The organism is Mesorhizobium sp. B2-3-12 (genome assembly GCF_006442205.1).
Lineage (GTDB): Bacteria > Pseudomonadota > Alphaproteobacteria > Rhizobiales > Rhizobiaceae > Mesorhizobium.
Map to the genome: position 1 here is coordinate 1 of NZ_VFVR01000016.1, position 54,357 is coordinate 54,357.

General features: G+C 64.0%; 62 protein-coding genes (1 of these 62 only partly in view). 17 read left to right on the plus strand and 45 right to left on the minus strand.

The window, feature by feature from the left end; translation table 11 throughout:
- Positions 1–86 precede the first annotated feature (86 nt).
- Positions 87–623, minus strand: a complete 537-nt coding sequence (locus tag FJ948_RS27850; protein ID WP_181173862.1) for a L,D-transpeptidase — start codon at positions 621–623, stop codon at positions 87–89.
- Positions 624–767: 144 nt separating this feature from the next.
- Here FJ948_RS27850 and FJ948_RS27855 point away from each other — a divergent pair, with 144 nt between their 5' ends.
- Positions 768–1,451 (plus strand): response regulator transcription factor, encoded by a 684-nt coding sequence (locus FJ948_RS27855; protein ID WP_140710149.1) that lies wholly within the window; start codon positions 768–770, stop codon positions 1,449–1,451.
- A 121-nt stretch (positions 1,452–1,572) separates the two neighbouring features.
- Complete coding sequence (locus FJ948_RS27860) at positions 1,573–2,028, plus strand: cyclic nucleotide-binding domain-containing protein (protein ID WP_140710151.1); 456 nt, start codon at positions 1,573–1,575, stop codon at positions 2,026–2,028.
- Between the two features lie 63 nt (positions 2,029–2,091).
- On the opposite strand, the gene FJ948_RS27865 is transcribed toward FJ948_RS27860, so the two are convergent.
- The 7 genes from FJ948_RS27865 to tesB form a co-directional block, all read right to left on the minus strand.
- On the minus strand, positions 2,092–2,898 hold the full coding sequence (locus FJ948_RS27865; RefSeq protein WP_140710153.1) for an exodeoxyribonuclease III: 807 nt from the start codon (positions 2,896–2,898) through the stop codon (positions 2,092–2,094).
- Positions 2,899–2,972: 74 nt separating this feature from the next.
- Positions 2,973–3,653, minus strand: a complete 681-nt coding sequence (locus tag FJ948_RS27870) for an outer membrane lipoprotein carrier protein LolA (protein ID WP_140710268.1) — start codon at positions 3,651–3,653, stop codon at positions 2,973–2,975.
- Between the two features lie 135 nt (positions 3,654–3,788).
- Entirely contained in the window at positions 3,789–6,461 is a 2,673-nt protein-coding gene (locus FJ948_RS27875; RefSeq protein ID WP_140710155.1) for a DNA translocase FtsK, read from the minus strand.
- A 208-nt stretch (positions 6,462–6,669) separates the two neighbouring features.
- Complete coding sequence (locus FJ948_RS27880; protein ID WP_140710157.1) at positions 6,670–6,948, minus strand: hypothetical protein; 279 nt, start codon at positions 6,946–6,948, stop codon at positions 6,670–6,672.
- 328 nt (positions 6,949–7,276) lie between these two features.
- Positions 7,277–8,632, minus strand: a complete 1,356-nt coding sequence (locus FJ948_RS27885; RefSeq protein WP_140710159.1) for an ammonium transporter — start codon at positions 8,630–8,632, stop codon at positions 7,277–7,279.
- Positions 8,633–8,663: 31 nt separating this feature from the next.
- Positions 8,664–9,002, minus strand: coding sequence for a P-II family nitrogen regulator (locus FJ948_RS27890; RefSeq protein ID WP_140710161.1), 339 nt, complete (start codon positions 9,000–9,002; stop codon positions 8,664–8,666).
- 237 nt (positions 9,003–9,239) lie between these two features.
- Positions 9,240–10,100 carry an acyl-CoA thioesterase II gene (gene tesB, locus FJ948_RS27895; RefSeq protein ID WP_140710163.1) on the minus strand — a complete coding sequence of 287 codons (861 nt, stop codon included), beginning with the start codon at positions 10,098–10,100 and terminating at the stop codon, positions 9,240–9,242.
- Positions 10,101–10,218: 118 nt separating this feature from the next.
- On the opposite strand from tesB, the gene FJ948_RS27900 reads away from it, so the two are divergent.
- A complete protein-coding gene (locus FJ948_RS27900) occupies positions 10,219–11,478 on the plus strand; it encodes a ubiquinone biosynthesis hydroxylase (protein WP_140710165.1) in 1,260 nt (419 codons plus the stop codon).
- Positions 11,479–11,533: 55 nt separating this feature from the next.
- Here FJ948_RS27900 and FJ948_RS27905 read toward each other — a convergent pair whose 3' ends face one another.
- From FJ948_RS27905 to FJ948_RS27915, 3 genes are all read right to left on the minus strand, one after another.
- Positions 11,534–12,064, minus strand: coding sequence for a hypothetical protein (locus tag FJ948_RS27905; RefSeq protein WP_140710167.1), 531 nt, complete (start codon positions 12,062–12,064; stop codon positions 11,534–11,536).
- 155 nt (positions 12,065–12,219) lie between these two features.
- Positions 12,220–12,576, minus strand: a complete 357-nt coding sequence (locus tag FJ948_RS27910; protein ID WP_140710169.1) for a YciI family protein — start codon at positions 12,574–12,576, stop codon at positions 12,220–12,222.
- Positions 12,573–12,794: a hypothetical protein gene (locus FJ948_RS27915; protein WP_140710171.1), complete on the minus strand. Its 222-nt coding sequence runs from the start codon at positions 12,792–12,794 to the stop codon at positions 12,573–12,575. The genes FJ948_RS27910 and FJ948_RS27915 overlap by 4 nt, the downstream gene beginning before the upstream one ends.
- 212 nt (positions 12,795–13,006) lie before the next feature.
- Between FJ948_RS27915 and FJ948_RS27920 the strand changes: the two genes are divergently transcribed.
- Positions 13,007–13,432, plus strand: a complete 426-nt coding sequence (locus FJ948_RS27920; protein WP_140710173.1) for an OsmC family protein — start codon at positions 13,007–13,009, stop codon at positions 13,430–13,432.
- A 263-nt stretch (positions 13,433–13,695) separates the two neighbouring features.
- Here FJ948_RS27920 and FJ948_RS27930 read toward each other — a convergent pair whose 3' ends face one another.
- The 7 genes from FJ948_RS27930 to FJ948_RS27960 all read right to left on the minus strand — a co-directional run bounded on the left by FJ948_RS27930 (position 13,696) and on the right by FJ948_RS27960 (position 18,940).
- Positions 13,696–14,325: a DUF480 domain-containing protein gene (locus FJ948_RS27930; protein ID WP_140710175.1), complete on the minus strand. Its 630-nt coding sequence runs from the start codon at positions 14,323–14,325 to the stop codon at positions 13,696–13,698.
- 65 nt (positions 14,326–14,390) lie between these two features.
- Positions 14,391–15,170, minus strand: coding sequence for a succinate dehydrogenase iron-sulfur subunit (locus FJ948_RS27935; RefSeq protein ID WP_140710177.1), 780 nt, complete (start codon positions 15,168–15,170; stop codon positions 14,391–14,393).
- Positions 15,170–15,604 (minus strand): DUF3052 family protein, encoded by a 435-nt coding sequence (locus tag FJ948_RS27940; RefSeq protein WP_140710179.1) that lies wholly within the window; start codon positions 15,602–15,604, stop codon positions 15,170–15,172. Before FJ948_RS27940 ends, FJ948_RS27935 begins: the two co-directional genes overlap by 1 nt.
- Positions 15,605–15,606: 2 nt before the next feature.
- Positions 15,607–17,442 carry a succinate dehydrogenase flavoprotein subunit gene (gene sdhA, locus FJ948_RS27945; protein WP_140710181.1) on the minus strand — a complete coding sequence of 612 codons (1,836 nt, stop codon included), beginning with the start codon at positions 17,440–17,442 and terminating at the stop codon, positions 15,607–15,609.
- A gap of 4 nt (positions 17,443–17,446) precedes the next feature.
- The gene (gene sdhD / locus FJ948_RS27950; protein ID WP_023771889.1) at positions 17,447–17,842 is read right to left on the minus strand and encodes a succinate dehydrogenase, hydrophobic membrane anchor protein; all 396 of its coding nucleotides are present in this window, start codon (positions 17,840–17,842) and stop codon (positions 17,447–17,449) included.
- A complete protein-coding gene (gene sdhC, locus FJ948_RS27955) occupies positions 17,842–18,258 on the minus strand; it encodes a succinate dehydrogenase, cytochrome b556 subunit (RefSeq protein WP_140710183.1) in 417 nt (138 codons plus the stop codon). The genes sdhD and sdhC overlap by 1 nt, the downstream gene beginning before the upstream one ends.
- 256 nt (positions 18,259–18,514) lie before the next feature.
- Positions 18,515–18,940: a hypothetical protein gene (locus FJ948_RS27960; RefSeq protein ID WP_140710185.1), complete on the minus strand. Its 426-nt coding sequence runs from the start codon at positions 18,938–18,940 to the stop codon at positions 18,515–18,517.
- A gap of 270 nt (positions 18,941–19,210) precedes the next feature.
- Between FJ948_RS27960 and FJ948_RS27965 the strand changes: the two genes are divergently transcribed.
- On the plus strand, positions 19,211–19,573 hold the full coding sequence (locus FJ948_RS27965; protein ID WP_140710270.1) for a hypothetical protein: 363 nt from the start codon (positions 19,211–19,213) through the stop codon (positions 19,571–19,573).
- Here FJ948_RS27965 and FJ948_RS27970 read toward each other — a convergent pair.
- Positions 19,557–20,774, minus strand: a complete 1,218-nt coding sequence (locus FJ948_RS27970; RefSeq protein ID WP_140710187.1) for a GGDEF domain-containing protein — start codon at positions 20,772–20,774, stop codon at positions 19,557–19,559. The genes FJ948_RS27965 and FJ948_RS27970 overlap by 17 nt on opposite strands.
- A 76-nt stretch (positions 20,775–20,850) precedes the next feature.
- A complete protein-coding gene (locus tag FJ948_RS27975; RefSeq protein WP_140710189.1) occupies positions 20,851–22,047 on the minus strand; it encodes a GGDEF domain-containing protein in 1,197 nt (398 codons plus the stop codon).
- A 149-nt stretch (positions 22,048–22,196) separates the two neighbouring features.
- Here FJ948_RS27975 and FJ948_RS27980 point away from each other — a divergent pair, with 149 nt between their 5' ends.
- Complete coding sequence (locus FJ948_RS27980) at positions 22,197–22,514, plus strand: hypothetical protein (RefSeq protein ID WP_140710191.1); 318 nt, start codon at positions 22,197–22,199, stop codon at positions 22,512–22,514.
- A 37-nt stretch (positions 22,515–22,551) separates the two neighbouring features.
- Here FJ948_RS27980 and leuC read toward each other — a convergent pair whose 3' ends face one another.
- The 7 genes from leuC to rplS form a co-directional block, all read right to left on the minus strand.
- Positions 22,552–23,961 (minus strand): 3-isopropylmalate dehydratase large subunit, encoded by a 1,410-nt coding sequence (gene leuC, locus FJ948_RS27985; protein ID WP_140710193.1) that lies wholly within the window; start codon positions 23,959–23,961, stop codon positions 22,552–22,554.
- Positions 23,962–24,209: 248 nt separating this feature from the next.
- The gene (locus tag FJ948_RS27995) at positions 24,210–24,845 is read right to left on the minus strand and encodes a class I SAM-dependent methyltransferase (RefSeq protein ID WP_140710195.1); all 636 of its coding nucleotides are present in this window, start codon (positions 24,843–24,845) and stop codon (positions 24,210–24,212) included.
- Positions 24,846–24,901: 56 nt separating this feature from the next.
- Complete coding sequence (locus FJ948_RS28000) at positions 24,902–25,711, minus strand: amino acid ABC transporter permease (RefSeq protein ID WP_140710197.1); 810 nt, start codon at positions 25,709–25,711, stop codon at positions 24,902–24,904.
- Between the two features lie 254 nt (positions 25,712–25,965).
- A complete protein-coding gene (locus FJ948_RS28010) occupies positions 25,966–26,763 on the minus strand; it encodes a transporter substrate-binding domain-containing protein (protein WP_140710199.1) in 798 nt (265 codons plus the stop codon).
- Positions 26,764–26,933: 170 nt separating this feature from the next.
- Entirely contained in the window at positions 26,934–27,434 is a 501-nt protein-coding gene (locus FJ948_RS28015) for a MarR family winged helix-turn-helix transcriptional regulator (RefSeq protein ID WP_140710201.1), read from the minus strand.
- A complete protein-coding gene (locus FJ948_RS28020) occupies positions 27,431–27,844 on the minus strand; it encodes an organic hydroperoxide resistance protein (RefSeq protein WP_140710203.1) in 414 nt (137 codons plus the stop codon). The genes FJ948_RS28015 and FJ948_RS28020 overlap by 4 nt, the downstream gene beginning before the upstream one ends.
- A 471-nt stretch (positions 27,845–28,315) precedes the next feature.
- Positions 28,316–28,867 (minus strand): 50S ribosomal protein L19, encoded by a 552-nt coding sequence (rplS, locus tag FJ948_RS28025; RefSeq protein ID WP_013892267.1) that lies wholly within the window; start codon positions 28,865–28,867, stop codon positions 28,316–28,318.
- Between the two features lie 338 nt (positions 28,868–29,205).
- Here rplS and FJ948_RS28035 point away from each other — a divergent pair, with 338 nt between their 5' ends.
- A complete protein-coding gene (locus FJ948_RS28035; RefSeq protein ID WP_140710205.1) occupies positions 29,206–29,958 on the plus strand; it encodes a sulfite exporter TauE/SafE family protein in 753 nt (250 codons plus the stop codon).
- Here FJ948_RS28035 and trmD read toward each other — a convergent pair.
- Positions 29,940–30,638, minus strand: a complete 699-nt coding sequence (gene trmD / locus FJ948_RS28040) for a tRNA (guanosine(37)-N1)-methyltransferase TrmD (protein WP_140710207.1) — start codon at positions 30,636–30,638, stop codon at positions 29,940–29,942. The genes FJ948_RS28035 and trmD overlap by 19 nt on opposite strands.
- Positions 30,635–31,234 (minus strand): ribosome maturation factor RimM, encoded by a 600-nt coding sequence (rimM, locus tag FJ948_RS28045; RefSeq protein ID WP_140710209.1) that lies wholly within the window; start codon positions 31,232–31,234, stop codon positions 30,635–30,637. Before rimM ends, trmD begins: the two co-directional genes overlap by 4 nt.
- Before the next feature lie 115 nt (positions 31,235–31,349).
- Between rimM and FJ948_RS28050 the strand changes: the two genes are divergently transcribed.
- Both FJ948_RS28050 and FJ948_RS28055 read left to right on the plus strand, forming a co-directional pair.
- A complete protein-coding gene (locus FJ948_RS28050) occupies positions 31,350–32,288 on the plus strand; it encodes a tyrosine recombinase XerC (RefSeq protein WP_140710211.1) in 939 nt (312 codons plus the stop codon).
- A gap of 61 nt (positions 32,289–32,349) precedes the next feature.
- A complete protein-coding gene (locus FJ948_RS28055) occupies positions 32,350–33,420 on the plus strand; it encodes a TraB/GumN family protein (protein ID WP_140710213.1) in 1,071 nt (356 codons plus the stop codon).
- A gap of 2 nt (positions 33,421–33,422) precedes the next feature.
- Here FJ948_RS28055 and FJ948_RS28060 read toward each other — a convergent pair whose 3' ends face one another.
- Positions 33,423–33,899, minus strand: coding sequence for a DUF2867 domain-containing protein (locus FJ948_RS28060; RefSeq protein ID WP_140710215.1), 477 nt, complete (start codon positions 33,897–33,899; stop codon positions 33,423–33,425).
- Between the two features lie 52 nt (positions 33,900–33,951).
- On the opposite strand from FJ948_RS28060, the gene FJ948_RS30420 reads away from it, so the two are divergent.
- Entirely contained in the window at positions 33,952–34,071 is a 120-nt protein-coding gene (locus FJ948_RS30420; RefSeq protein WP_181173860.1) for a TraB/GumN family protein, read from the plus strand.
- A gap of 597 nt (positions 34,072–34,668) precedes the next feature.
- Here the strand turns inward: FJ948_RS30420 and lpdA are convergent.
- From lpdA to mdh, 11 genes are all read right to left on the minus strand, one after another.
- On the minus strand, positions 34,669–36,075 hold the full coding sequence (lpdA, locus tag FJ948_RS28070; protein ID WP_140710217.1) for a dihydrolipoyl dehydrogenase: 1,407 nt from the start codon (positions 36,073–36,075) through the stop codon (positions 34,669–34,671).
- A 24-nt stretch (positions 36,076–36,099) separates the two neighbouring features.
- Positions 36,100–36,855 carry an SDR family oxidoreductase gene (locus FJ948_RS28075; RefSeq protein WP_140710219.1) on the minus strand — a complete coding sequence of 252 codons (756 nt, stop codon included), beginning with the start codon at positions 36,853–36,855 and terminating at the stop codon, positions 36,100–36,102.
- Positions 36,852–37,361 carry a hypothetical protein gene (locus FJ948_RS28080; RefSeq protein ID WP_140710221.1) on the minus strand — a complete coding sequence of 170 codons (510 nt, stop codon included), beginning with the start codon at positions 37,359–37,361 and terminating at the stop codon, positions 36,852–36,854. The genes FJ948_RS28075 and FJ948_RS28080 overlap by 4 nt, the downstream gene beginning before the upstream one ends.
- Positions 37,362–37,370: 9 nt before the next feature.
- The gene (locus tag FJ948_RS28085; protein ID WP_140710223.1) at positions 37,371–38,132 is read right to left on the minus strand and encodes a DUF4241 domain-containing protein; all 762 of its coding nucleotides are present in this window, start codon (positions 38,130–38,132) and stop codon (positions 37,371–37,373) included.
- A gap of 16 nt (positions 38,133–38,148) precedes the next feature.
- The gene (gene odhB, locus FJ948_RS28090; protein WP_140710225.1) at positions 38,149–39,426 is read right to left on the minus strand and encodes a 2-oxoglutarate dehydrogenase complex dihydrolipoyllysine-residue succinyltransferase; all 1,278 of its coding nucleotides are present in this window, start codon (positions 39,424–39,426) and stop codon (positions 38,149–38,151) included.
- Positions 39,427–39,472: 46 nt separating this feature from the next.
- Complete coding sequence (locus FJ948_RS28095) at positions 39,473–42,460, minus strand: 2-oxoglutarate dehydrogenase E1 component (protein WP_140710227.1); 2,988 nt, start codon at positions 42,458–42,460, stop codon at positions 39,473–39,475.
- A 136-nt stretch (positions 42,461–42,596) separates the two neighbouring features.
- Entirely contained in the window at positions 42,597–43,499 is a 903-nt protein-coding gene (gene sucD / locus FJ948_RS28100; RefSeq protein WP_140710229.1) for a succinate--CoA ligase subunit alpha, read from the minus strand.
- 11 nt (positions 43,500–43,510) lie between these two features.
- Positions 43,511–44,005 carry a DUF1579 family protein gene (locus FJ948_RS28105; RefSeq protein ID WP_140710231.1) on the minus strand — a complete coding sequence of 165 codons (495 nt, stop codon included), beginning with the start codon at positions 44,003–44,005 and terminating at the stop codon, positions 43,511–43,513.
- 4 nt (positions 44,006–44,009) lie between these two features.
- Positions 44,010–44,381: a cupin domain-containing protein gene (locus FJ948_RS28110; RefSeq protein ID WP_140710233.1), complete on the minus strand. Its 372-nt coding sequence runs from the start codon at positions 44,379–44,381 to the stop codon at positions 44,010–44,012.
- 4 nt (positions 44,382–44,385) lie between these two features.
- Complete coding sequence (sucC, locus tag FJ948_RS28115; RefSeq protein ID WP_140710235.1) at positions 44,386–45,579, minus strand: ADP-forming succinate--CoA ligase subunit beta; 1,194 nt, start codon at positions 45,577–45,579, stop codon at positions 44,386–44,388.
- A gap of 45 nt (positions 45,580–45,624) precedes the next feature.
- Positions 45,625–46,593 carry a malate dehydrogenase gene (gene mdh / locus FJ948_RS28120; RefSeq protein ID WP_140710237.1) on the minus strand — a complete coding sequence of 323 codons (969 nt, stop codon included), beginning with the start codon at positions 46,591–46,593 and terminating at the stop codon, positions 45,625–45,627.
- Between the two features lie 216 nt (positions 46,594–46,809).
- Between mdh and FJ948_RS28125 the strand changes: the two genes are divergently transcribed.
- The 3 genes from FJ948_RS28125 to FJ948_RS28135 all read left to right on the plus strand — a co-directional run bounded on the left by FJ948_RS28125 (position 46,810) and on the right by FJ948_RS28135 (position 48,838).
- Complete coding sequence (locus FJ948_RS28125; RefSeq protein WP_246677643.1) at positions 46,810–47,148, plus strand: GNAT family N-acetyltransferase; 339 nt, start codon at positions 46,810–46,812, stop codon at positions 47,146–47,148.
- Between the two features lie 204 nt (positions 47,149–47,352).
- On the plus strand, positions 47,353–47,556 hold the full coding sequence (locus FJ948_RS28130; protein ID WP_112564507.1) for a CsbD family protein: 204 nt from the start codon (positions 47,353–47,355) through the stop codon (positions 47,554–47,556).
- A gap of 532 nt (positions 47,557–48,088) precedes the next feature.
- Positions 48,089–48,838 (plus strand): Crp/Fnr family transcriptional regulator, encoded by a 750-nt coding sequence (locus tag FJ948_RS28135; protein ID WP_140710239.1) that lies wholly within the window; start codon positions 48,089–48,091, stop codon positions 48,836–48,838.
- Between the two features lie 533 nt (positions 48,839–49,371).
- On the opposite strand, the gene zapE is transcribed toward FJ948_RS28135, so the two are convergent.
- The 3 genes from zapE to FJ948_RS28155 all read right to left on the minus strand — a co-directional run bounded on the left by zapE (position 49,372) and on the right by FJ948_RS28155 (position 51,808).
- Entirely contained in the window at positions 49,372–50,571 is a 1,200-nt protein-coding gene (zapE, locus tag FJ948_RS28145; RefSeq protein WP_140710243.1) for a cell division protein ZapE, read from the minus strand.
- A gap of 116 nt (positions 50,572–50,687) precedes the next feature.
- Positions 50,688–51,227: an AprI/Inh family metalloprotease inhibitor gene (locus FJ948_RS28150; protein ID WP_140710244.1), complete on the minus strand. Its 540-nt coding sequence runs from the start codon at positions 51,225–51,227 to the stop codon at positions 50,688–50,690.
- Between the two features lie 137 nt (positions 51,228–51,364).
- Positions 51,365–51,808: a hypothetical protein gene (locus FJ948_RS28155; protein ID WP_140710246.1), complete on the minus strand. Its 444-nt coding sequence runs from the start codon at positions 51,806–51,808 to the stop codon at positions 51,365–51,367.
- Between the two features lie 132 nt (positions 51,809–51,940).
- Here FJ948_RS28155 and FJ948_RS28160 point away from each other — a divergent pair, with 132 nt between their 5' ends.
- Together FJ948_RS28160 and FJ948_RS28165 are read left to right on the plus strand one after the other, a co-directional pair.
- Entirely contained in the window at positions 51,941–52,951 is a 1,011-nt protein-coding gene (locus tag FJ948_RS28160) for an MBL fold metallo-hydrolase (protein ID WP_140710248.1), read from the plus strand.
- 76 nt (positions 52,952–53,027) lie between these two features.
- Positions 53,028–53,594 carry a hypothetical protein gene (locus FJ948_RS28165; RefSeq protein WP_140710250.1) on the plus strand — a complete coding sequence of 189 codons (567 nt, stop codon included), beginning with the start codon at positions 53,028–53,030 and terminating at the stop codon, positions 53,592–53,594.
- Positions 53,595–53,638: 44 nt separating this feature from the next.
- Here FJ948_RS28165 and FJ948_RS30830 read toward each other — a convergent pair whose 3' ends face one another.
- Positions 53,639–53,950, minus strand: a complete 312-nt coding sequence (locus FJ948_RS30830) for a hypothetical protein (RefSeq protein WP_246677644.1) — start codon at positions 53,948–53,950, stop codon at positions 53,639–53,641.
- Here FJ948_RS30830 and FJ948_RS30835 point away from each other — a divergent pair.
- Both FJ948_RS30835 and FJ948_RS28175 read left to right on the plus strand, forming a co-directional pair.
- Complete coding sequence (locus FJ948_RS30835) at positions 53,927–54,169, plus strand: DapH/DapD/GlmU-related protein (RefSeq protein WP_246677645.1); 243 nt, start codon at positions 53,927–53,929, stop codon at positions 54,167–54,169. The two genes, FJ948_RS30830 and FJ948_RS30835, sit on opposite strands and share 24 nt — an antisense overlap.
- Positions 54,170–54,269: 100 nt before the next feature.
- On the plus strand, positions 54,270–54,357 hold the 5' portion of the coding sequence (locus tag FJ948_RS28175; RefSeq protein WP_140710252.1) for a DUF1328 family protein. The gene runs 74 nt beyond the window's last position; 88 of the gene's 162 nt are visible here — the first part of the coding sequence; it begins with the start codon at positions 54,270–54,272; the stop codon falls past the right edge of the window.

Below are 54,357 nucleotides of genomic sequence, written 5' to 3' on the forward strand. Positions count from 1 at the left end.
GAGTAGGGGAGTAGGGGAGTAGGGGAGTAGGTTAAGGGAAAGCGGCCCGGATACACCCACTCTATTCCCCTATTCCTCTATTCCCCTCACCTCACCACCCTCACCACCGTCCTGTCCGACAGCAGCGGCAGGAGCCGCGCCATCGTACGCGCGGTCACCGCCACGCAACCTTCCGTCGGCGTGAATCCGGGACGCGCCAGGTGGAAGAAGATCGCGCTGCCGCGCGCGCGGCGGCGCGGCGCGATATTCCAGTCGAGCACCAGGCAGGCGTCATAGAGCCGGTCGTCGCGCCGCATGCGTTCGTGGCTGGCTCCGTAGGGTATCCTGACCGGTCTGTTGTAGTTGCGGTCGTCAGGCACTTCGCACCAGCCGAGATCCGGCCCGATCGGCGCCATCGCCAGGCGCGTTTTGCGGCCTGTGGCAAACTGATCTCCCCGGAAATAGCCCGCCAGAATGCGCATCGAAGCGAGCGGCGTGGCGCCGTCGCCCTCGCGCTTGCCGGCCGAGATCCCGCCGCGCCCCAGCGCGCACGAAAACACCGTTTTGCCGGCCTGCAGCAGGCCTTGGCTCGGGTGGCCGGGCCTCGCCCGCACGGTCAGCACGCGCAACCCTTTTGGCAAAATTGCGCCGGCTGCATTGCGATCGCGTTTTTTCTTGTATGATCGTGCCACGGAACAAATCACTGTGATCGGCTATTGTGCTGGCCAGCTTCCGCATAAATACGCAGCGGTCAACTGAATTCACTTTTCAAAACAACGGATTGATCCATGACCTCACGTACCATCCTGATCGTCGATGACGATGACGACCTGCGCGGCACGCTCGTCGAGCAGCTGTCCCTCTACGAGGAATTCGACGTGCTACAGGAAGCCACTGCGGCAAAAGGCGTCACCGCCGCGCGTGGCGGCCTCATCGACCTGCTCATCATGGATGTCGGCTTGCCCGACATGGATGGCCGGGAAGCGGTGAAAATCCTGCGCAAGGGCGGCTACAAGGCTCCCATCATCATGCTGACCGGCCACGACACCGATTCGGACACGATTCTGGGTCTCGAGGCCGGCGCCAACGACTATGTGACCAAGCCGTTCCGCTTCGCGGTGCTGCTTGCCCGCATACGCGCCCAATTGCGCCAGCATGAGCAGAGCGAGGACGCGACCTTCTCGGTCGGCCCCTACACCTTCAAACCCAGCCAGAAGCTGCTCATCGACCCGCGCGGCGGCAAGGTGCGGCTGACGGAGAAGGAAGCCTCGATCATCAAATATCTCTACCGTGCCGACCAGAAGGTGGTGACGCGCGACGTGCTGCTGGAGGAGGTTTGGGGCTACAATTCCGGCGTCACCACGCACACGCTGGAAACCCATGTCTACCGTCTGCGGCAGAAGATCGAGCGCGATCCTTCCAATGCGGAAATTCTTGTGACAGAAAGCGGCGGCTACAAGCTGGTTCCTTAAACATTTCATTATCCAATGAGCGGTCTGGGCGGGGCCGCTTCGGGTGCGATCCTGTTGGAGGGTATTCAGGATCGACTCGTGAAGGAGGGATTGGACTGACCGTTCGGGGACGCAGCTAGAGATGGCGTTGGATGACGACATCCGTATCCTGTCCGCCGTGAGGCTTTTCGAGGGCTTCACGCAGGAACAGTTGCGCCTGCTCGCCTTCGGTGCCGAGACCACTTTCGTGCAGGCGGGTCACAAGCTTTATCGCGAGGACGACGTGGCCGACTCGGCCTATGTCGTGGTCAGCGGGCGTATCGTGCTCTATCGCGAGCAGAATGGCGAGCGCCTCCCGATTGGCAAAGCCGGCCCCGGCACGATGCTCAGCGAGCTGGCGCTGATCGCCGACACCAATCGGCTGACCAGCGCTTCGGCCGAAATCGATTCGGAAGTGATAAGGCTGAGCCGCAAGATGTTCCGGCGCATCCTGGAGGAGTATCCCGATGTCGCGGTGAAGCTCCACCAGCGCATCTCCGACGAATTCCACGACATGATCCGCCGCATCGAGGAACTGGCCCCCCGCTTTTCGGGGTGAATTCTGAATCGTCGGTCGCAGCCTATCCTTCGACATCAGCCGAAGCCGCCATCCACCCTTGGGCTAATCCAGATCAAACCTGGCGATGACCGGCACATGGTCCGACGGCCGGTCCCAGCCGCGCGCCGCCCTCAGGATCTCGTAGCCGGTAAAATCGGGCACCAGGTTCGGCGACGACCAGACATGGTCGAGCCGCCGGCCGCGATTGGACGCCTCCCAGTCCTGCGCCCGGTAACTCCACCAGGTGTAGAGCTTCTGCTCCGGTGGCACGCTGTGCCGCATCAGGTCGACCCAACCGCCGGCCTGCCGCATCGCCTCGAAGTTTTCGGTCTCGACCGGCGTGTGGCTGACCACGTTGAGCAATTGCTTGTGCGACCAGACATCATGCTCCAGCGGCGCGATGTTGAGGTCACCGACCAGCACCGAGGCCGACATCTCGCCGTGCTCGGCCCGGATGGCGTTCATCTCGGCGACGAAATCGAGTTTGTGCCTGAACTTCCTGTTGATCTCGGGATTCGGCTCGTCGCCGCCAGCGGGCACGTAGAAATTGTGCAGCAGGATTGCCTTGCCGCCGGCGCGCACCGTCACCGACAGGTGCCGGCTGTCCTCGATGTCGCAGAAGCGGCGCCTTTCGACCACCTCGATCGGCCGCCGCGCCACCGTCGCCACGCCGTGATAGCCCTTCTGGCCATGGAAGGCGATGTAGGGATAGCCGACCTTGCGAAAGGCTTTTTCGGGGAACAGTTCGTCCGGGACCTTGGTTTCCTGCAGGCACAGCACGTCGGGCGCATATTCATCGAGCAGCCGTTCGATGATCGGCATGCGCAGGCGCACGGAGTTGATGTTCCAGGTCGCGATCGAAAAGGGCATGCGGCAAGGTCCGGCGAGAGATCGCCGAACTACTGCCAGCCACACGCCGGAAAGACAAGCGAGGCGACGAAAACCTACCTGGTTTTCGTATTCAACTCGCGGTTGGCCGTATAGTCGATGGCAAAAGTCTCGGCGGCGAAGCTGACACCTTCCTTGGTGTTGAAGATCATCACCGTGGTGTCCTTGCCCTGTGCGTCGGTGATCGTCCACTGGCGCAGATCATAGGTTTTCGGGTCGAACATCATGGTGATCATCGCATTGCCGAACACCGACTTGTCGGACAGCTTGATGGTGGTGAGGTCATCCTCTTCCTTGACGGACTTGACGCGGTTGCCCGAGAGGTCGATGCGATCGTCGAGCAGCAGCTTCAGCGGCGTCTTCGCCAGCGGATAAAGGTCCGACGTGTTCAGTTTCTTGTTGAGGATGACCACCGATTTGCCGTCGGAAATCACCCGGAAATTCGACGACCCGTCATAGTTGAAGCGAATCTTGCCCGGCCGTTCCAGGAAGAATTTGCCGCCGGTCTGCTCGCCCTTGGGGCCGAACTGGACGAATTCGCCGCTCATCGATTTGACCGAGGAGAAATGGTCGGCGATCTTCTGCGCCGCCGCCGGCACCGCTGCCTGCGCCGAGGCCAGCAGCTCGAAACCGGGCACCACGTTGAGGGCGGCGGCACCCGCCAACACCAGGCCGAGGCCAAGCAATTGGCGGCGTGTCGGGGCAAGATCGCTGAGCGCTGAAAGATCGTTTTTCATATCGGTCACTCTTGTCTGATTCCTGATTTGGTCGCTGTCGTGAACCCCCAGTTGGGCTGAAGTTTGGCGAGGCGATCGCTGCTCAGTCGCTTGAACGCGCCAGAAGGTTCAAAGTTGCCGCGAACTCCGCGTCCATCAGAATTTGTCGTCTTCGGTGGGCACCAGGATTTCGCGTTTTCCGGCATGGTTGGCCGGGCCGACAATGCCTTCCTTCTCCATCTTCTCGATGATCGAAGCCGCTCTGTTATAGCCGATGCCGAGACGCCGCTGTATATAGCTGGTCGAAGCCTTGCCGTCGCGCAGCACCACCGAGACCGCCTGATCGTAGGGATCGTCGGAATCCTCGAAATTGCCACCGCCTCCGCCGCCCGAACCGCCCTTGCCGGACGGCTCGTCGTCGTCCTCGCCGTCATCCTCGGTGATGGCGTCGAGATATTCCGGCACGCCCTGCAGCTTCAGGTGTCCGACGATCTTCTCGACCTCGTCGTCGGAGACGAACGGCCCGTGCACACGCTGGATGCGGCCGCCGCCGGCCATGTAGAGCATGTCGCCCATGCCGAGCAGTTGCTCGGCGCCCTGCTCCCCCAGGATGGTGCGGCTGTCGATCTTCGACGTCACCTGGAAGGAGATGCGGGTCGGGAAATTGGCCTTGATGGTGCCGGTGATGACGTCGACCGAGGGACGTTGCGTCGCCATGATGACGTGGATGCCGGCGGCGCGCGCCATCTGCGCCAGGCGCTGGACGGCGCCTTCGATGTCCTTGCCGGCGACCATCATCAGGTCGGCCATCTCGTCGATGATGACGACGATATAGGGCATCGGCTCGAGATCGAGATTCTCGGTCTCGTAGATCGCCTCGCCGGTCTGGCGGTCGAAGCCGGTCTGCACGGTGCGCGAGATCCTTTCGCCCTTCTTCTCGGCCTGTTGCACGCGCGCGTTGAACCCGTCGATGTTGCGCACGCCGACCTTGGACATCTTGCGGTAGCGGTCCTCCATCTCGCGCACGGTCCATTTCAGCGCCACGACAGCCTTCTTCGGGTCGGTCACCACGGGCGTGAGCAGATGCGGAATGCCGTCATAGACGGAGAGTTCGAGCATCTTCGGGTCGATCATGATCAGCCGGCATTCCTGCGGGGTGAGCCGGTAGAGCAGCGACAGGATCATGGTGTTGATGGCGACCGACTTGCCCGAACCGGTGGTGCCGGCGACCAGCACGTGCGGCATCTTGGCGATGTCGACGATAACCGCCTCGCCATTGATGGTCTTGCCCAGCGCCAGCGCCAGCTTGGCCTTCGTCGTCTCGAAATCGCGGCTGGCCATGATCTCTCTGAGATACACCGTCTCGCGCTTGGCATTGGGCAGTTCGATGCCGATGGCGTTGCGGCCCGGCACCACCGCGACGCGGCAGGCGATGGCGCTCATCGAGCGGGCGATGTCGTCGGAGAGGCCGATGACGCGCGATGACTTGATACCCGGCGCGGGTTCGAGCTCGTAAAGAGTGACGACCGGGCCCGGGCGAACGGCGATGATCTCGCCCTTGACGCCGAAATCCTCCAGCACGCCTTCGAGCAGGCGCGCGTTCTGCTCCAGCGCGTCCTTGGAAAGACTTGGGTCGCGCGCGACGTTCTTCGGTTCGGACAGGAAATGGAGCGACGGCATTTCGAACGTGTCCGAGTCGATCAGCGAGGTCTGCGCCTCGCGCTGGACGCGGCCGCCCGGAGCCGGGCGCGGTGCCGGCGCGGCCACACGCGTGGCGGCGTCGGAGCGGAACTGCTGGACCTTGGCGCCCGGCGACGCACGGCGCGCGACGACAGGCTCATCGTCGAGATCGACATCGTCCTCGCCGGTTTCGAAACGATCGTCGAAGACATCGTCGTCATCGGGATCGACGGAGACGCTGCGGTCATTGACCATGGCGGCGAAGAATTCCGGTTCGACACGGGCGCGCCCGTCATGGCTCATGCGCTGCTCGGCGAACTCGGCCGACTCGACCCGTTCGGCGGCGCGGCGCCAGGCGCTGGCGCGTGGCTCCATGTCGGGTTCGAACTCGTCGCGCTCCTGCCGGCGGCGGGCCGCGCGGCGATGCATCCACGCGCGGAAGGAAAGCCACCAATGGGTGATGGCGCCGAGCGCCAGTATGCCCTCGTCGCCCTCGTCCTCGTCGTTGTCGAACAGAAGCTCGTCCTCGCGCGGTTCCGCGGCGGCCGGTTCTTCCATCACGGCGAAGCCGTTCTTGCGCCCGATCAGCGCCGCGCCATAGGCGAACAGCCAGAGCGCGGGTGCCGCCAGCAACACCGCGAGCACGCTGGCGACCAGACCGGTCGGATAGCCGCCGATCAGGACACCGGGAATCTTGAGCACCATGTCTCCGAAGACGCCGCCGAGACCGGTGGGCAGCGGCCAGGTCTTGGGCGGAACGACGCAGCCGGCGATCGCGGCCGCGAGCAACGCGAAGCCGAACCAGAACAGCCCGCGCTTGGGCATCCGGTCGACGCCGCGCGCCGAAAACAGCAGATACCCCCAGATGACGGCTGGAACCAGCGCGGCAACGGCGGCAAGCCCGAAGAACTGCATGGCAAGGTCGGAGAAGACCGCGCCGGCATAGCCCATGGCGTTGGTGACGATGTTGGCGGTGGCATGCGAGAAGCTCGGGTCGGCGACGTTCCAGGTCGCCAGGCTGGCGACGGCGAAGGCCGCGAACGCGAACAGGCCGGCGCCGACCAGACGGCCGACCTGGCGCCGCGCGAATGCCTGGATGCCGTGCCCCGTATCGGTCAGCGCGAGCGGTGCTGAAGCCCCTGAACGCATGCTCTTCCCCGTCTGTGCGTGACTGGCCCGAGCGCATGACGCACTCCGGCAGATTCGGATGCCAGACTAGGCGTGGGAAGGTTAAGGGCGCATTAACTATAAGGCTGCCGGCGGCTGTCCTTTGGCATTGCCACCTTCTGGTGCCCGCACAGCACGAAAATGGCGGGCCCTTGCGGCCCGCCATCCATCCGTTGGCTTGGGCCGCGCGTTACTTGCTGGCGCCGCCGAGCATCTTCAAATTGGCGCAGAACTCGGCGTGCGGCTTGCTCATCGCCGCATCCTGGCATTCCTTCATCATGGCGTCCTGCTTCTCCTTCGGCATGGCCATGAAGGCCGCCTTGAACTCCTCCATCGGCTTCATGGTTTTCATGCCGGTATCGGTGAAGAACGGCGCCATATTGTCCGGCTCGTCCAGGGCACCGGCAAATGCAAAGCCGCTGACCATGGAAAGCGCGAGTGCCCCGAGGCAGATATTCTTGAGGTTCATGAGAAAAGTTCCTTCCCTGTGTTTAAAAACACGAGCGTCAGAACGACGATCGCCCCCATGATTTCGCGGGCAGGGCGGTCGATGTTTCCTCAGGAATCTTCATCACGCGAATGTGATTGCGCAAAGTCAGGTGAAGTCAGAACGGATTTCCAAAAAAGAGGCCCGGAGCGATCCGGGCCTCAAGGCGTGAACTCCTTGCGGGAGCGTCACGACGGGATGCTTTTCAAAGCAATCCGGGGAAAAGTGCTTTCGCTGTTTTCGTCGGGATTGCCTGGAGATATGGGGCCGACGGGAGGAGGGTTCCGCCGGCCCCGTGGCGAGGGATGCCTTACGGCACCACTTCGCCATGCTGGGAAATATCGAGGCCCTCGACCTCTTCCTGGGTCGTCGGACGCAGGCCGACCAGCGCCTTGACGATGTAGAGGATCACGAAGGTGGCGATCGCCGTCCACAGGATGGTGAAGACGATACCGTAGAGCTGCTTGCCGAGCGAAGCGCCCGACGACAGGCTGTTGATCGCCGGATCGGCGAGCACGCCGGTGAGCAACGCACCGACCACGCCGCCGACGCCATGCACGCCGAAGGCGTCGAGCGAGTCGTCATAGCCGAACATGTGCTTCACCTTGACCGCCGAGATGTAGCAGACCACGCCGGCGACGATGCCGACGATGAAGGCGCCGGTCGGGTTGACGAAGCCGGAAGCCGGCGTCACCGCGACGAGGCCGGCGACGGCACCCGAGATGATGCCGAGCACGGAAGGCTTCTTGGCTACGATCCATTCCGCGAACATCCAGGCCAAGGCCGCCGCGGCGGTGGCAACCTGGGTGTTGAGCATGGCAGCGCCCGCGAGGCCGTCGGCCGCCAGTTCCGAACCGGCGTTGAAGCCGAACCAGCCCACCCACAGCAGCGAAGCGCCGATGACCGAGTAGACCAGGTTGTGCGGCGCCATGTTGGTGGTGCCATAGCCTTCACGCTTGCCAAGCACCAGCGCGCAGACGAGACCCGCGACACCGGCATTGATGTGGACGACCGTGCCGCCGGCGAAGTCGAGAACGCCCGCGGCGCCGAGGAAGCCGCCGCCCCAGACCCAATGCGCGATCGGCGCGTAGACGACCAGCAGCCACAGCGCCATGAAGATCAGCAGCGCCGAGAACTTCATGCGTTCGGCGAAGGCGCCGGCAATCAGCGCCGGGGTGATGATGGCGAAGGTCATCTGGAACATCGAGAAGACGAATTCAGGAATGTTCGCCACGCCCGGCGCCCACAGCGTCGACGTGGTGATGCCGTGATGGAAGAACTTCGAGAAGCCACCGAGATAGGCATTCATGCCGCCGCCGTCGGAAAAGGCCAGCGAATAGCCGAACATGAACCAAAGCACCGTCACCAGGCAGGTGATGGCGAAGCTCTGCATGATGGTGGCGAGCACGTTCTTCTTGCGCACCATGCCGCCGTAGAACAGCGCCAGGCCGGGGATGGTCATCATCAGCACCAGCGCCGTCGAGGTCAGCATCCAGGCGGTGTTGCCCGTATCGAGCACCGGGGTCGGAGCAGCAGCCGGCGCGGCCGCCGCGGCAGCAGGTGCGGCTTCCTGCGCGAAGGCGGCGACGCTGCCCAACGCTGCCAGGGCAAGCGAACCCAGCAGGGCCGCCCGTCCCGTCGTCTTCAAGGTGGAAGGTATGTTCATTGAACTCTCCATTGGAATACGTGTTCGCCGCTCAGAGTGCGTCGGTGTCTGTTTCGCCGGTGCGGATGCGCACCGCCTGGTCGATGCCGAAGACGAAGATCTTGCCGTCGCCGATCTGGCCGGTCTTGGCCGCGGCGGTGATGGCTTCGACGGCCTTGTCGACCGTGTCGGCCGCGACCGCGACCTCGATCTTGATCTTCGGCAGGAAGGAGACCGCGTATTCCGCCCCGCGATAGATTTCCGTATGTCCCTTCTGACGCCCGTAGCCTTTGACTTCGGTGACGGTCAGGCCCTGGATGCCGACGGCGGTAAGCGCTTCGCGTACCTCGTCCAGCTTGAACGGCTTGATGATTGCCATCACGATTTTCATAAGGTTTCACCCTTTGCTGTTGCGGTCCCCCGCGTTTGCACACCTTCACCGATCCCGGAGGAGCCGGAGAGTGCCCCCAAGGATTCAAGCTCCGTGCCAAGTGCCGAAGCAGGGTGTTAACCTGTTGTAAACAAAGGGATCAGGGCGATCACAGCCAGTAGGTGCCAGGACTCATGGCAGGCTGTTTGCTTAAAAACTATGCAATTTCTTGAAATTGCATAATTTGCCGGCTTCTGCTCAACGCTTGAGCCGGATGAGCCCTTCCTGCGCCATCGAGGCGATCAGCGTGCCGTCGCGGGCATAGAGCGTGCCACGGCTGAAACCACGTGATCCCGAACTCGAGGGACTGTCCTGAGCATAGAGCAGCCAGCCATCGAGCGAATGCGGCCGGTGGAACCACATCGAATGGTCGATGCTGGCGGCCTGGATGTCGGGATCGAACAGGCCGCGCCCGTGCGCGAAGGTCGAGGTGTCGAGTAGCGTCATGTCGGAGAGGTAGGCGAGCAGCACCGACTGCAGCGCGCGGTCATCGGGGACGGGACCGGCCAGGCGGATCCAGACATTCTGTCGGGGCGGCAGCTTGTCGCGGCTTTCATAGTGCTGGAGATTGACGGGCCGCAGCTCCAGTGGCCGCTCGCGCGCCCAGAAGCGACGCACCGCCTCCGGCACCCGCTCGGCGGTTTCGAGCAGCTGGCGCTGCGTCTTCAGCCCTTCGGGCGGCGGCACGTCTTCGGGCAGCGCGAACTGATGCTCGAGCCCCTTCTCGTCGACCTGGAACGAGGCCTCCAGCGAAAAGATCGCCTGTCCGTGCTGGATCGCCAGCACGCGCCGCGTGGTGAACGAACCGCCGTCGCGGATACGGTCGACTTCGTAGATGATCGGCACCTTGATGTCGCCCGGGCGCATGAAATAGCCGTGCAGCGAATGCACGAAACGGTCCGGCTCCACCGTCCGCTGCGCCGCCACCAGCGCCTGGGCGATCGTCTGGCCGCCGAACACGCGCTGCCATTCCACCTGGGGGCTGCGACCACGATACAGATTGTGTTCCAGCCTCTCGAGGTCGAGAATGCGCAGAAGCTCGTCGATCGCCGCCGTCATTGTTTTGTGACCTCGCCGCAAAATTGCTATGGCGGTTTCCGACAGGAAGGACGAGCCGTCAAGGGCGCAAGCCCCGGCCGGCACGCCCAAAGGGTCGCCGAGAGAAGGAGCCAGGACAATGGAACGCAAGGCGGACGCCAAGACCAGATCCGGGCTCGATGTTCTCGTCGCCGGCGCCGGCTATGTCGGGCTGGCCGCGGCCGTTTCGCTGAAGCAGGCCCGCCCGGGCCTCGCCGTGGCACTGGTCGATGCCGCGCCTGCCGGTTCCTGGCAGAGGGATGGCCGTGCCTCGGCCATCGCCGCAGCCGCCTGCCGCATGCTCGACCAGCTCGGCGTCTGGGCCGAGATCGCGCCTCGGGCGCAGGCGATCACCGAGATGATCATCACCGATTCGCGCAGCGCCGATCCGGTCCGCCCGGTCTTCCTGACCTTCGGCGGCGAGGTGGCGCCCGGCGAACCCTTCGCGCATATGGTCGCCAACAGGGCGTTGAACGGCGCCTTGCGGGCCAAGGCCGAAAAACTCGGCATCGACATCATCGAAGGTGTGGCGGTGCAGGGTTTTGAGACCAGTGGCGCCGGCATCACTGTGCATCTGGCCGACGGCGCCGCCTTGACGGCGCGGCTGCTGGTCGCCGCCGATGGCGTCAATTCGAAACTGCGCGACATGGCCGGCATCAAGACGGTCAAGTGGGAATACGGCCAGTCCGGCATCGTCTGCACCGTGGCGCATGAACGTCCGCATAATGGCCGCGCCGAAGAACACTTTTTACCCGCCGGCCCGTTCGCCACGCTGCCGCTGAAACCCGACGAGGACGGCACCAACCGCTCGTCGATCGTCTGGGTCGAACGGGCGGAGGATGCCAAGGCGCTGGTTGAAGGCGACGATCTCGTCTTCGAGCATGAACTCGAACAGCGCTTCGGTCTCAAGCTGGGAGAGATCCGCGTCGCGGACAAGCCGCGCGCCTGGCCGCTCGGCCTGACCATCGCGCGCGCCTTCGTCGCGCCACGCGTCGCGCTTGCCGGCGACGCCGCCCACGGCATCCATCCGATCGCCGGCCAGGGCCTCAATCTTGGCTTCAAGGATGTTGCGGCCCTTGCCGAGGTGATCGTCGAGGCCGACCGGCTCGGCCAGGACATCGGCGCGCTCGACGTGCTGGAGCGCTACCAGCAATGGCGCCGTTTCGACACCGTGCAGATGGGCGTCACCACCGATGTGTTGAACCGGCTGTTTTCCAACGACATCACCCCGCTGCGCACCGTGCGCGACATCGGCCTCGGCCTCGTCGAGCGCATGCCGCGCCTGAAGGAGTTCTTCATCCGCCAGGCCTCGGGACTGTCGGCCGGCACGCCGAGACTGCTGAAGGGCGAGGCGATCTGACCGTCTCGCTGACGACGCAGCGGGCGTTTCGCGCCAATCGCCGGGGCCAGCGATCTCAGTTCACCTCGAACCCGAGCTTCTGCCTCAGCCGCAGCATGCGCTGGTCGGGTATCTTCAGGCTCTGCTCTCCGCCCTGAGCCACCCGGTTCAGCATCTGCAGCAGATCGTCCCGTTCGCTCGGGTCGAGGCGTTCGCGCAGGAAGGGTGCCAGCTTGTCGATGACGATGGTGGCGTCGTCTATCTGCGTCGCGGCCCACTTGGCATAGACAACCGCCTCGTCGGTCTTCTTCGGCCCGGCCGCGATCTGCGAGATCACCTCGCGAATGACGGCTTCGCGCCGCGGCAGAACCGGGCCGTCTTCGGAAACCATCGCGGTGATCAGCGTCGCGGCGGCCACCACCGGATCGTCGATCGCCGTCAACGGCGACAGCGCCGCCTGCTTGCGCAGTTTCTTGCGCCTGATGTTGCCTTGCACGCGCCCGACGACATCGGCGACCTCGCGCGCGGCGTCGTTCATCGCCTTCATCCGGTACCACCAAAACGCCGCCGCGCCCAGTGCGCCAAGGATAGCAATCAGGAAAGGCATATCGAACCCCCGAAATCCGGGTGACGATAGGAGAACTATCCCGTTGCTTCAACACGCAAGAGTTGCTTCCGGCGAAGAAAATTCAATTCACGGAAGGTGAAGCTTAGGCGGATAAACAAGCTTTGCCCACGTGCCGCAAGCAACGCCGGCTCTGGCTATGACCCCGGTATGTCGTAGATCGCCCGAACCTCGACCGTGCCGAGTTCGGCCAGCGGAATGCCGGCGGCGATGTCCAGCGCCTCCTCGAGAGTGCCGGCCTCGACCATCACGAAGCCGAGCAATTGTTCCTTGGTCTCCGCGAAGGGACCATCGGTGACCAGGCGCTTGCCCTTGCGCCGCCGCACCGACTTCGACGTCCCCACCGATTGCAGCGCCTGCGCGATGATCAGCTTGCCTTGCTGATCCAGCGACCTGTCATAGGCGAGCGAATCGGCGTCGAGCTTGGCCCCGCGTTCCGGGGTCAGTGCATGGAGGTCTTTTTCCTTACCATAGACGAGCAAGACATATTTCATTTCATGCTCCCTTCCTCTGACGAACCATAGGATGCGGCGACAACCATGTCAGTCTTGCCCGCGGCCGCATGATCGAGAAGGCATGCCGCGGCCACAATGATGGCAACGGCCGCCAGCAGCCGGCCGAAGCCGGACGCCGGCGGATTCAGCCAGAAGTCTTCCTGTCGCTCAGGCCCGCGGCCCGGCCTCGTCCACAACGCGAAAAACAGATTGTCCATGAAATCCTCCCATCAGGCCACAGCCCGTGGCCACCCGCAGGACGGCCGGCCCGGATGGAAGCCGACATTTTTGCGCGCATATTTTTCCGCGAGGGAAGGTGCCGTCATCGTGCCGTGGTGCAAACAGCGCAGTGGTCTTCGCGCGCGCCCGCGCTATAGTTGACCGGACGCCGGCTCACCCGAGACAAATCACGACAACCCAGGAGGACTCCATGGACCGCACCGCAAACGCCGTCTGGAAAGGCAATTTGAAAGAGGGCAAGGGCACGCTCGACACCCAGAGCGGAACCCTGAAGGGGACACCCTATTCGTTCAAAGCGCGTTTCGAGGACGAAAGCGGCAAGTCCGGCACCAATCCGGAAGAGCTGATCGCCGCCGCCCATGCCGGCTGCTACGCCATGCAGCTCTCGCATTTCCTGGCCGAGAACGGCACGCCGGCGCAAGAACTCGACGCGAAGGCCGTGGTCACCCTGGTTCCCGGCACAGGCATCACCGGCAGCGCGATCACGCTGGTCGGCAAGGTGCCCGGCATCGATGCGGCGAAATTCAAGGAGCTGGCCGAGAAGGCCAAGGCCGAATGCCCGGTCTCCAAGGCGCTCGGCGCCATAAACGTATCGCTCGACGCCAGGCTGGGCTGATCGAAAGCTGGCGCCGCCCCTCACCTGCCTGCCCGTCCTTCGCTGCGCTGCAGTTACGGAGGGTAAACCGGCATCCTCTCCCGTATAGGGACGGGGAGAGGGGCGCTGTCGTCGATCGCTTCGCCAACCGCCAACGCCTCCGAAAGAGGGCCGGCGCTGAAGCTTCCCTTTCTCCCCGTCTCTATACGGGGAGAAATGTCCGGCAGGACAATGAGGGGCGGCGCAAACCTCGGCCGTGCACAAACCGGCTGCTGCAGGCAGCCTTACCCGCCCGGGGCGTCAAGCCGGGCGCGCAGAGCCGCGACTTCCTGCTCCAGTGCTTCCACCCTGGCTTCAAGGTCGGAAACGGGCACGGCCGAAGCACCGCGTTGCGCGGATAGTGCAGCCACGTCCACAGGCCCGGCAAGCAGATGCACATAGCGGTCCTCGCGCTGGCCCGGTCCGCGCGGGATTTCCTGGATCAGCGCCGGCCGCCGGCCGATCAGCATGTCGAGTTCAGCGCGCAGATCCTCGATCGACGAGAACCGCGCCATGCGTTCGCTCCGCGCCAACAGCTCATGCGCCGTCTGCGGTCCGCGCAGCAAGAGCAGGCCAAGCAAGGCGGTCTGCGGCGTGGTCAGCGAAAAGCGCTGCGCCATCTGATGCTCGTAGCGCTCGACGCGCGAACCGAACATCTGCCGCACCAGCCCTTTCTGCTCGAGCAGCTTCAGCGCCCTGTGCACCTCCGTCTGTTCCAGCGCCATGACAGGCTCGCGCGCCGTCTTCTGGTTGGCGGCGGCAAGTGCCGCATTGAGCGTCAGCGGATAAACATCAGGCGTCAGCTCCTTCTTCTCGATCAGGCAGCCAAGCACCCGGGCTTCGGCCGGAGAGAGGATGGGAAGGTCTTCGCTCATTGAGATTGCTATCCTTTCGAAGGCCGGAGGGACAGCGACGCGGCCTACTCTATAACCGCACCGGGCTAAACCCGTCTCTCCACCATCATCTTCTTGATCTCGGCGATCGCCTTCGCCGGGTTCAGCCCCTTCGGGCAGGTCTGGGCGCAGTTCATGATGGTGTGGCAGCGGTAGAGCCGGAACGGGTCTTCGAGATTGTCGAGCCGTTCCCCCTTGGCCTCGTCGCGGCTGTCGATCAGCCAGCGATAGGCCTGCAGCAACGTCGCCGGGCCGAGATAGCGGTCGCCGTTCCACCAGTAGCTCGGACATGAGGTGGAGCAGCAGGCGCACAGGATGCATTCGTAGAGCCCGTCGAGCTTTTCGCGATCCTCATGGCTCTGCAGCCATTCCTTGGCCGGCGTCGGCGACATCGTCTTCAGCCATGGCTCGATCGAGGCGTGCTGGGCATAGAAATTGGTGAGGTCGGGCACCAGGTCCTTGATCACCGGCATATGCGGCAGCGGATAGATCTTGATCGCGCCCGATATGTCGTCGCAGCCCTTGGTGCAGGCGAGCGTGTTCGAACCGTCGATGTTCATGGCGCAGGAACCGCAAATGCCTTCGCGGCAGGAGCGGCGTAAGGTCAGCGTCGGGTCGATCTTGTTCTTGATCCAGAGCAGCGCGTCGAGCACCATCGGCCCGCAATCGTCCATGTCGACGAAATAGGTGTCGATGCGCGGGTTCTCGTCATCGTCGGGCGACCAGCGATAGATGCGGTATTCCCGCAGGTTGGTGGCACCCTCCGGCTTCGGCCAGGTCTTGCCCTGCTGGACCTTCGAATTCTTGGGGAGCGTGAGTTCGACCATTACCTCAGGTCCTTTCGGATGACGAGCTTCAGCCCGGACCAGATTTCGTTCACGGCGGCGACCTTGACGTCGACAAGATCGAGCTTGAGCGCTTCGGCGCGGACAACGCCCTCGGTGACGTCGGTGGCCACCTTGGAGGCCTTCTTCGGCCAGGACACCCAGACCATGCCGTCGCGCTTGATCGCCGCCTCGACGGTGCCGAGGCGATCCTCGATCTCGGCGCGCTGTCGGGTGAAAGCGTGAACGGCGTCGTATTTGAGAGTTGCGCCCGAAATCTCGGACCATTCGGCGAGCCGATCGACCTCGGCGAAATCGACGGCTTCGGTGAGGTCCGCGAGTTCGGACGGCAGCGCGATGAAAGCGGCAACCATGCCGTCCTTCAGGCCGAGCTTGGCCGGAAGGGGCGTGCCGGAATGTCCCGCCGCCATCGCCATCGTCAGTACACCCTCGCCTTCGGCGCGATCTTGGCGAGGCTGATGCCGCCGTCCTTTTCGGCCACCAGCGGCTCGGTGTGCACCGGCCGGTAGGTCAGCGTCACCTTGCCGTCCTCGCCGAGATGGGCGAGCGTGTGCTTGCGCCAGGTGGCGTCGTCGCGGGCGGAGAAATCCTCGCGCGCATGCGCGCCACGGCTCTCCTTGCGCGCCTCGGCGCCATAGACGGTGGTGATGGCGTTGGCCATCAGGTTTTCCAGTTCCAGCGTCTCGACTAGGTCCGAATTCCAGATCATCGAGCGGTCGAAGACCTTGACGTCCTTGAGTTCGGTCCAGATTGCCGAAATGCGCTTGCAACCGTTTTCCAGCGATTCCTGCGTGCGGAACACGGCTGCGTCCTCCTGCATCGCCTTCTGCATCTTCTCACGCAACACCGCCGTCGGCGTCGAGCCATTGGCGTGGCGCAGCCGGTCGAAGCGGTCCATGATCCTGTCGACCGAAGCCTGGTTGGGCGAAGGGATCGCCGCCTTGCGGTCGATGACCTGACCGGCGCGGATCGCCGCGGCGCGGCCGAACACCACCAGGTCGATCAGCGAGTTGGAGCCCAGCCGGTTGGCGCCGTGCACGGAGGCGCAGCCGGCCTCGCCGACCGCCATCAGGCCGGGTGAGACCCGGTCGGGGTTTTCGGCGGTCGGGTTCAGCACCTCGCCCCAGTAATTGGTCGGCACGCCGCCCATATTGTAGTGCACCGTCGGCAGCACCGGGATCGGCTCCTTGGTCAGATCGACGCCGGCGAAGATTTTTGCCGATTCCGAAATGCCCGGAAGCCTTTCGTGCAGCACCGCCGGATCGAGGTGATCGAGGTGGAGGAAGATGTGGTCCTTGTTCTTGCCGACGCCACGGCCCTCGCGAATCTCCAGCGTCATGCAGCGCGAGACGACGTCGCGCGAGGCGAGGTCCTTGGCCGACGGCGCGTAGCGCTCCATGAAGCGCTCGCCCTCGGAGTTGACGAGGTAGCCGCCCTCGCCGCGCGCGCCCTCGGTGATCAGGCAGCCGGCGCCGTAAATGCCGGTCGGATGGAACTGCACGAACTCCATGTCCTGCAAGGGCAGTCCGGCCCGAGCCGCCATGCCGCCGCCGTCGCCGGTGCAGGTATGCGCCGAGGTGGCGGAGAAATAGGCGCGCCCATAGCCGCCGGTCGCCAGCACCACCATCTTGGCCGAGAAGCGGTGGATGGTGCCGTCGTCGAGATTCCAGGCCACGACACCGGTGCAGGTGCCGTCGGGCTCCATGATCAGGTCGAGCGCGAAATACTCGATGAAGAACTGCGCGTTGTTCTTCAAGGACTGGCCGTAAAGCGTGTGCAGGATGGCGTGGCCGGTGCGGTCGGCGGCGGCGCAGGTGCGCTGCACGGGCGGGCCGTCGCCATAGTTCATCATGTGGCCGCCGAACGGCCGCTGGTAGATCTTGCCCTCTTCGGTGCGCGAGAACGGCACGCCGTAATGTTCGAGCTCGTAAACCGCCGCCGGCGCCTCGCGCACCATGTATTCCATGGCATCGACATCGCCCAGCCAGTCAGACCCCTTGACGGTGTCGTACATGTGCCACTGCCAGGAATCCGGGCCCATGTTGGACAGCGAGGCGGCGATGCCGCCTTGCGCGGCGACCGTATGCGAGCGGGTCGGAAACACTTTGGTGATGCAGGCGGTGCGCAAGCCCTGTTCGGCCATGCCGAGCGTGGCGCGCAGGCCGGCCCCCCCGGCGCCGACGATGACCACGTCGAACTTGTGGTCGACAAAGGTGTAGCCCGCCGTGCCGGCTGATTTCGTGTCCTGGGCCAAGACTTCAGCCTCCGAATGCCAGTTTCAGCAGGGCGAAGAGCGAGGCGACGCCGACCGCTATGGTGAAGAATGTATTGAGGGCGATCAACGCCAGCTTCATGCCTTCGCCATGCACATAGTCCTCGATGATCACCTGCATGCCGATCCGCATGTGATAGAGCGGCGAGATGAGCACCAGGGCCATCACCAGGGCCACGAACGGGTTGGCGAGCGCTGCCCGTACCTGCGCATAGCCGGCGCCGTTGAGCGCGATCAGAAAGCCGGTGAAAAACAGGATCAGCGGGATGTTGGCGATCGCCGTCAGTCGCTGGCGCCAGAAATGTCCGGTGCCCTCGCGGGCCGAGCCCAGGCCGCGCACCCTGGCGAGCGGGGTGCGCATGTCCGTGTTTTTCGCACTCATCACAAAGCTCCCCGCGCCATGTAGCCGGCGATCCAGATCAAGAGCGTGAGCGGAACCGAGCCGGCAAGCGTCGCCCAGGCGATCTTCGAGGCCGTGTGCTTTTCAAGGCCGGCGCCGGTGTCCCAGATCAGATGGCGGACACCGCCCAGCATGTGATGCATCAGCGCCCAGGTGTAGCCGAACAGGATGAGCCGGCCGAGCCAGGTGCCGAAGGCCCAGTTCACCCAGTCGAAGGCACCCTGCGAACTCGCCGCTGCCATCAGCCAGACGGCGACCAGCAACGTGCCGAAATAAAGCGCGCCGCCGGTGATGCGATGGACGATCGACATCGTCATTGTGATCGGCGGCCGGTAGACGCTCAGGTGCGGCGAAAGCGGCCTTTCGCGTCTGGCTTGGGTGGCTGGTGATTTGCTCATGGCTGCCCCAGTTCGGCGTCTCCCGCCTCAGGAGGAAATGCGGCGTTGCCGCTTCCGGTTGTGACTTCGGACAGCCGGTTTCTAATGCTCTTTTTGCACCGCGTCAAAGCCAGAAAACCGTTTCGAAAACGTAATTTAGTCTGACTAAAAGGCCGCATGCGGCTTCAATCGATTAGCGACTCAACACCCCAAGCCGGCTCGATATCGCTGCAGTGCAGCATGTCTGGCCCAGGGCGCTGCCGTGCCGGAATTTGCTTCAGCGGGTGCAGGTCTGCGGCGTCGACCCTCTCTTCATCACCAGCGCCTCGCGTCCGTCGATCACGATTGCGTCATGCGTCACCGCCTGGTAGCGGCTGCTCTGGTTGGCAGGCGACGCCGCGAACTCCTCGATCGCGCCTTCCTGTCCCACCACGCGCAGCGACGTGCCGAGATTCTGGATGGTGATCGTGCCGCCATTACCGCATCTGTAGGTGGCCGTGCCCGTGGTGATACGCGGCGCGGTAAGGTCCGTGGTTATCTTGGTCGCCGGTGGCGCCGGCTGCTGCGGGGCAGGAACAGCTGGCGACACCACCGGGGGCACCGCGTTCGCTGCCTTGGGGGCCCCGCCTTCCGGCACGCAGGCACCTGCCGCCAGAAGCAGCGGAATGACGAACGAGACCCGAACCTGTCGGCCAGACATCATGTGCTGCCCCCCTCTCATGCGCGGGCACGCTAGCCACGCGGCGCGTCAATATCAAGTTCACCCGGGATTCGACCAGGCCACGCGGCCGCTCTGAAAATCGGCGGTTCGAACGCGGTCGCAGCAAAAATTAACCATGTTCATTAAGAAACGGCCATCTAGCCGCGCCTCCTCTTAACAAAGGTTAAGAAAGGGTTAATTTCCGATTCGGACCAGATCGGGGCGCGATCTCTCTCGCGCCGGCAAAGGGAGAGCGACATGGCTTCCAAATCAGTGCGGACCAAATCAGTGCGGACAAGTCTCGCGGCCGTCACGATGGCGGCACTTGCGGTTACGGTGGCCGCGCCGGCGCAAGCCGGCATGCGGCACCATGACCGCGTCTACGCCGATTCGTTCGGCAATCTCGTCATTGACAGCGCCGCCGGCTACAAGCGCATCATCGTCGGCGAAGGCAAGCTGGCCAAGCAACTGTCGGACTACACCAGCGCCGGCCAGCCCAAGGTGGTCTACCAGAACGAATCCGACGACATATCGGGCGACGGCGACTGCTATCGCGCGCCCGTATTCGTCAAGGGCCGCTCCTATATGTACGGCCTTTCCGAAGGCGAGATGCCGCAGCTCAGCCCCTGCCGCTGATACGGGCCAGGCCGGCTTTTACCACGGCCAGCCCATCGGCCGGCCCCGTGGAGACACGCACGCAGTCGCGCCCGGCATTCTTTGCCAGGTAAAGCGCTTCATCCGCACGCCGCATCAGGTCGGAGACACCCTCGCCCGCGTGAAGTTCGGCAATGCCGAAGCTCGACGTGCAGCGGCTGTCGGCCGGCAGCCCGTTGACGGCCAACGCCCCGAATGCGTTGCGGGTGCCTTCCGCGAACAGTCGGGCGGCTGCGAGATTGGCTCCCGTCAGGATAACGGCGAATTCCTCGCCGCCGATGCGGCCGACCACGTGGTGGGCCTCGGCCGCCTCTCGCAGCAGGCCGGCGAAGGCCTCGATCACCCGGTCGCCGGAGGCATGGCCGAAGCTGTCATTGATGGTCTTGAAATGATCGAGATCGGCAATGACGATTGCCACCGGCATGCCGAGCCGTGTGGCGCCGTGGACGGCCAGTTCCGCGTGCCGTGTGAACCCGCCACGGTTGAGCAGGCCCGACAGCGTATCCACTTCCGACTTCGACGTCGCGTCGGCAAGCACGTCGCGGACCAGAACGGCCAGCATCAGCAGCGCCAGCGCCAGCGCGAAGACTGTGCCGAGCGATTGCGACACCAGCGCGTAATTGCTTTGCAGATAGGCCTGCGGATTGGCGCCCCAGCCGCCGAGCGCATGCGCGATGAACGGCTTTGAGGCAAATTGCAGCCCGCTGGCCGCCAGCACCGCCATCAGGATCAGATCGAGCCGACCCCGGCTTTGCCTCGACCGCCAGACGATGCCCAGGCCGACGAACTGCATGACGGCGTAGGGAAGCTGGTAGGCCATCATGCGGGTAAGCGACTGGCGCGGCAGATCCTGCACGAAATGGACCGCGATGGTGGCGGCGACCAGGAAGAACAGCATCGGCGTCCAGGGCGGCGCCACGCCGTATTTGCGGGCAAGCCCGCCATTGAAGGCAATGGTGGCGCCAAGGAAAACGGCGAAGGCGGCAACCACCGGAAGCCGCGCGTCACTGAAGGCGGGAATGCTGAATTCGATGGCCGAATAGGCCATGCCCAGGACGTAGCCCGCCGCCAGCCAGCGCGCCGGCGCGCGGCCGACCTCGTGGAAGGAAACCGCCATGAAGGATGCCGCCAGCAGGCCGGCAACCGCCAGGTTGATCAACAGGATGAAGTTGGCGCCGCTCATATATCCTCAAACCCCCGCCGACAGCTAACCATCGACGGGCGAAAAAGACGTTAACGCCAGGCGCGGACGCCCGCGGTCAGCCAGCCTTGAGCGGCTCCGGCCCGAACACCGTCTCCGGGCGTTCGTAGGACAGTCGCACGCTGTCGCGGCCGTTCTTCTTGGCCTTGTAGAGCGCCTCGTCGGCCCGGCGCATCAAGGGCTCCAGCGTCTCGTCGCCGCTGCGGGCGGCCACGCCAAAGCTGGCGGTGACCTTGGTACCGGCGGGAAGCCCGTCGACGCCGCCGGCCGAATAGAGTGTGCGCACCGCCTCGGCGAAAAGGCGCGCGGCGGCGAGATCCGTCAGCGGCAGGAGCACGGCGAATTCCTCGCCGCCGATGCGCCCAGCGGCACCCCGGGCCCCCGTGGCCGAGCGCAGCTTGGCGGCGAAGTCCGCAATCACGCGGTCGCCTGCGGCGTGCCCGTGCACGTCGTTGAGGGCCTTGAAATGGTCGAGATCGGCCAGCACCAGCGCCACCGGGAATTTGGCGATGGCGCAACGCTGCAGCAGCATGGCGGCGCGTTCCTCGAAACCTCGGCGGTTGAGCAGTCCCGACAGCGGGTCGGTAAAGGTTTCCGTCTTCAGCGCCTTCATCACGTCGAGCGCCGCGGCGGTGAAGAGGCAAAGCGCGATCAGCAGGGACAGCAGCGCGTGCGACAACAGCGCCGTCGTCCAGTAGGACGATCCGTAGAAGCCGTCATAGCTGACGAATGGCCCGTGCGCGATGATGACCGCCAGCGTGCGCACGAAGAAATTGACGCCGGACAGCAGCGACAGCACGAACAGGATCATCTCCGTCGGGCCATTGTTGCGCACCGGGCGCAGCTCGGCGGCGACCAGCAGGCTGATGCCGCCGAAGCCGAAATTAATCGCCAGGATGCGCCAGGTGAGATCCGGCGTGACGAAAAGGAACCACGCGAAGGCGGCAAGGCCGCCGCCCGCCAGAGCGGCGATCCCGACAGCGGGCACCTTCCTGCCATAGCGGGCGATGATGGCGCCGGACAGGCAGCAGGCAGCGATGGTGAAGCAGATGTTCGACACCAGCTTGGTCAGCGCCACCCCGATCGGCAAGGTGAAATACTGGAACAGGAAGCCTGGCGCCGAGACGCAGTAGCTCACGGCCAGCACTGCCAGATAGGGCCGATGGCGCTGATAAAACCACAGCACGAGGAACGCCGCGCCGAGCGCCAGCGCGATCGTCGGATTGAGCAACGCTATGAACAGGCCAGTGTCCAAAGGACGGCGACTTCCCTTCGCTTGACGTCACGGAAGACCTTAGAGAGCAACACCAAACAAGCCGTTAAGCCTGCCTGTCGGCCTCGTATGCTTTGCGGGAACCCGGTGCTGTCGGAAGCGTTCCTGAGTTCACAATCCAGGAGCAGGGCATGGCCGACACGATCACCTTGACCGACCACGATGCAATCCGTTCTTGGGCTGCCGGGCGCGCTGGCTTTCCGGCAATCGTCGACATATCGCCCGAGGCTGGAACGCAGCCCATGCTGAGGCTGGTCTTCGGTCAGCACGCCTATCAGGACCAGGACCAGCCGGAGCGGCCCGTCAATGCCGGCGGCTATGAGCTTGTCGAATGGGAGGAGTGGTTCAAGATCTTTGACGAAGAGCAGCTGGCGCTCGTGGTGGCGGCGGACGAACCCGGGCGCCGCGAGGAATTCCACGAGCTCATACGGCGCGATAGGAAGGTCTGACCCGAACCCTCAAGGCTCGGGCCAGGCCCAGCCTGGCTTATTTCCAGTCGCGGATGTCGACGAAGTGGCCGGCAATCGCCGCCGCCGCCGCCATGGCCGGCGACACCAGATGGGTGCGGCCCTTGAAGCCCTGCCGGCCCTCGAAATTGCGGTTCGAGGTCGAGGCGCAGCGTTCATGCGGCTTGAGCCGGTCGTCGTTCATGGCCAGGCACATGGAGCAGCCCGGCTCGCGCCAGTCGAAGCCGGCGGCGCGGAAGATCTTGTCCAGCCCCTCGGCTTCCGCCTGTTCCTTGACCAGGCCGGAGCCCGGCACGATCATGGCATCGACATGCGGGCTGACCGTCTTCCCTTCGACCACCTTGGCGACGGCGCGCAGATCCTCGATGCGGCCATTGGTGCAGGAGCCGATGAAGACGCGGTCGAGCGTGATGTCGGTGATCTTGGTGCCCGGCGTCAGCCCCATATAGTCGAGCGCGCGGATCTTTGAGGTGCGCTTGTTCTCGTCCGTGATCTCTTCCGGATTGGGGACGACGCCTTGCACCGAAACCACGTCCTCGGGCGAGGAGCCCCAGGAGACGATCGGCGGCAGCTTGGCCGCGTCGAGCACGATCACCTTGTCGAAATGCGCCCCTTCGTCCGACTGCAGCGTCTTCCAGTATTCGAGTGCCGCATCCCACGCAGCGCCCTTGGGCGCGCGCGGCTTGTCCTTGACGTAGGCGAAGGTCGTCTCGTCGGCGGCGATCAGGCCGGCGCGCGCGCCGCCTTCGATCGACATGTTGCAGATCGTCATGCGGCCTTCCATCGACAGCGCGCGGATCGCCTCGCCGGCATATTCGATGACATAGCCGGTACCGCCGGCGGTGCCGATCTCGCCGATGATGGCAAGGATGATGTCCTTGGCTGTGACGCCTTCCGGCAGCACGCCGTCGACGCGCACCAGCATGTTCTTGGCCTTGCGCTGGATCAGCGTTTGCGTCGCCAGCACGTGCTCGACCTCGGACGTGCCGATGCCATGCGCCAATGCTCCAAAAGCACCGTGCGTGGAGGTGTGGCTGTCGCCGCAGACGATGGTCATGCCGGGCAGCGTAAAGCCCTGCTCGGGACCGATGATGTGGACGATGCCCTGGCGGATATCGTTCTCGGAATAGTATTCGACGCCGAAATCCCTGGCATTCCTGGCCAGCGCCTCGACCTGGATGCGGCTTTCCTCGTTCTTGATGCCGAACTTGCGCTCGGGCGAGGTCGAGACATTGTGATCGACCACGGCCAGCGTCTTTTCAGGATGGCGGACTTTTCGGCCGCTCATGCGCAGGCCTTCGAAGGCCTGCGGGCTGGTCACTTCATGGACGAGGTGGCGGTCGATGTAGAGCAGGCAGGTGCCGTCGTCCTGGCGGTCGACGACATGGTCGTCGAAAATCTTGTCGTAGAGGGTGCGCGGTGCGCTCATGTGCGTAAATCCGTCGATATGAGAATGGGAAAGAGCTGATGCCGCAAGCGCGCGGCCGACCGTCAGGGATCAGCGAAGTCGGCTGGTGAGGGCGCCGGACACGCGCGCGGAAAAGCGCGACGGCAGGCGTTTTCTGTCCTGCAGCACGAATCCCTTGTAAGCCGGATCGCCAAAAAGCTCTTCCATGGCGGGGTAGATAGCAATGTTTTGGCTTTTCGGCAATTGCGGCGTGGCGCCAGCGCCTCTCCTCACAAAACCTCGAACACAAACGTTTTCACCAGCGCCTCCGGGTCGCCGATCGCATAGCAGCGAAACCATGGGCTCTCCTCGGCCAGCCGCCATTTGCCTGCCCGCGCAAGCTCGTCGAACACCGCCTGAAAACCGCCGCTCTCGAACACCTGGTCACGCACGGTGAAGATGGCGTGGCCGCCCTTTTTGGTGATGCGCACCAGTTCGTGCAGGGCCGACGCCGGGGCATGGCTGATGGTGAACACGCCGGTCGAGAAGAAGGCGCGGAAATGACCGTCCGGCCATGGCAGCGGCCCGCCCAGCATCGCCTGCTTCAGCTCGCCATAGGCATTGCGGCTGCCGGCGATCCTGAGCATGTCATCCGAGAGATCCAGCCCGGCAACGTCGCCGTAGCCCAGCGCCTTCAGCGACGGCCCCGACAGGCCGGTGCCGCAGCCGGCATCGAGCAGCGGCCCTTCGCCCACGGGCACATGGCGCGCCACCCAGGCGGTGATCAGGAACGGCAGGAGATAACCGAGCGTGGCGGTTTCGCTGTCATAGGTCGCGGCCCATGCGGCATAGGCCTGCGCCAGCGTTTCGGGCGTATCGGCCGTGTAGACCGAATCCAGTGCCGCATTGGCCTTGTCGACGTTCATGGGCGAGCTCCTCTTCCGATACGCTGCCCGAGCGTAGCGCTGTCCTTGCCGAAAAACTATTCCTCGTGCTGGCGGCGCAAACGCCGCTCCAGCGCCCTGAGCGCCAGCGACAGGCCGACGGTGAGGATGAGATAGATATAGGCCGTTATCGAATAGGTCTCGAAGAAGCGGAACGAGCCGGCCGCATAGACCTTGCCCATCTGCGTGATGTCGGCGACGCCCAACACCGAAACCAGCGAGGAATCCTTGACCAGGGCGACGAAATCATTGCCGAGCGGCGGCAGGATGGTGCGGATCGCCTGCGGGAACACGACCAGCCGGAAGCGTTGCGCGCGCGTCAGCCCGAGTGCCTTCGCCGCCTCGATCTGGCCCTTCTCGACCGACTGGATGCCGGCCCGGAAAACCTCCGAGATGAAAGCCGAATAGCCGATGGTCAGCGCCATGATGGCGCGCCACAGCAATGACACGTCGCGCACCAGCAGCTCGCCGAGAATGCCGGCATTCTGCAGCGGCGCGGTCAGCGCGTTCCAGCCCGCGACGAAGGCCGGCGCGCCGGCAAACGCGATCCAGAACAGCAGCACCAGGATCGGCACGCCACGAATGATCTCGACATAGAAGCGCGCGATCTGCCGGAGCCATGTCGAGCCAGACAGGCCCATGAGCGCGATGCCGAGGCCGATCGCCGAGGCGAGCGCAAAGGCGACCACGGTGACGAAGACGGTGATGCCTATGCCCTTGGCGACGGTGGCGAAGACCTGGGCGTAGAGGTCGCTGGCGGCGATGGCGAGGGCGGCAGCCAAGGCAAGCACGGCGGCAACGGCGAGCCACCAGGGGAATTCGGATTTGGAGGTGGAGGGGGCTGCCATCAGGCGGCGGCGCAAAGAGTATCGAAAGACCGCGCCCAGGCGCCCCCCTCTGTCCTGCCGGACATCTCCCCCTCTAGGGGGGAGATCGGCAGTTCGATCGGCTTTCGCCAATTTTGGGCGATGCAAGATGTGCGGCGGCGCTGAGGCTGTCGATCTCCCCCCTTGAGGGGGAGATGCCCGGCAGGGCAGAGAGGGGGGCCTGGGCGCAATGTCAGCGCGATTTCGTGCACAGGCACTGCCGTCAACAACAGGACCTACTGCCCCATCTTGTAATCAAGGAACCACTTCTTGTTCAGTGCATCCAGCGTGCCATCCGCCTTGAGTGCCGCGATCGCCGCGTTGACCGGCTTCACCAGATCCGAACCCCTGGGGAAGATGAAGCCGAAATCCTCGGTGCCGAGCGGGCCGCCGATCAGCTTGAGCTTGCCCGCCGAAGCATCGACATAACCCTTGCCGGCGGTGCCGTCGGTCAGCACGACATCGACATCGCCGGATTTCAGCGCCTGCACCGTGGCCCCGAAGGTCTCGAACAGCTTGATGCGCGGGTTCTGCTCATTGCCGTCGAGTACGCTGTAGACGGCGGTGTAGAAAGGCGTCGTGCCCGCCTGCGCGCCGACCAGCCCGTCCTTGAAGGCGCCGAAGGTCTTGGCGTCGGTGAAACGGCTTTCATCGCCGCGCACCAGCATGAACTGCTCCGAGCGCATATAGGGGTCGGAGAAGTCCACCTTCTGCTTGCGGTCATCCTTGATGGTGATGCCGGTCATGCCGATGTTGTACTGGTTGTCGGAAACCGCCTGGATCATCGCGTCCCAGGAGGTGTTCTGGTACTCGACCTTGAAATTGAGCCGCTTGGCGATCTCGTTCATCGCGTCATATTCCCAGCCGATCTGTTTTCCCGTCTTGGCATCGATGAACTGCAGCGGCGGATAGGCGTTTTCGGTCACCACCACGACTTGTCTGCCGCCGAGGTCGGGCAGCGCCTGCGCGAAGGCGGCAACGGGCGCCAGGACGAGAGCCAACAGGCCGGCCAGCAGCAATTTTGATTTTGTCATGACACACTCCCCGGAATGATTGGCCGCGCGATGCCGGCGCGGCAGAGAAATCCGGCGCCGACTTTAGCTTTCCGCAAGCGCCATGCAAGACGGGTCCACTGCGACGTTGCGCGTCACCGTGCATTCCCGTGCTTCCGGGAGGCGATTTTTGAGGACAGTCCTTGCCGCGATCAGTCTTGGTCGGTCGTGGCCTCGCGCAAGCCCGCGACCAGGCGGGTGAGCGTGCCGTGGAGTGCCTTGAGTTCGGCCCGCTCCAGGGGCATGCCGCAATCGAGCCCGGCCTGGACATCCGTCATGTTCGCGCGCAGGGCCTGGCCCTTGGCCGTCGGCTCGACCAGCACCCGGCGCTCGTCGGCGGCATCGCGCCGGCGGGTGACGAGCCCACCCGCTTCCATCCGCTTGAGCAGCGGCGTCAGCGTCGCTGAATCCAGGCCGAGCGCTTCGCCAAGGTCGCCCACCGTGCTTGGCGCGCGCTCCCACAGCGCCAGCATCGCCAGATATTGCGGATAGGTCAGGCCGAGCGGATCGAGCAACGGCCGGTAGAGCTTGGTCATCAGCCCGCTTGCCGAATAGAGCGCGAAGCACAGCTGCTGATCGAGCCTTGGCGCGGGAAAAGCCCCGGCGGCCTCCGCCGGGACTTCTCTGGCTTCCGTTTCGACCTTTGTCGTCATGCCGCCTTTACCGAGAGCGCCACCTCGATATTACCCCTGATGGCGTTGGAATAGGGGCAAACCTGGTGCGCCGCCGATACAAGCGCTTCGGCCGCCGCCTGATCAAGGCCTTTCGTCTCCGCCGCCAATGCGACGCCGAGCTTGAAGCCCTCGCCATCGGGAAGCAGGCTGACCGTGGAGGTTACCGCGGCATCCTGGAGCGGCAGCTTTTGCTTGCGCGCGACAAAACGGACGGCGCTTTCGAAGCAGGCGGCGTAGCCGATGGCGAAAAGCTGCTCTGGATTGGTGGCCCCACCCGGCCCGCCGAGCTCCTTGGGCATCGCCAGGTCGACCTTGAGCAGGCCGTCGCTGGTCTCGCCATGGCCGGCGCGGCCGCCGCTGACGTGAGCCTGTGTGGTGTAGAGTGTCATACCGTAGTCTCCAATTAATTTGTATACGATTATTTAGTACACAATGTGATATGGGGTCAAGCTCTCTGCCGCTGTGTTTTTCGCTATTTTAGACGATGGCGGGAATCCCCTACTTCGTCATCCTAGGGTGTAGCAGTCGCGAAGCGACGTCGCGGAAACCCTAGGATCCATGCCGAGACGGTCAACCTAGCACAGCGGTTCGGAATGAGATCGCGGTCACCGGAGCCAGCTCTGCACCATAGCGGCGCTCAGAAGTCGCGGCTTGGATCCCTTGGGCTGCGAAGCAGCTCCAGGGGTCTGCGCGCGTCGCTTCGCTCCTTGCTTCGCCCGTGGATGACGACACACGGCTGTCTCGGCCAATCGCCAAGGTGTCCGTAGACACCAAGAACCATGGTCGAATGCCGCCTTGGCTGTTCGCCAAAACGAAAAAAGGCGGCCGAAGCCGCCTTTTCAAAAACCTTGGGCGAAACCTTATTCGGCCGGAGTGGCTTCCGCGGCAGCCTTGGCTGCTGCTTCGGCCTCGGCGGCCGCCTTCTTCTCGGCGGCTTCCTTGGCGGCCGTCTCGGCGGCCAGCGCCTGGGCGGCGGCGACCTTCTCGGCCTCGATGCGCGCCTTCTCGGCGTTCAGCGCGTCGCGCTCCTCATCGTTGAGCTTGCGGGCGCGCACGCCGGTGTTTTCCGAAATACGGGCCGACTTGCCGCGACGGTCGCGCAGGTAATAGAGCTTGGCGCGGCGCACCTTGCCGCGGCGCACGATCTCCACGCCTTCGACCATCGGCGAATAGACCGGGAACACGCGCTCAACGCCTTCGCCGTAGGAGATCTTGCGGACGGTGAAATTTTCCTGGAAGCCGGAACCGGCGCGGGCGATGACGACGCCCTCATAAGCCTGGACGCGGGTGCGGGTGCCTTCGGTCACGCGGACCTGGACGCGCACGGTGTCGCCGGGCTGGAATTCGGGAAGCTTGCGCTTGGCTTCGATCTTGGCGGCCTGTTCGGCCTCGAGCTGACGGATGAGATCCATCTAAAAATCCACTTCTTGTTCTTCCGACAGTCAGAGCGCCCTACGCTTGCCTTGCAGTTCCAATGACCGCTCGGCTATGTCCTTTGTCTCCAAGACGTTTGTCTTTGAACCATCGGGCAGGGGCGACTACACCGTCATTGTTGACGGGTCCGGAAGATTGTTCTTGCCGGTACGGGCGGGCACATACAGCTATTTCGGCGCTTTGTCACGCCTTGCCCATGCATTTTTTGCCGGCATGGCTCCCGGCATGGCACCATCGTAATCCTGCCGTGTCGGGTTGCGCCGGTCCGCCAAGCTTCCTAAGCCAGAGATAGCACACTTGTTCACGGCGGCCTTGCATGTCTGTCTTCAACGCCATCCTGCTCTTCCTGGCGGGCTTTCTGTCAGGCGCCGCCAACGCGGTCGCCGGGGGCGGAACCTTCATCACCTTCGGCGCCATGACATTGGTCGGCGTGCCGCCGATCGTCGCCAACGCCACCTCCTCGGTGACGCAGTTTCCGGGCTACATCACCTCGACGCTCGCCTACTGGGCCGACATCAGGCACTTTTGGCGCGGCGCCCTGCTGCTGTGCCTGATCTCGGCGGTCGGCGCGCTGGCCGGCGCGTTGATCCTGCTGGCGCTCGACAATCCCTCCTTTCGCGTCCTGGTGCCGTGGCTGCTCTTGGGCGCGACCGCTCTCTTCGCCGCCGGACCGTGGCTGAAACCGGCGCCGAAACCCGGACATGAAGCGGCCGTCGGCTCGCTCGCCGGTTCGCTGGCGCAGTTCGTCACCGCGATCTATGGCGGCTTCTTCGGCGCCGGCATGGGCGTGATGATGCTGGCGACCCTCGGCCTGACCCAGGCCGGCGACTACCACCGGCTGAACGCGCTGAAGAACATGCTGGCCGTGGTCATCGCGGCCGTCGCGATCATCGTCTTCGTATCCGGCGGCGTCGTCGCCTGGCCCCAGGCCATCGTCATGATCCCCGGCGGCGCGCTCGGCGGTTATGCCGGCGTCTGGATCGCCAAACGCGTACCGCAAAACGTGGTGCGCGGCTTCGTCATCGCCGTCGGCCTGTTTCTGGCTTTTTACTACTTCACCAAGGGCTGAGCGCTCAGCAGATCGGGCCGCCTCTCCTGCGTCAGCCGCTCCGACTGCTCCCGTCGCCAGGCGGCGATCTTCTTGTGATTGCCGGAGATCAGCACTTCGGGTATCTCCCGGCCCTCGAATTCCTGGGGCCGCGTATAGTGCGGATGTTCGAGCAGGCCGTTCTCGAAACTCTCTTCCTCGCCGGAGACGGCATTGCCCATCACGCCCGGCAACAGCCGCACCACCGCGTCGAGCAGCACGAGCGCCGCCGGCTCGCCACCTGAGAGGATGAAATCGCCAATCGAAACCTCTTCCAGCTTTCGCGCGTCGATCAGCCGTTGATCGACGCCTTCGAAGCGGCCGCACAGGATGACGGCGCCCGGCCCGGCGGCGAGTTCGCGCACGCGCGCCTGCGTCAGCGGTTTGCCGCGCGGGCTCATCAGCAGGCGGGGGCGCGCATCGCCCGGCGGCGAGGCGTGGTCGATCGCCCTGGCCAGCACATCGGCGCGCATCACCATGCCGGCGCCGCCGCCGGCTGGCGTGTCGTCGACGGTGCGGTGCCTGTCGGTAGCAAAGTCGCGGATCTGGATCGCATCAAGCGACCAGGTGCCGGCTTCGAGCGCCCGCCCGGCCAGCGACAGGCCGAGCGCGCCCGGAAACATCTCGGGATAGAGCGTCAGCACGCTTGCCGAAAAACTCACCGGTTGCCCCCGGCGTCGCGCGGTCCGCGCGGCCTGCCCTTCGGATCGAAATCGTCCTCGCTGGGTGCGGCGCCGTCCTCGTCCTCGACCAGCCCGGCCGCCGCCGGGTCGACGCGGACAAAACCCTCGGCGATCGACACTTGCGGCACGGCGGCCTGCGTGAACGGGATCAGCACGCCCTTGCGCCCGGCGAGCGTCACATCGAGGATGTCGCCGCCTCCGAAATTGTGCACCGCGACGACCTTGCCGAGGACGGCGCCCGTATCGTCACGAACGTCGAGCCCGATCAGGTCGGCGTGGTAGAATTCATCCTCCTCGCCGTCATCGGGCAGCATCGACCGGTCGACGAACAGTTCGGTGCCGGCGAGCGCTTCGGCGGCGTTGCGGTCGATGACACCCTTAAAACGCACCACGACGACGGTGTTGGCGGGCCTTATATCCGTTATCTGGAAGGCACGGCCGTCCCTGGCATAGAGCGGCCCATAGTCGGCCAGCGCCATTGGCTCGCCGGTGAAGGTTTTTACCCGCAACTCGCCCTTGATGCCGTGGGCGGCGCCGATAACAGCCATCTGGACGGGATTCTGGGGTTTGCTCATCGGCGAAAAATCCTTTGGCCTGCTCTAGCGCCAGCCGGTTGTCATTTCAATGACGGGCTCTTCACCGCTTCCTAACCCGGCTGCCGGAAAATGGCGGCGAACCGGAACAGACGCCATGCCTGAATTCCTCATCCCGGCGAAACCCGATCTCCAGGCGGCGCGTGAAAACTGGCTGAAGATGCTGGCGCGCGAACGCCGGCTGTCGCCGGAAACCGTCGAGGCCTATGAGCGCGATTCGCGCCAGTTCCTGCATTTCCTCACCGGCCATCTCGGCGGGCCGCCCGGGATTTCCGATATTGCCGATCTGCGCCCGGCCGATCTGCGCGGCTTCCTCGCCGCGCGGCGTAACGCCGGTGCTGGCGCCCGCACGCTTGGCCGAGGTCTCGCCGGCATCCGTTCGCTGCTACGCTTTCTCGAACGTCGCGGCCTGGCCAATGCAGCGGGTGCCGCGGCCCTGCGCGCGCCACGCCAGCCCAAATCGCTGCCAAAACCGCTGACGGCGAGCGATGCCAGGCACGTGGTCTCCGTCGAGGGTCAGCTGGCCGAGGAACCCTGGATCGCGGCCCGCAACGCCGCCGTGCTGACACTGCTCTACGGCTCGGGCCTGCGCATCTCGGAAGCGCTTGGCCTCAGCGCCGCCGATCTGGCCTCGGAGGCCGACACCGTGCTGCGCGTCACCGGCAAGGGTGGCAAGACGCGGCTGGTGCCGGTGCTGCCGGTGGCGCTCAGGGCGATCGCCGAATACCGCCGGCTCTGTCCCTACCATCTCGACCCGAAGGCGCTTTTGTTTCGCGGCGCGCGCGGCGGCCCGCTCAACCCGGCCATCGTCCAGCGCGCCATGGCCAAAATGCGCTCGGCGCTCAATCTGCCCGACACGGCGACGCCGCATGCGCTGCGCCATTCCTTCGCCACCCATTTGCTCGGCCGCGGCGGCGATCTGCGCACCATCCAGGAACTCTTAGGCCACGCCAGCCTGTCGACGACGCAGATCTACACCGGCGTCGACACGGCAAGACTGCTGGAAATCTACGAATCGGCGCATCCAAGGGCGTGAACCGTTCAATTTCGCCGCACCAATTAACCGTTTTGCCGCTTTTCGATTCTAGAAAGGCATCATGAAACGCGTCATCGCCATCGCCGACCGTGCGGCCTCCATCTCGCTGAAGCTGCTTGTCGCGCTCAACGTGCTGTTTTTCCTGTCCTTCCTTGCAGTTTTGCTGTTCGCGGCCGGCAGGGCGCATGCGGAAATCCCGACCTGCAGCGGCGCCGACATGCTGTCGGCCTTGCAGAAGGCTAGCCCTGCCACCTACGACAAGATCGAGGCGGAGGCCGCTGCCACGCTCAACGGCAAGGGCCTGTTGTGGAAGCTGGAAAAACCCGGCGAACAGCCATCCTATCTCTTCGGCACCATGCATATGACCGATCCGCGCGTCACCACGCTGCCGGCATACGCGCAGAAGGCCTTCGATGCCGCCGGCACCCTCATCATCGAGACCACCGACGTGCTCGACAAGCAGAAGATGATGTTGGCGATGCTGAAGGAGCCGGACCTGATGATGTTCACCGACTCCACGACGCTGTCGTCCTTGCTGTCGCCGCGGGACGCGGCGGCCATGAACGCCGCTCTCGACGCGCGCGGCATCCCGCCGGCAACGGTCGCCAAGATGAAGCCCTGGATGCTGTCGGCCATGATGGCGCTTCCGGCTTGCGAACTCGCCCGCCAGTCCGGCGGCGCGCCGGTGCTCGACGTCAAGCTGGCCGAGAGCGCCAAGGCGGCCGGCAAGCCGGTGGAAGGGCTGGAAACAGCCGAGAGCCAGTTGCGCGCCATGGCTTCGCTGCCGCTCGCCTTTCATATGAAGGGCCTGATCGACACGCTGAAGCTGGGCGACAAGGTCAACGACATCAACGAGACCATGATCCTGCTCTACCAGCGCGGCGACACCGGCATGTTCTGGCCGCTGTTCCGCGCCGCCATGCCCGACGAGCAGGAGGATCCGGCAGGCTATGCCGCCTTCGAGGAAACCATGATCACCAGCCGCAACAAGGTGATGGTCGATCATGCCGGGCCGATCCTGGCCAAGGGCAACGCCTTCATGGCGGTCGGCGCGCTGCATCTTCCCGGCCCGGAGGGACTGGTCGAGGATTTCCGCAAAGCCGGCTATACTGTCACGGCGGTCGGGCTTTAGCCCTATTTGATCAAGACCTGGGCCAGCATCGCCGGAACGATGATGCGGTGAAACGGCATGATGATGGCGAGATAGGCCCGTCCAAGCAGATTGTGCGTCTTCACGATCGTCGACGCAGTCACCTCCTGCCGGCCCGCGCCGAGGTCATTCACCTCCACCAGGATGCGGAAATCGAGATGCCGGTCGTCCAGCCCAAGGACGACCCTGCCATGTGCCTGGCTGATGAGCGGAAAGATGCCGATCCTGCTTTCCGGCGGCGCGTCGGGTTCCGCCCCCGTTTTCAGACCAAATGGCCTGACCGCGAGGTTGCGCAACCGTGTCAGCCGGCCGACCCATCCCGGTGTTCGCCCCAGCACGCGTTCGGCCGCGGCAATGGCGGTCAGGGCAAGGCCATCGGCTGTCAGCGCGTATCGGTCGGCGAACTGAGCACCGGCAAGAGTACCTTCGGGATCAGGAAAAGTCCGTGCAGTGGGCGTCATACCGGCAAATCCTTCGTGACCGACGATAGCATCGGCTGGTTCGGCTCGCTGCGTGGCGAAACGCCGCCTGGCCAACGCCTTCATGGCGGTCGGCGCGCTCTATCTTCCCGGTCCCAAGGGAGCGGTCGAGGATTTCCGCAAAGCCGGCTATACTGTTACCGCCGTCAATTGAGTCGGATGGCAGCGGAGGCTCGCAAACGCCGCGTTTCCGGCGTTTTCGTCCGCTAGCGTGAAACCCATTCAACGGTTGCGCGTTGATGGCTGTTGATTGACCATTTTCATTTTCTCCGGAGGACACATTTATGGCCAACACACCAAACCCAAACGATCCGTACAATTCGACCACCAATGCCCCTCGGCCGAGCGGCGGTGGCGGCAGCCCTTGGCTGATTGCGCTGGTCGTCGTTATTCTGGCTGTAGTCGCGTATTACGTTTTCGGAAGAAGCGGTGAGCATCCGGCACCCGCCGAGCCGCCAGCGGCCAGCACACCGGCCCCGGCGCCAGCGCCGGCTGAACCGATGAAGCCCGCCGAACCGGCACCCGCGCCTGCCCCTGCACCAGCACCCGCGCCGGCTCCTGCACCGGCGACACCGGCTCCTGCGCCGGCCCCAGCTCCCGCACCGGCCCAGTAATCCGGGCCACGGCTTTCAACGAAGAACGGCCCGCCTTCCGGCGGGCCGTTCCGTTTGGGCAGGCAAGGAGGCAATTCCCTCAGGGAAAGCGCTACGCGCTTTTCCGGGAAACCGTTTCACGGTTTTCCCGGATCGTTCTAAATATGGATCGGCTTGAAGAACGTCGCCAGCGCCGCTTCCTTCACCGCTTCCGACATCGTCGGATGCGCGTGGGTGGTGCGGGCGAGATCCTCCGACGAGCCGCCGAACTCCATCAGCACCGCCGCCTCGTGGATCATCTCGCCGGCGCCGAAGCCGACAATGTGGACGCCCAGTACACGATCGGTCGTCTTGTCGGCGAGTATCTTCACGAAGCCATCCGTGTGCAGCATGGCGCGCGCGCGGCCGTTGGCGGTGAAGGGGAATTTGCCGACCTTGTAGTCGATGCCGGCCTTCTTCAGCTCTTCCTCGGTCTTGCCGACCGAGGCGATTTCCGGGCTGGTGTAGACGACGCTCGGAATGACCTCGTAATTCACATGACCGGCCTGGCCGGCGATGGTTTCGGCCACCGCGACGCCCTCGTCCTCGGCCTTGTGCGCCAGCATCGGCCCCGCGATGACGTCGCCGATGGCATAGATGCCCGGCACGTTGGTCCGGAGATGCCCGTCGGTTTTGACGCGGCCGCGCTCGTCGACCTCGACGCCCGCTTCCTTGAGCCCGAGGTTATCTGAAAAGGCGCGGCGTCCCGTCGAGATCAGCACCGCGTCCGCCTCGATGGTCTCGGCCGCGCCGCCCTTGACCGGCTCGAAGGTGACGGTCGCGCCCTTCTTGGCCTTGGCGACGCCGGTGACCTTGGCGCCGAGCTTGAACTCGAAGCCTTGCTTGGAGAGCAGCCGCTGGAACTGTTTCGACACCTCGCCGTCCATGCCGCCCAGGATCGTGTCGAGGAACTCGACCACCGTGACCTTGGCGCCAAGCCGTGCCCAGACCGAGCCGAGCTCGAGCCCGATGACGCCGCCACCGACCACCACCAGGTGGCCCGGCACCTTGTCCAGCGCCAGCGCGCCCGTCGACGACACGATGATTTTCTCGTCGATGTCGACCTTGACGCCTGGAATGCCGGCGACGTCGGAACCGGTGGCGATGACGATGTTTTTGGTCTCGATCTCCTCGACCTTGCCGTCCTCGGAGGTCACCGAAACCTTGCCGGCCGCGACCACCTTGCCGGTGCCGCGAAAACTGTCGATCTTGTTCTTCTTGAACAGGAAGGCGACGCCATTGACGTTGGACAACACCGTCGCGTCCTTGTGCGCCATCATCTTCTTCAGGTTGAGCTTGGGTGCCGGTATTTCGACGCCGAGCGTATCGAAGGAATGGCCGGCCTCGGCGAACATCTCGGAGGCATAAAGCAGCGCCTTGGACGGAATGCAGCCGATGTTGAGGCAGGTGCCGCCGAAGGTCGCGTTCTTCTCGACCACGGCGACCTTCAGCCCAAGCTGTGCCGCCTTGATGGCGCAGACATAGCCGCCCGGTCCCGATCCGATGATAACGACGTCGTAAGCCATGATACTGTCCTTTTCGATTGGGGCTCAGCGGCCGCCGCTGACATTCAGGATCGCGCCCGTCGTATAGGACGCGGCGTCGGACAAAAGATAGAGAATCGCGCCCGCGACTTCATCCGCGGTGCCGGCTCTTTTCATCGGCAGCGTGTCCTGGATCAGCGCCACCCGGTCCGGCTGCCCGCCGGAAGCGTGGATATCGGTGTCGATGATGCCCGGCCGCACCGCGTTGACGCGGATGCCTTCGGCCGCCACCTCGCGGGCAAGCCCGATGGTGAGGGTGTCGATGGCGCCCTTGGAAGCGGCATAGTCTACATAATTGTCCGGCGCGCCCAACACCGCCGCCGCCGAAGAGAGGTTGACGATCGATCCACCCGAACCGCCATGGCGCGTCGACATGCGCTTGACCGCTTCGCGGGCGCACAGGATCGACCCGACGACATTGATGCGCATCATCCGTTCGAGCCGCGCCGCGCTCATCTCGTCGACCCGCGCCTTGGCATCGACGATGCCGGCATTGTTGACGAAGGCGTCGAGCCGGCCATGGGTGCGGTCCACCGCCTCGAAGATGCCCAGGATGTCGGCCTCGCTGCCGACGTCGCCCTTCACGGCGAAAGCGTCGCCGCCGGCGGCCTTGATCTCGGCGACCAGCGCGTCGGCCGCCGCCCGGTTCGAGGCATAGTTGATTGCAACGCGATAGCCGGCCCGCGACCCCTGCCGACACACGGCCGCGCCGATGCCACGGCTGCCGCCGGTGACCAGCAGCACTTTTTGCGCGGCGCTCATTCCTGGCATCCCTTCATCGCGAACACATCCGACGGCACTTTCGAGAAGCCGCTGCCGCCATAGGCCGGGGATTGCCGGAGCACCGGCCCGAGATCGGGTAGGATCAGCGTCTTCGGCGCTTCGACGCCCTCGGCCGGCAGCAGCCCGACAGTCCCCTTGTCATCCGCCGTGTAGATGACGCCGTTCCACAGCGTGCAGGCGGCAAGCTCCTCGCCGGTGACGTCGCCCTCCGGACATTTGTACATCAGCGCGCCGTTCGGGCGCGCAACATCCTGGGTCCACATGACGATGCCGTTCAGAACCACATTGTTGTCGAGGATCAAGCGGAACGTATTGGTGACGGTGGCCGAGGTGCCCGTCGGAGTAAAGTCGATCTCGCTGCCGTTCTGTGCATCGCCATAGACCGAGAGTTCGATCGGGCAGGCGGCGCCTGCCGTAGAACACGTGACCCCGAAGGCCAGCAATCCAGCGAGACATCTGATGACGGGCGACAGGGCGCTTTGCATCAGGATAACCTACTTGCTCTCGCGGCCATCGGCGTTTTCCAGAACGCCAAAATCGGTCATCAGCAGCAGCGGCTCGCCGGCCGCGTCCAGCCCCCAGAACGACGGATAGAATCCGTCACCCCAGCCGCTCCAGAACATGGCGATGTTGAGCGGGTTGCCGGCAACCGGATGATGCATGACGAACCTGTCCTGGTTTGGCGCGAATTCGGCCGCCAGCACGTCGTCATAGTAATTCTGCTCGGCTTGGAGCTTGTCCTGCTCACCCGACATCAGCGCCATAGCCGTTTTGTCCATGAACGAGCCAAGGCCGGCATCGACGGGATACCCGAAGATCTCGTCGCCCTTCAAGGTCGATGCATCCTGGCCCGGCACTGTCGCCAGTTCCCAGCGAACCGGCGTGCCGGGCTTGAAGCGCAGCACCGAAATCCCGACGCGGCCCTGGGCTTCCAGCAGCGAAACCGGGTAGCTCCCCGGTTTGACCCTGCGGCTCAAGGCCGGCATCTCGGTACCGCTGATCAGAGGATCGCAGGCGATGATTTCACCGGTCGGCAATTCGAGTTCGCCGATCGGAGTTACGGTGATCTTCCGCTCTTCCAGTTGAGCATCGCTCAAAGCGAAAACGCCAAGATTGCTGCTCGCCTGCGAAGGATCCCATTGGGCGGCGGCCGTCGCCAGCGACGGAACGACGGCGGCGGCCAGGCCAACAGACCGCAGCATCCCACCGGCTCGCCGGCCGAGGCTGTAACCAAACTGCTCCAGCCAGCCGCTCATTGCGGGTCAGCTCCGATCACAGATCGAGCACCAGCCGTTCCGGATCCTCCAGGCTGTCCTTGACCCGCACCAGGAAGGTCACGGCTTCCTTGCCGTCGACGATGCGGTGATCGTAGCTGAGCGCCAGATACATCATCGGCCGGATCACGATCTGGCCGCCGACCACGACCGGCCGGTCCTGGATCTTGTGCATGCCGAGAATGCCCGACTGCGGCGCATTGAGGATCGGCGTCGACATCAGCGACCCGTAGACGCCGCCATTGGAGATGGTGAAGGTGCCGCCCTGCATATCGGCGACCGACAGCTTGCCGTCGCGCGCGGCGATGCCCAGCCGGCCGATCTCCTTCTCGATCTCGGCGATGGACATCTGGTCGGCATCACGCACGACCGGAACCACGAGCCCCTTTTCGGTACCGACGGCGACGCCGATATGGGCATAGTTCTTGAAGATGATGTCGGTGCCGTCGATCTCGGCATTGACCGAGGGGATTTCCTTCAAGGCGTGCGTCACGGCCTTCGTGAAAAAGCCCATGAAGCCGAGCTTCACGCCATGCTTCTTCTCGAACACGTCCTTGTACTTGGTCCGCAGCGCCATCACCGCCGACATGTCCACTTCGTTGAAGGTAGTCAGCATGGCGGCGGTCGACTGCGCTTCCTTCAGCCGGCGCGCGATGGTCTGGCGCAGCTTGGTCATGCGCACGCGCTCTTCACGGGAAGCGTCGTCGCCGGACGACGGCGCCCGCACGGCAACCGGTGCCGGCGCTGCCTTTGGCGTTTCGGCAGGCTGCGAGGGCGCGCCCTTGGAGATGGCGTCGAGCACGTCGCCTTTCAGCACCTGGCCGCGCTTGCCCGAGCCGGAAAGCTGGTCGACCGACAGATTGTTCTCGGCGATCAGTTTTGCCGCCGCCGGCGCCGGCGGCATGGTGCGCGGCTCGACCGCGCCGGCATCGCCCGCCACCTTGGCGGTCTCTGCCGCGGCCTGCTTGGTGGTCTGCGCCGCGTCGGGGCTCGAAGCCTGCGCCACCGCTTGCGGCTTGGTCGCGGGAGCAGCCGCTCCACCGCCCGAAATCGAACCCAACAGCGCGCCGACGCCGACGGTCTCGCCTTCGTTGACTGTGATTTCGCCGAGCGTGCCGGCGGCGGCGGCGGGCACCTCCACCGTCACCTTGTCGGTCTCGAGCTCGACCAGCGGCTCGTCGGCGGCAATGGCATCGCCGACCTTCTTGAACCATTTGCCGACGGTCGCTTCGGTGACGGATTCGCCCAGTGTGGGGACGCGGATTTCGGTAGCCATTGTGCCTGTCCGTTCTTTCGGTTCAGTTCTATTCGCCCAGTTCTGCTTATTCGCCGAGCGCGTCTTCGAGCAAGGCGGCGAGCTGGGCAAGGTGCTTCGACATCAGGCCGGTCGCCGGCGACGCGGCCGCCGGACGGCCGGTGTAGCGCACCCGCTGATGCTTGGCGTCGATATGCGCCAGCACCCATTCCAGATACGGGTCGATGAACGACCAGGCGCCCATGTTCTTGGGTTCCTCCTGGCACCACACCATCTCGGCGTTGCGGAAGCGTGACAGCTCGGTGATCAGCGCCTTGGCCGGGAACGGATAGAGCTGTTCGACGCGCAGCAGGTAGATGTCGTTGATGCCGCGCTTCTCGCGCTCCTCGTAGAGGTCGTAATAGACCTTGCCCGAGCACAGCACGACGCGGCGGATCTTGGAATCCTTGGTCAGCTTGATCGCCTGGTTGGGCAACAGCTGGGCATCGTCCCACAGCAGCCGGTGGAACGAGCTTTCGCCCGAGATTTCCGGCAGCGTCGACACCGCCCGCTTGTGACGCAGCAGCGACTTCGGCGTCATCAGGATCAATGGCTTGCGGAAGTCGCGCTTCAGCTGCCGGCGCAATATGTGGAAGTAGTTGGCCGGCGTCGTGCAGTTGGCGACTTGCATGTTGTCTTCGGCGCAAAGCTGCAGGAAGCGCTCCAGCCGGGCCGAGGAATGCTCAGGGCCCTGGCCTTCATAGCCATGCGGCAGCAGACAGACGAGGCCCGACATGCGGAGCCACTTGCGCTCTCCGCTAGAGATGAACTGGTCGAACACCACCTGGGCGCCGTTGGCGAAGTCGCCGAACTGCGCCTCCCACAAGGTCAGCGCCTTCGGCTCGGCCAGGCTGTAGCCATATTCGAAGCCCAGCACCGCCTCTTCCGACAGCATCGAGTTGATCACTTCGTAGCCGGCCTGTGCCGCCGACAGATTGTTGAGCGGGATATAGCGGGTCTCGTCGCGCTGGTCGTAAAGCACGGAGTGGCGCTGCGAGAAGGTGCCGCGCTCGGAATCCTGTCCCGAAAGTCGGATCGGATTGCCGTCGAGCAGGATGGCGCCGAACGCAAGCGCTTCCGCCGTCGACCAGTCGATGCCTTCGCCGGACTCGATCGCCTGGCGCCGGTTCTCGAGGAAGCGGATGATCGTCTTGTGCGCCTCGAAATCCTTCGGCACCTCGGTCAGCTTCTTGCCGATTTCCTTCAGCGTCTTGACCGGCACGGCGGTCTTGCCGCGCCGCTGTTCGTCCTGGTTGTCGGCCGTGCGCAGGCCCGACCAGGCGCCGTCGAGCCAATCGGCCTTGTTGGGCTTGTAGTGCTGGCCGACTTCCCATTCGGCTTCCAGATGCGCGCGCCAGTCGGCCTTGAGCTGGTCGAGCTCGGCCTGGGTGATGTGGCCTTCGGCGATCAGCCGCTCGCCATAGATCTGCACCGTCGTCTTGTGGGTGCGGATGTTGCGGTACATCAGCGGCTGGGTGAAGGCTGGTTCATCGCCCTCATTGTGGCCGAAGCGGCGGTAGCAGAACATGTCCACGACCACCGGCTTGTGGAACTTCATGCGGAACTCGATCGCCACCTTGGTGGCGTGCACCACGGCTTCCGGGTCGTCGCCATTGACGTGGAAGATCGGCGCCTCGATCATCTTGGCGACGTCGGACGGATAGGGCGACGAGCGCGAGAAGCGCGGATTGGTGGTGAAGCCGATCTGGTTGTTGATGATGAAATGCAGCGTCCCGGCGACGCGGTGACCACGCAGGCCCGACAGGCCGAGGATTTCGGCGATCACGCCCTGGCCGGCGAAGGCGGCGTCGCCATGCAGCAGCAGCGGCAGCACCTTGGCGCGCTCTTCCAGCGGCACGATCTCTTCGCGGCCGCGGCCGAACAGATAATCCTGCTTGGCGCGCGCCTTGCCCATCACGACGGGATCGACAATTTCCAGATGTGAAGGATTGGCGGTGAGCGACAGGTGCACCTTGTTGCCGTCGAACTCGCGGTCCGAAGAGGCGCCGAGATGGTACTTCACGTCACCAGAGCCCTCGACCTCGTCGGGGGCGGCCGAGCCGCCCTTGAACTCGTGGAAGATGGCGCGGTGCGGCTTGGCCATCACCTGCGAAAGCACGTTCAGCCGGCCGCGATGCGCCATGCCGAGCACGATCTCCTTCATGCCGAGCTGGCCGCCACGCTTGACGATCTGCTCCAGCGCCGGGATCAGCGCCTCACTGCCGTCGAGGCCGAAGCGCTTGGTGCCCTTGTACTTGACGTCGATGAACTGTTCGAAGCCTTCCGCCTCGACCAGCTTCTGCAGGATCGCCTTCTTGCCTGTGGCGGTGAAGGAAATCTCCTTGTCGGCGCCTTCGATGCGCGCCTGGATCCAGGCCTTCTCCTCGGGGTCGGAGATGTGCATGAACTCGACGCCGAGCGTCGAACAATAGGTGCGGGTCAGGATTTCCAGCATCTGCCGGACGGTGCCGAATTCGAGCCCCAGCACATTGTCGAGGAAGATCGGCCGGTCGTAGTCGGCTTCCGTAAAACCGTAATTCTCAGGCGACAGTTCATTGTAGTCCTCGAGCGGCTTGGCGATGCCGAGCGGATCGAGATTGGCATGCAGATGGCCGCGCATGCGGTAGGCGCGGATCATCATGATGGCGCGCACCGAATCGCGCGTCGCCTGGTGCACGTCGGCGTCGGACGGCGCCACGCCGTTGACGACCGCCTTCTCCTTGACCTTTTTCTCGATGTGCTTCTCGACCAGGCCCCAATTGCCGTCGAGCGCCGACACCAGTTCGCCATTGGCCTGCAGCGGCCAGGAGGGTCTTGCCCACGACGCGCCCTTGGCATTCTTGCGCACATCGCCGGCATCGTCCTTCAGCCCGGCGAAGAATTCCTGCCATTCTGGATTGACCGAGGCTGGATCGTCCTCATAGGCGGCATAGAGCGCGTCGATGTAATCGGCGTTGCCGCCATAAAGGAATGAGGTGAGCGAAAATTGGTCGTTGGCCTGATCTTGTCTTGCCATGTCGTTTCAGCGGAGCCGCGCTCCGTCTCCTTACGTTTGCGGCAGGGCCGCGATAGTGGGCGGTTCACCCGCCCTTCTTGTCCCCTCAAAAGCCAACGAACCGTCGTTGGCTCTCATTCCATAACCGGCGCCAGATTCAGCCCTTGATGGCTTCAACCAGCGTCGTGCCAAGCCGCGCCGGTGACGGCGAGACCTTGATGCCAGCCGATTCCATCGCCGCGATCTTGTCTTCCGCGCCGCCCTTGCCGCCGGAGATCACCGCGCCCGCATGGCCCATGGTGCGGCCAGCCGGTGCCGTGCGCCCGGCGATGAAGCCCGCCATCGGTTTCCTGCGGCCGCGCTTGGCCTCGTCCTTGAGGAACTGCGCGGCGTCTTCCTCGGCCGAGCCGCCGATCTCGCCGATCATGATGATCGACTTGGTCTCGTCGTCGGCCAGGAACATCTCGAGCATGTCGATGAACTCTGTGCCCTTGACAGGGTCGCCGCCGATGCCGACGGCCGTGGTCTGGCCGAGACCGACATTGGTGGTCTGGAACACAGCCTCATAGGTAAGTGTTCCCGAGCGCGAAACAACGCCGACCGAGCCCTTGCGGAAGATGTTGCCGGGCATGATGCCGATCTTGCATTCGTCTGGGGTGAGCACGCCCGGGCAGTTCGGGCCGATCAGCCGCGACTTGGAGCGGTCGAGCCGCGCCTTGACCTTGACCATGTCCATGACCGGGATGCCCTCGGTGATGCAGACGATCAGCGGGATCTCCGCCTCGATCGCCTCGATGATGGCTTCGCCCGCGCCCGCCGGCGGCACGTAGATGACGGAGGCGTTGGCGCCCGTCCTGTCCTTGCCTTCGGCGACCGTGGCGAAGATCGGCAGGCTCTCGCCTTTCGAGCCGGTCCATGTCTCGCCGCCCTTCTTGGGATGGATGCCGCCCACCATCTTGGTGCCGTGATAGGCCAGCGCCTGTTCGGTGTGGAACGTGCCGGTCTTGCCGGTCAGGCCCTGCACCAGCACCTTGGTGTTCTTGTCGATAAGAATGGACATCGGAGCCCTTTTTAACCGTTGATCGAGGAAGGCGAGACGCGCCGATAGACGCCGCTCACCATGTCTTGCCAGCCATCGCTGCCGGCGGGTTTGAATTGCAGTCGCATGCGATAGGTGTCGGCATCGTTGAAAACATAGGTCACGCGCGCGGCGCCACGCGGCGACGACCGCTCCAGCACCAGTTCGTCGCCATTCCATGCGCCCGTGGCGGGCGACACCGGCACGAAGCCCATGGAATCGAATTGATGCATGGTGACGAGCCTGTTCTGCTGGTCGAAGCCGAACACATTGTGCGCGCCGAAGGAGACCGTGCCGTCGCGGCGCTGACCATAGCGCTGCACCACGAACAGACCGCCGAACTGCGCTTCCGCCGTCACTTCGGAGGTTGCCGCACCCTCATCGGCCCATTGCGTCGCCGCGATATCCTCCTCGCCGCGCCACGCGCCGACCAGCGCCTGCAGGCGCTGATGGTCGGCCGAGAGCGAGGAGAAGGAGGCCGCGTTCATGGGATCACAGCCGCTTCAGATCGGTGACGGTAAGATCGCTCTTGGCATTCCCGGTGTTGAGCGTCGTCGCCGGTTCGAACATCAGCACCACCGGCTCCGCGGTCAGCGAACGCGGCCGGTGCTCGACGCCGCGTGGCACGACGATGAAATCGCCTTCGCCAAGCTCGACCGGCCCGTCGCGAAAATCGATGGCGATCCTGCCCCGCAGCACGAGAAAAGCTTCATCCTCATTGTCATGCGCATGCCAGTCGAAGGCCTCGCCGAACTTGGCAACCTTGGCCTGGCTGTCATTGACGTCGCCGGCGACATGCGGATCGAAGACCTTGGTGATGGTCCGATCCGCCGCTTCGACGAGGTTTATCTTGCGCGGAGGCATCCGCTCAGCCTTTCACCGCCGCCACGATCTTCTTGGCGGCATCGTCGAGATCATCGGCCGACACGACATTCAAGCCGCTGTCGTTGATGATCTTCTTGCCGAGCTCGGCATTGGTGCCTTCCAGGCGGACCACCAGCGGAACCTGGAGGCCGACTTCCTTGACCGCGGCAATCACGCCCTCGGCGATGATGTCGCACTTCATGATGCCGCCGAAGATGTTGATCAGGATGCCCTTCACCGCCGGGTCCTTGGTGATGATCTTGAACGCCGCCGTCACCTTCTCCTTCGAAGCGCCGCCGCCGACGTCCAGGAAGTTGGCGGGTTCGGCGCCATAGAGCTTGATGATGTCCATCGTCGCCATGGCGAGGCCGGCGCCGTTGACCATGCAGCCGATATTGCCGTCGAGGGCGACATAGGCGAGGTCGTATTTCGACGCCTCGATCTCCTTCTCGTCCTCTTCGGTCGTGTCGCGCAGTTCCATCAGTTCGGGGTGGCGAAACAGCGCGTTGTTGTCGAACGACACTTTCGCGTCGAGCACGCGCAGGCGGCCGTTCTTCATGACGATCAGCGGGTTGACCTCGAGCAGGCTCATGTCCTTTTCGACAAAGGCCTTGTAGAGGATCGGGAACAGCGTGCCGCCATCCTTGGCCGCGTCACCGTCGAGCTTCAGCGCGCCGTTGAGCGCCTTGACGTCGTCCGCCGTGACGCCCTTTTCCGGATCGATGGCGACGGTGATGATCTTTTCCGGCGTATCGTGGGCGACGCCCTCGATGTCCATGCCGCCCTCGGTCGAGACGACGAAGGCGATGCGGCCGACCGAGCGGTCGACCAGGATCGAGAGATAGAGCTCGCGCTCGATGTCGGCGCCGTCCTCGATATAGAGGCGGTTGACCTGCTTGCCGGCCGGGCCGGTCTGCTTGGTCACCAGCGTGTGGCCGAGCATCTCGTTGGCGTTGGCGACGACGTCGGCGACCGACTTCGCCAGCCTGACCCCACCCTTGGCGTCGGGGCCGAGTTCCCTGAACTTGCCCTTGCCGCGGCCGCCGGCGTGGATCTGGCTCTTCACCACATAGAGCGGGCCAGGCAGCGCTTGCGCGGCGGCTTCCGCCTCGCTCGCCTTGAACACCGGCACGCCTTCGGCCACCGGCGCGCCAAAGCTCTTCAGCAGCGCCTTGCCTTGATATTCATGGATGTTCATCGGGAACTATCTCCAGGTCGTTTGCCGGGGGTGACTTTGGACGGGTTACTTCGAGGCGAGTTGCGGCGCGATCTTGACGCAGGCTTCGGTCAGGCCCTGCACCGTCGCCACCGACGCGTCGAACATCTTTTGCTCGGCCTTGTTGAGGTCGATCTCGATGACGCGCTCGACACCGCCGGCGCCGATCACCACGGGAACGCCGACATAGGTGCCCTTGACGCCATACTGGCCGGAGAGGTGCGCCGCGCACGGCAGCACGCGCTTCTTGTCCTTGAGGTAGGATTCCGCCATCTGGATCGCCGAAGCCGCCGGCGCGTAGTAGGCCGAACCGGTCTTCAGGAGGCCGACGATCTCGGCGCCGCCGTCGCGGGTGCGCTGCACGATCTGGTCGAGCTTTTCCTTCGAGGTCCAGCCCATCTTGATCAGGTCGGGCAGCGGAATGCCCGACACCGTCGAATAGCGGATCATCGGCACCATGGAATCGCCATGGCCGCCGAGCACGAAGGCGGTGACGTCCTCGACCGAGACCTTGAATTCCTCGGCCAGGAAATAGCGGAAGCGCGCGCTGTCGAGCACGCCGGCCATGCCGACGACATGGGTCTTGGGCAGGCCGGAAAACTTCTGCAGTGCCCACACCATGGCGTCGAGCGGGTTGGTGATGCAGATGACGAAGGCCTTCGGCGCGTACTTCTTCAGCCCGGCGCCGACCTGTTCCATGACCTTGAGGTTGATGCCCAGCAGATCGTCGCGGCTCATGCCTGGCTTGCGCGGCACGCCGGCGGTGACGATGCAGACGTCCGCGCCCTCGATGCCGGCATAGTCGTTGACGCCGGTCAGCCGGGAGTCGAAACCATCGACCGGCGACGACTGCGCGATATCGAGCCCCTTGCCCTGCGGGATGCCCTCGGCAATATCGAACAGGACCACGTCGCCGAGATCCTTGAGGCCGATCATGTGGGCGAGCGTGCCGCCGATCATGCCAGAGCCGATAAGCGCTATCTTGTTGCGTGCCATGTGAGGATGATTTCCCTTTGTCAGTGACGGCGCCAACACGGCGTCGAGGAAGAGGCCGGAATGCAGCGGGGGAACCGCAGATTTCGCCGCACCCAATAGCTCCGGTACGGAATAAATTCAAACGATTATTTCGACCCCTGCATTTTCAATCGGTTAGAGCGCTTGGGATTTACGTAAACGTCAAAATTTGTAAGCCGACTTGGGAGAATTTATACAATGACGGTCGAGATCAGAAGACTCTATCCCGGCGATGACGACCTTGTGATGCGGGTTGCCGACGACGTGTTCGAGGAACCGGTGCGGGCCGATCATCTAGCCAGCTATCTCGCTCAATCGGGCCATTTCATGATCGTGGGCCTGGCCGGGGGCGTTATCGTCGGCCAATGCGCGACGGTCATCCACCGCCACCCGGACAAGCCGACCGAACTTTATATCGACGAGGTCGGCGTGTCGCCGGCCTTCCAGCGCCAGGGGATTGCACGCAAAATGCTCGACGCGATGTTCGCTCTCGGCAGGGAGCATGCTGCGAAGAGCCTGGGTGGGCATCGAACCTGACAATCTGCCCGCCCGCGCGCTTTATGAAGCGCGCGCCCATGACGAGGCGGAGACCTTTGTAATGTATGTCTATCGGCTGTAGGCGCGCCGATGAGCCTGACGACCCTAAGGCGACCGGTCGGGGCGTTCGGCAAAAAAGATTCGACCGGAACCTCGGAGTAGATCGCCCGTTTTGGCACTGTGATCAACAGGAGACAGACCGCCATGGATTGGAACCGCGTCGAAGGAAATTGGAAGCAGGTCAAGGGCAAGGTCAAGGAACAGTGGGGCAAGCTCACCGACGATGATCTCGACCGGATCGCCGGCAAGCGCGACCAGCTCGAAGGCAAGATCCAGGAACGCTACGGCATCGAGAAAGACCGCGTTCGCCGCGACGTTGACGACTGGTACAGCATGCAGGGCTGGTAGTTCCCCCGCACGTGAAAAGGGCCCGGCATGCGCCCTTTTCACGACTTGGCCGCGAGGCTGGGCTTCTCTCAAAGGCTCAGCAGGGACTTAATTGACTCGCTTATCTCCGTCCGAAAGCGTACAGAGATGAATCGTCAGCAGCACGACAAAGGGCCCTGACGCTTGGGAGCGACCATCGCACTCCTGCCCGATACGAGGCATAGGATGGCATGGTTAGTGAACCGGAACGTCCCAGTCTGACGGCAGAGGCCGTACGCGAACTCGCTCGAATATCCGGCGCCACCGAGCAGCAGATACGCGAAATAGTATCGCTGGTTGGGCTCGACCGTGGCTCTATCCTCCGTGAAGCTCGCATTGCGGCAAGGAATGGATAGCTCCAGGAATTCTGTAACAGTAACTGTCGCTTTCATACCAAGGTGGTGGCTTGCCTAGTGCTGTGCGTGCGGCAAGGTCTACAACCCGTCATCGTCGGCTCACGAACGGGCGCCGACGGCCGAGAGATCCAGTGCTCTCTTGCCCGGTGGAGAGATGGTTGGATCAAAGCGCGCTTCGGGCCAAGAGCGAATTGTTGCGGCGGATGAGCCCGGACGATCTTTCGCTGCTTCAACCGCATTTCGAGAGCGTCTTTCTTGAGCTGCGGGCGCCTTTGGAGACGGCAGGTCAAAAGATCGACTTCGTTTATTTTATCGAAAGTGGGCTGGCATCCGTCGTGGCCAGGACGTCGGCGACAACCGAGGCCGAAGTCGGGATAATCGGCTTTGAGGGAATGACCGGCTCTGCCCTGATCATGGGAGACGACCAGGCGGCTTTTGATTGTTATATCCAATCGACATGCGAAGCGGTTCGCATCGGCGTCGACCCGTTCGTCGAAGCCTTGCGAGCCAGCGGTACCCTGCGCGCTTTCCTGCTTCGGTATGTACAATATCTTCACATCCAGACAAGTTACACTGCGTCCGTCAATGCGCGGCGGAGCCTGGAGGTTCGGCTGGCCAGGTGGCTTCTGATGTGCGGCGACCGGACTGTCGGAGACCGGCTTTTGATAACGCACGAATTTCTCTCGGTCATGCTGGGGGTCAGGCGCCCCGGCGTTACCGTGGGACTGCAGATGATCGAGAGCCATGGCTATATCCGGGCTCGTCGTGGAGAGGTCACGATCCGCGATCGGAACGGTCTTTTGCGGTTGGCCCAGGATTCCTACGGTCCTCCGGAGTTTGAATACCATCGGCTGGTCGGAGATTTGGGATCGAAGACCCCCGCAAGACAGGAACGCCCCGCCACGTGACCTTCGCTCTCCTGCGAGTTGCAGATGGCCGACGCGATGATGCCGGTGAAGACATGTTGCCCGATCCCCGCGTCGGCCACTACGGCTTCCTGAGGATTTGCCGTCAGCGCAAGCTAGAGCACGCCGAACGATCGGCAACAGCAGTTCGCCGCATGGTAAAAACTGTACAATGCAAGCGCTTGCGAGCGGATTTGGCGGGGAGTACTTTCCGGCTTCGTGCTGGAGGTTTGGATGCAGAGCCCGGACAAGGCAAATGCGAGATCCCGGATCCAGGTCATCGAAAGCTGCGGCGAATGGTTTGTCCATCTAACCAAGGGCGGCAGGACCGCTGCAACCAATTCCTTCGAGATCGAGGCTCTTGCGCTTGCGTTCGCGGAACGCCAACGCATCCGTCTTGGCCTTGAACGCTATGAGAGACTGTAGTGCAGACCGCTTAGAAAAATTCTAGGAAAAGTGCGTAGCGGTTTTCCGTCCGGAATTGCTTAAAACAAAGGCTTAGAGCGAGCCGGCGATTGCATAAAACAATAACCCGCTTAGCTGGCTCGCGCCTCCGCATTTTGCGAACTCTTCTCCTTCCGCCGCTTGGTCCAGTCCTCCAGCCAGTCGCGGCTTTGCATCTCGATCAGGCGCGAGGCCGTGCGCTCGAATTCGAACACCTCGACGCCGCGCTTGGCCACATAAAGCGCGTGCGGCGGCGCCGCTGCGCTCACCACCAGGCGCATATGATGGTCGTAGAGCGTGTCGATCAGCAGGATGAAGCGCTTGGCCTCGTTGCGCTTGCCTTCGCCCAGCACCGGGACGTGGTCGATGAGGACGGTCGAGAACCGGCCGGCGATCGCCAGATAATCGCGCGCGCCGAGCGGCTTCTCGCAGAGATCGGCAAAGGAAAACCGCGCGGCGTCGCCGGCGGCGGCCGGCACCACCAGCTTGCGGCCCTTCAGCGTCAGCGACGTTTCGGATGTCGGTGCCCCGTGCGTCATCGTCCGCCAGGCCTCGTCCAACGCCTGGTCGGCCGCCGCATCGGCCGGCGTGACATAGACCGGCGTGCGTGCGAGCTTTTCCAGCCGATAGTCCTTGTCGCTGTCGAGCGACAGCACCAGCGCGTGGCGTTCCAATATGGCGATGAACGGCAGGAAAAGCTGGCGGTTCAACCCGTCACGGTAGAGGTCTTGCGGCGCCACGTTCGAGGTGGCGACCAGCACGACCCCATTGGCGAACAGCGCCGAAAACAGCCTGGACAGGATCATGGCGTCGGCGATGTCGGTGACCGAGAACTCGTCGAAGCACAGCACCCAGGCCTGCTCGGCCAGCGCCTTGGCGACCGGCGGGATGGGATCGTCTTCCCTGACAGTGCCTTCCTTGCGCGCCTGCCGGTGCTTCTGGATGCGGTCCTGCACGTCGGCCATGAAATCGTTGAAATGGACGCGGCGCTTGCGCCGCACCGGCAAGAGCTCGAAGAACATGTCCATCAGCATGGTCTTGCCGCGGCCGACGCCGCCATGGATATAGAGACCCTTGACCGCCTCATGCGTCTCGCGCTTGCGGGCAAACAGCCAGCCCAGCGCACTGGACTTGTGCGCCAGCCGCTTGGCCGAGATCTCCACGGTCAGCCGGTCGAGCGCGGCGGCGATCTCTTCCTGCGCCGCATCGCGTTGGATCGCGCCCGACACCACCAGATGGTCGTAGCGCTGCCGGACGGTGGCATGGGTCTGGAGGCCGTCACGCAGATGCATCGGTCACGTCGTTGTTCAGGGCAGGATGCTCAAGAGAGGGTGGGGTATGTTGAGATTCAGGTCAGGCCGAGCCGCTATGCGCGGGGCGGCATCACCTGAATATCGACACGCCTGGCCTATCTTGTAAGCGAGATCGGCTGCCCGTTGGAAGTCTGGCCGTCGAACTTCGAGCCGCCCGACGAATAGAGCCGCGCCAGCGAGCCGCCATTCTCATCATAAAGCGTCAGCTGCTTGCCGGCGACGTTCCATGACTTGATGCCATCGATCGGCGCCGGGCAATGCAGCGGCCCGGCGCGGAAGCCGGCGCCGAATTTGGTCTGCGGCGTCGCCACCTTGCAGCTCTGGCCGGAGACATTGACGTTCCAGACCCCGGCGACAGCTGCCGCGCTGAGGTCCGCGGCACCTGCTGGCGCCGTGCCGTCCGGCGGCAGCGAGGCGACCTGCGTGTTGGCCGGCGCCGTCGGGAATTGGGAAGGGTCGGTGGTGCCGGGCGACGCCGGCGGCGGCAGCTGGTTGGAGCTCACCTGGCCAGCGGGGGCTGGCTGCAACGGTGCCGGTTGCTGATCGTCCATCGACGAGAAGCGTGAGGTTGAGCAGCCGCTCGCAACGAGCGCCGCCAGGGATACGGCCACAAGGCCGCCTTTGGAAAAATTCATTACAACCTCCGTCGGATCCGGCTGGGGGGAAGCCGTCCGCGCAATAGCACCTCCACCAAGATGGAGAAGGTGGCGAAATTTCAACCCGATATGGTTAAAATAGGGTTTGCGGCAAGATTGTTGCAAATTTATCGCAATCATTGCGCCAGCGCGGCGCTTGGGACGAACACATACCTGTCCGGCCCGACAATATAGCACTCCCGCAGGCCATGCGGCTTGTCGACGGCGCCGGAGAGCACAATGTAGCCATGTTCCAGCGCCGCCGCCTCGACCGCGTCCGGATCGGCGCCATAGAGGCGCAATTCAATGCCGGCACCGCGTGTCTCGGCGCCGGTGATGACACCTGTCATCGGATTGTCGAGATAGGAATGATCCGCATGCAGCATGAAGACCGACCCCAGAAGCTCGATGGCCGCGAAATCCTCGTCGGCATAGATCACCCGGGCGCCCAGCACGTCGCGGCAGAAGGCTTCCATCGCCTGCATGTCTGACACCAGCAGATTGACGCCGATGCCGCGCGGCAGCGCGCGGCCGAAATCCTCGGCTTTCATCCAGGGCGCCTTCGTCCGCTTCATTGCCATGGCATTGTCCTCCTGATCCCGCGATCCTAACCGAGGCCGCTTCGCCGCCCTTGGCACTCGGCCGGCGCACGCTTGCGCCAGCCGGCGTTCGGCCTATCTCTGGGGGAACACAACCCAGTGGGAGCCGCAAAATTGGCCGCGAGACAGAGAGCCGCCAACCGCTATTACAGCGGCCCGCCCAGCGACCATTTCGACGGCACCCTGTTCTTCAATCCCGGCGGCCGAATGCCCGGCCCCTTCAAGGATCTGCTGAAATGGCAGTTCAGCGGCCAACGCTCAAAATGGCCTGTGTCCAGCCCGAGCCCCTTTGCCCAGGCAAAGCCGGCCGCGACGGTCGAAGGCGCCGATCTGACCGTGACCATGGTCGGCCATTCCACCTTGCTGATCCAGACCGCGGGGCTGAACATCCTCACCGATCCTGTGTGGTCGCAGCGTAGCTCGCCGTTCTCCTTTGCCGGCCCCAGGCGCGTCAATCCGCCCGGTATCGCTTTTGGCGATCTGCCGGCGATCGACCTCGTGCTGGTCAGCCACAACCACTATGACCATCTCGACCTCGCCACGCTGAAGCGGTTGAAGGAGAAGCACGATCCGCCGGTGGTGACGCCGCTCGGCAACGATGCCATCATCGCCGCCGCTGTATCAGGCATGCGGCTTTCCGCCCATGACTGGGGCGACAGGCGCGATGTCGGCCGTGGCACCACTATCCATGTCGAGCCCGCGCATCACTGGTCGGCACGCGGCGCGCGCGACCGGCGCATGGCGCTGTGGGCGGGCTTCGTCATCGACACGCCGGGCGGAAAAATCTATTTCGCCGGCGATACCGGCTTCCACGACGGCATCAACTACCGGCTGATGGCTGAAAAACACGGCGGCTTCCGCTTCGCCATCCTGCCGATCGGCGCCTACGAGCCGCGCTGGTTCATGGCACCGCAGCATCAAAATCCCGAGGAAGCGGTGCAAGGTATGAAACTATGCAACGCCGCCTTCGCCGCCGGCTGCCATTGGGGCACTTTCCAGCTCACTGACGAGCCGTTCGACGAACCGGTCCGCAAACTGGGCGAAGCGCTGGACGCCGAAGGCGTGCCGCGCGAGAATTTCCGGGCCTTGCGACCCGGCGAGGCCTGGGACGTGCCGCGGATTTAATGGCCTCGACAGAATGGCCGTTTACGCTGCCGTGGTTTTCGCTGATGGTCGTCCCCGGACAGAATAGGGGAATCAGATGAAGTCGATCATGGCGGGTCTTTTGGCGCTGGCGGTCTCGGTGCCGGCGGCTTTCGCGGGCGAGATCGGCGACCGGGCGGCCGAGGCCGAGAAACTTCTCCAATCGGGCGATGGCGCCGCTGCGCTGGAGAAGTTCGGCAGCGCCCAGGAGGCGCTCTGGAAGGCGATGCCGCTTGCCGTGATGAACGTCAAGCAGGTGGATACAGCCTCCGGCTTCGGCATCTACAGTGAACGCGCCAACCATGTGTACAAACAAGGCGAGCGGGTCGCTCTCTACATGGAGCCGGTTGGCTACGGCTATGGCTCGGACGGGCTCGGCAACAGCTCGATCGCGCTCTCCGTCGACCTGACCGTCCTTTCCGAGGCCGGTGAAAAACTTGGCACCTTCGAAAAGATCGGCCGCGTGCAGGTCGCCTCGCGTTCGCACAACCGCGAACTGTTCTTCAAGCTGGACCTCTCCCTCACCGGCCTGCCGCCCGGCAAATACCGCTGTGACTTCGTCATGCATGACGAGAATTCGAGCAAGACGGCCCCCTTCAGCACGGATGTCGAGATCGCCGGCTGAGGCGGGTTCAAGAAAATGTCCGACAGAGACGGCAACAGGACAATTCACCGCGGGACGCCGGAATCGGCGGCCATGCTGGCGAATGTCAGGCGGGCGATGGCGATCACCGCCCGGCTCAACCGCCTGACGTTCGACGATGCGGACGAAGTCAGGGCCTTGTTCAGCCAGCTCATCGGCCAGGAGGTGGACGCGAGTTTCCTGCTGATCCCGCCATCTATACGGCAGGAGGCGACGAAATCCGCGTCGGGCGCAACGTCTTCGTCAATCAGAACTGCACTTTCTATGATATCGGCGGCCTCGACATCGCCGACGATGTGATGATCGGGCCAAATGTGAGCATCATCACGACGGGCCATCCGCTCGACCCGTCGCAGCGCCGCGCCGTCACGCTCGGAAAGCCGATCGCCATCGAGAGAAATGTCTGGATCGCGGCTGGTGCGACTGTCATCGGCGGGGTGACGGTGGGCGAAAACGCGGTGGTGGCCGCCGGTTCGGTGGTTACCAGGAACGTTCCCCCAAATACCCTTGTCGGCGGCAATCCGGCACAGGTCATCAGGTCGATTGGCGCCGACTGAACGACACCCGCAAGGGGCTATCCCCTCGCAGCTCGGGAACCCAAGCGCGACGGCCGCGTTTTTCGACCGGTTTCAATGTGTTCGGCTTGCGAGGCATACCATGCTTAAATGGATCATCATTCTCCTGATCATCGCCGCCGCTGCGAGCCTGCTCGGCATGCCGGCACTGGCCGGCGCGGCCGCCACCG

Bases quoted from the DNA above. Each gene is read 5' to 3' on its own strand.
- FJ948_RS27905 (WP_140710167.1), bottom strand. From the start codon at position 12,064: ATGCCTTTCCTGATTGCTATCCTTGGCGCACTGGGCGCGGCGGCGTTT.
- sucC (WP_140710235.1), bottom strand. From the start codon at position 45,579: ATGAACATCCATGAATATCAAGGCAAGGCGCTGCTGAAGAGCTTTGGC.
- FJ948_RS28010 (WP_140710199.1), bottom strand. From the start codon at position 26,763: ATGACAAAATCAAAATTGCTGCTGGCCGGCCTGTTGGCTCTCGTCCTG.
- FJ948_RS28130 (WP_112564507.1), top strand. From the start codon at position 47,353: ATGGATTGGAACCGCGTCGAAGGAAATTGGAAGCAGGTCAAGGGCAAG.
- FJ948_RS27915 (WP_140710171.1), bottom strand. From the start codon at position 12,794: ATGGACAATCTGTTTTTCGCGTTGTGGACGAGGCCGGGCCGCGGGCCT.
- FJ948_RS27910 (WP_140710169.1), bottom strand. From the start codon at position 12,576: ATGAAATATGTCTTGCTCGTCTATGGTAAGGAAAAAGACCTCCATGCA.
- FJ948_RS28075 (WP_140710219.1), bottom strand. From the start codon at position 36,855: ATGAGCGCCGCGCAAAAAGTGCTGCTGGTCACCGGCGGCAGCCGTGGC.
- FJ948_RS28080 (WP_140710221.1), bottom strand. From the start codon at position 37,361: ATGCAAAGCGCCCTGTCGCCCGTCATCAGATGTCTCGCTGGATTGCTG.
- rplS (WP_013892267.1), bottom strand. From the start codon at position 28,867: ATGGATCTCATCCGTCAGCTCGAGGCCGAACAGGCCGCCAAGATCGAA.
- FJ948_RS28055 (WP_140710213.1), top strand. From the start codon at position 32,350: ATGAAACGCGTCATCGCCATCGCCGACCGTGCGGCCTCCATCTCGCTG.
- sdhC (WP_140710183.1), bottom strand. From the start codon at position 18,258: ATGAGCAAATCACCAGCCACCCAAGCCAGACGCGAAAGGCCGCTTTCG.
- FJ948_RS28050 (WP_140710211.1), top strand. From the start codon at position 31,350: ATGCCTGAATTCCTCATCCCGGCGAAACCCGATCTCCAGGCGGCGCGT.
- FJ948_RS27880 (WP_140710157.1), bottom strand. From the start codon at position 6,948: ATGAACCTCAAGAATATCTGCCTCGGGGCACTCGCGCTTTCCATGGTC.
- FJ948_RS28085 (WP_140710223.1), bottom strand. From the start codon at position 38,132: ATGAGCGGCTGGCTGGAGCAGTTTGGTTACAGCCTCGGCCGGCGAGCC.
- FJ948_RS28060 (WP_140710215.1), bottom strand. From the start codon at position 33,899: ATGACGCCCACTGCACGGACTTTTCCTGATCCCGAAGGTACTCTTGCC.
- FJ948_RS27980 (WP_140710191.1), top strand. From the start codon at position 22,197: ATGGCCGACACGATCACCTTGACCGACCACGATGCAATCCGTTCTTGG.
- sucD (WP_140710229.1), bottom strand. From the start codon at position 43,499: ATGTCCATTCTTATCGACAAGAACACCAAGGTGCTGGTGCAGGGCCTG.
- FJ948_RS28095 (WP_140710227.1), bottom strand. From the start codon at position 42,460: ATGGCAAGACAAGATCAGGCCAACGACCAATTTTCGCTCACCTCATTC.
- zapE (WP_140710243.1), bottom strand. From the start codon at position 50,571: ATGCATCTGCGTGACGGCCTCCAGACCCATGCCACCGTCCGGCAGCGC.
- lpdA (WP_140710217.1), bottom strand. From the start codon at position 36,075: ATGGCTTACGACGTCGTTATCATCGGATCGGGACCGGGCGGCTATGTC.
- FJ948_RS27960 (WP_140710185.1), bottom strand. From the start codon at position 18,940: ATGATGTCTGGCCGACAGGTTCGGGTCTCGTTCGTCATTCCGCTGCTT.
- FJ948_RS28020 (WP_140710203.1), bottom strand. From the start codon at position 27,844: ATGACACTCTACACCACACAGGCTCACGTCAGCGGCGGCCGCGCCGGC.
- FJ948_RS27855 (WP_140710149.1), top strand. From the start codon at position 768: ATGACCTCACGTACCATCCTGATCGTCGATGACGATGACGACCTGCGC.
- rimM (WP_140710209.1), bottom strand. From the start codon at position 31,234: ATGAGCAAACCCCAGAATCCCGTCCAGATGGCTGTTATCGGCGCCGCC.
- FJ948_RS27870 (WP_140710268.1), bottom strand. From the start codon at position 3,653: ATGAAAAACGATCTTTCAGCGCTCAGCGATCTTGCCCCGACACGCCGC.
- FJ948_RS28110 (WP_140710233.1), bottom strand. From the start codon at position 44,381: ATGCCTCCGCGCAAGATAAACCTCGTCGAAGCGGCGGATCGGACCATC.
- FJ948_RS27940 (WP_140710179.1), bottom strand. From the start codon at position 15,604: ATGGCGATGGCGGCGGGACATTCCGGCACGCCCCTTCCGGCCAAGCTC.
- FJ948_RS28165 (WP_140710250.1), top strand. From the start codon at position 53,028: ATGAAGTCGATCATGGCGGGTCTTTTGGCGCTGGCGGTCTCGGTGCCG.
- FJ948_RS27860 (WP_140710151.1), top strand. From the start codon at position 1,573: ATGGCGTTGGATGACGACATCCGTATCCTGTCCGCCGTGAGGCTTTTC.
- sdhD (WP_023771889.1), bottom strand. From the start codon at position 17,842: ATGAGTGCGAAAAACACGGACATGCGCACCCCGCTCGCCAGGGTGCGC.
- FJ948_RS28035 (WP_140710205.1), top strand. From the start codon at position 29,206: ATGTCTGTCTTCAACGCCATCCTGCTCTTCCTGGCGGGCTTTCTGTCA.
- tesB (WP_140710163.1), bottom strand. From the start codon at position 10,100: ATGACGGCGGCGATCGACGAGCTTCTGCGCATTCTCGACCTCGAGAGG.
- FJ948_RS28105 (WP_140710231.1), bottom strand. From the start codon at position 44,005: ATGAACGCGGCCTCCTTCTCCTCGCTCTCGGCCGACCATCAGCGCCTG.
- FJ948_RS27970 (WP_140710187.1), bottom strand. From the start codon at position 20,774: ATGAGCGGCGCCAACTTCATCCTGTTGATCAACCTGGCGGTTGCCGGC.
- FJ948_RS28150 (WP_140710244.1), bottom strand. From the start codon at position 51,227: ATGAATTTTTCCAAAGGCGGCCTTGTGGCCGTATCCCTGGCGGCGCTC.
- FJ948_RS28155 (WP_140710246.1), bottom strand. From the start codon at position 51,808: ATGGCAATGAAGCGGACGAAGGCGCCCTGGATGAAAGCCGAGGATTTC.
- FJ948_RS30830 (WP_246677644.1), bottom strand. From the start codon at position 53,950: ATGGCCCGTCGTGATGATGCTCACATTTGGCCCGATCATCACATCGTC.
- FJ948_RS28125 (WP_246677643.1), top strand. From the start codon at position 46,810: ATGACGGTCGAGATCAGAAGACTCTATCCCGGCGATGACGACCTTGTG.
- FJ948_RS27995 (WP_140710195.1), bottom strand. From the start codon at position 24,845: ATGAACGTCGACAAGGCCAATGCGGCACTGGATTCGGTCTACACGGCC.
- FJ948_RS27900 (WP_140710165.1), top strand. From the start codon at position 10,219: ATGGAACGCAAGGCGGACGCCAAGACCAGATCCGGGCTCGATGTTCTC.
- FJ948_RS28015 (WP_140710201.1), bottom strand. From the start codon at position 27,434: ATGACGACAAAGGTCGAAACGGAAGCCAGAGAAGTCCCGGCGGAGGCC.
- mdh (WP_140710237.1), bottom strand. From the start codon at position 46,593: ATGGCACGCAACAAGATAGCGCTTATCGGCTCTGGCATGATCGGCGGC.
- FJ948_RS27865 (WP_140710153.1), bottom strand. From the start codon at position 2,898: ATGCCCTTTTCGATCGCGACCTGGAACATCAACTCCGTGCGCCTGCGC.
- FJ948_RS27920 (WP_140710173.1), top strand. From the start codon at position 13,007: ATGGACCGCACCGCAAACGCCGTCTGGAAAGGCAATTTGAAAGAGGGC.
- FJ948_RS27935 (WP_140710177.1), bottom strand. From the start codon at position 15,170: ATGGTCGAACTCACGCTCCCCAAGAATTCGAAGGTCCAGCAGGGCAAG.
- odhB (WP_140710225.1), bottom strand. From the start codon at position 39,426: ATGGCTACCGAAATCCGCGTCCCCACACTGGGCGAATCCGTCACCGAA.
- FJ948_RS27875 (WP_140710155.1), bottom strand. From the start codon at position 6,461: ATGCGTTCAGGGGCTTCAGCACCGCTCGCGCTGACCGATACGGGGCAC.
- FJ948_RS27885 (WP_140710159.1), bottom strand. From the start codon at position 8,632: ATGAACATACCTTCCACCTTGAAGACGACGGGACGGGCGGCCCTGCTG.
- leuC (WP_140710193.1), bottom strand. From the start codon at position 23,961: ATGAGCGCACCGCGCACCCTCTACGACAAGATTTTCGACGACCATGTC.
- FJ948_RS27930 (WP_140710175.1), bottom strand. From the start codon at position 14,325: ATGAGCGAAGACCTTCCCATCCTCTCTCCGGCCGAAGCCCGGGTGCTT.
- FJ948_RS27890 (WP_140710161.1), bottom strand. From the start codon at position 9,002: ATGAAAATCGTGATGGCAATCATCAAGCCGTTCAAGCTGGACGAGGTA.
- FJ948_RS28000 (WP_140710197.1), bottom strand. From the start codon at position 25,711: ATGGCAGCCCCCTCCACCTCCAAATCCGAATTCCCCTGGTGGCTCGCC.